At 72.6% G+C, this 55,943-nt stretch carries 51 protein-coding genes and 1 pseudogene (2 of these 52 running past the window's edge); 27 read left to right on the top strand and 25 right to left on the bottom strand.

Features of this window, described 5'->3' with window-relative positions; all coding sequences use genetic code 11:
• Window positions 1-118: the end of an esterase family protein gene (locus ABZS77_RS08975; RefSeq protein WP_354819505.1), read on the top strand. The gene continues 878 nt to the left of window position 1, outside the view; 118 of the gene's 996 nt are visible here — the last part of the coding sequence; its start codon lies beyond the left edge, outside the window; it ends in the stop codon at window positions 116-118.
• A gap of 65 nt (window positions 119-183) precedes the next feature.
• Here ABZS77_RS08975 and ABZS77_RS08970 read toward each other — a convergent pair whose 3' ends face one another.
• Genes ABZS77_RS08970 through ABZS77_RS08960 form a run of 3 tightly spaced genes read right to left on the bottom strand, consistent with a single transcriptional unit; the run spans window position 184 to window position 3,567 of the window.
• On the bottom strand, window positions 184-948 hold the full coding sequence (locus tag ABZS77_RS08970) for a succinate dehydrogenase/fumarate reductase iron-sulfur subunit (RefSeq protein ID WP_354819502.1): 765 nt from the start codon (window positions 946-948) through the stop codon (window positions 184-186).
• Entirely contained in the window at window positions 945-2,882 is a 1,938-nt protein-coding gene (locus ABZS77_RS08965; protein ID WP_354819499.1) for a fumarate reductase/succinate dehydrogenase flavoprotein subunit, read from the bottom strand. The genes ABZS77_RS08970 and ABZS77_RS08965 overlap by 4 nt, the downstream gene beginning before the upstream one ends.
• Before the next feature lies 1 nt (window position 2,883).
• Window positions 2,884-3,567, bottom strand: coding sequence for a succinate dehydrogenase cytochrome b subunit (locus ABZS77_RS08960; protein WP_354819497.1), 684 nt, complete (start codon window positions 3,565-3,567; stop codon window positions 2,884-2,886).
• 83 nt (window positions 3,568-3,650) lie between these two features.
• Here ABZS77_RS08960 and ABZS77_RS08955 point away from each other — a divergent pair, with 83 nt between their 5' ends.
• The gene (locus tag ABZS77_RS08955; RefSeq protein ID WP_354819494.1) at window positions 3,651-4,580 is read left to right on the top strand and encodes a LysR family transcriptional regulator; all 930 of its coding nucleotides are present in this window, start codon (window positions 3,651-3,653) and stop codon (window positions 4,578-4,580) included.
• Between the two features lie 162 nt (window positions 4,581-4,742).
• Entirely contained in the window at window positions 4,743-5,783 is a 1,041-nt protein-coding gene (gene rfbB, locus ABZS77_RS08950) for a dTDP-glucose 4,6-dehydratase (RefSeq protein ID WP_354819491.1), read from the top strand.
• A 31-nt stretch (window positions 5,784-5,814) separates the two neighbouring features.
• Here the strand turns inward: rfbB and hrpA are convergent, their stop codons facing one another.
• Both hrpA and ABZS77_RS08940 read right to left on the bottom strand, forming a co-directional pair.
• Window positions 5,815-9,879, bottom strand: coding sequence for an ATP-dependent RNA helicase HrpA (gene hrpA / locus ABZS77_RS08945; RefSeq protein WP_354819488.1), 4,065 nt, complete (start codon window positions 9,877-9,879; stop codon window positions 5,815-5,817).
• Between the two features lie 44 nt (window positions 9,880-9,923).
• Window positions 9,924-11,222: an MFS transporter gene (locus ABZS77_RS08940; protein WP_354819485.1), complete on the bottom strand. Its 1,299-nt coding sequence runs from the start codon at window positions 11,220-11,222 to the stop codon at window positions 9,924-9,926.
• A gap of 60 nt (window positions 11,223-11,282) precedes the next feature.
• Between ABZS77_RS08940 and ABZS77_RS08935 the strand changes: the two genes are divergently transcribed.
• The gene (locus ABZS77_RS08935) at window positions 11,283-11,879 is read left to right on the top strand and encodes a CGNR zinc finger domain-containing protein (RefSeq protein WP_354819482.1); all 597 of its coding nucleotides are present in this window, start codon (window positions 11,283-11,285) and stop codon (window positions 11,877-11,879) included.
• 2 nt (window positions 11,880-11,881) lie between these two features.
• Entirely contained in the window at window positions 11,882-12,292 is a 411-nt protein-coding gene (locus ABZS77_RS08930; protein WP_354819479.1) for a cytidine deaminase, read from the top strand.
• Window positions 12,293-12,324: 32 nt separating this feature from the next.
• On the opposite strand, the gene ABZS77_RS08925 is transcribed toward ABZS77_RS08930, so the two are convergent.
• A complete protein-coding gene (locus tag ABZS77_RS08925) occupies window positions 12,325-12,684 on the bottom strand; it encodes a YciI family protein (protein ID WP_354819476.1) in 360 nt (119 codons plus the stop codon).
• 120 nt (window positions 12,685-12,804) lie between these two features.
• Between ABZS77_RS08925 and ABZS77_RS08920 the strand changes: the two genes are divergently transcribed.
• The 5 genes from ABZS77_RS08920 to ABZS77_RS08900 are packed head-to-tail and all read left to right on the top strand — an operon-like array spanning window position 12,805 to window position 18,872.
• On the top strand, window positions 12,805-14,754 hold the full coding sequence (locus tag ABZS77_RS08920) for a multicopper oxidase domain-containing protein (protein ID WP_354819473.1): 1,950 nt from the start codon (window positions 12,805-12,807) through the stop codon (window positions 14,752-14,754).
• A 60-nt stretch (window positions 14,755-14,814) separates the two neighbouring features.
• Entirely contained in the window at window positions 14,815-15,855 is a 1,041-nt protein-coding gene (locus ABZS77_RS08915; protein WP_354819471.1) for an iron ABC transporter permease, read from the top strand.
• Entirely contained in the window at window positions 15,852-16,931 is a 1,080-nt protein-coding gene (locus tag ABZS77_RS08910; RefSeq protein ID WP_354819468.1) for an iron ABC transporter permease, read from the top strand. Before ABZS77_RS08915 ends, ABZS77_RS08910 begins: the two co-directional genes overlap by 4 nt.
• 19 nt (window positions 16,932-16,950) lie before the next feature.
• Window positions 16,951-17,925, top strand: coding sequence for an ABC transporter ATP-binding protein (locus ABZS77_RS08905; protein ID WP_354819465.1), 975 nt, complete (start codon window positions 16,951-16,953; stop codon window positions 17,923-17,925).
• Window positions 17,925-18,872 (top strand): iron-siderophore ABC transporter substrate-binding protein, encoded by a 948-nt coding sequence (locus tag ABZS77_RS08900; protein WP_354819462.1) that lies wholly within the window; start codon window positions 17,925-17,927, stop codon window positions 18,870-18,872. Before ABZS77_RS08905 ends, ABZS77_RS08900 begins: the two co-directional genes overlap by 1 nt.
• A gap of 317 nt (window positions 18,873-19,189) precedes the next feature.
• Here the strand turns inward: ABZS77_RS08900 and ABZS77_RS08895 are convergent, their stop codons facing one another.
• The 4 genes from ABZS77_RS08895 to trmB all read right to left on the bottom strand — a co-directional run bounded on the left by ABZS77_RS08895 (window position 19,190) and on the right by trmB (window position 24,412).
• Window positions 19,190-19,717: a hypothetical protein gene (locus ABZS77_RS08895; RefSeq protein ID WP_354819459.1), complete on the bottom strand. Its 528-nt coding sequence runs from the start codon at window positions 19,715-19,717 to the stop codon at window positions 19,190-19,192.
• 698 nt (window positions 19,718-20,415) lie between these two features.
• Entirely contained in the window at window positions 20,416-21,060 is a 645-nt protein-coding gene (locus ABZS77_RS08890) for a hypothetical protein (RefSeq protein WP_354819456.1), read from the bottom strand.
• Between the two features lie 141 nt (window positions 21,061-21,201).
• Window positions 21,202-23,715 (bottom strand): DUF3516 domain-containing protein, encoded by a 2,514-nt coding sequence (locus tag ABZS77_RS08885; RefSeq protein WP_354819453.1) that lies wholly within the window; start codon window positions 23,713-23,715, stop codon window positions 21,202-21,204.
• A gap of 76 nt (window positions 23,716-23,791) precedes the next feature.
• Window positions 23,792-24,412 (bottom strand): tRNA (guanosine(46)-N7)-methyltransferase TrmB, encoded by a 621-nt coding sequence (trmB, locus tag ABZS77_RS08880; RefSeq protein WP_354819610.1) that lies wholly within the window; start codon window positions 24,410-24,412, stop codon window positions 23,792-23,794.
• Window positions 24,413-24,620: 208 nt separating this feature from the next.
• On the opposite strand from trmB, the gene ABZS77_RS08875 reads away from it, so the two are divergent.
• Together ABZS77_RS08875 and ABZS77_RS08870 are read left to right on the top strand one after the other, a co-directional pair.
• On the top strand, window positions 24,621-25,250 hold the full coding sequence (locus tag ABZS77_RS08875; protein ID WP_354819607.1) for a hypothetical protein: 630 nt from the start codon (window positions 24,621-24,623) through the stop codon (window positions 25,248-25,250).
• A gap of 298 nt (window positions 25,251-25,548) precedes the next feature.
• On the top strand, window positions 25,549-26,214 hold the full coding sequence (locus ABZS77_RS08870; protein WP_354819604.1) for a class F sortase: 666 nt from the start codon (window positions 25,549-25,551) through the stop codon (window positions 26,212-26,214).
• Between the two features lie 6 nt (window positions 26,215-26,220).
• Here the strand turns inward: ABZS77_RS08870 and ABZS77_RS08865 are convergent, their stop codons facing one another.
• From ABZS77_RS08865 to ABZS77_RS08850, 4 genes are all read right to left on the bottom strand, one after another.
• A complete protein-coding gene (locus ABZS77_RS08865) occupies window positions 26,221-27,096 on the bottom strand; it encodes an alpha/beta hydrolase (RefSeq protein WP_354819450.1) in 876 nt (291 codons plus the stop codon).
• A gap of 114 nt (window positions 27,097-27,210) precedes the next feature.
• Complete coding sequence (locus tag ABZS77_RS08860; protein ID WP_354819447.1) at window positions 27,211-27,528, bottom strand: antibiotic biosynthesis monooxygenase; 318 nt, start codon at window positions 27,526-27,528, stop codon at window positions 27,211-27,213.
• Window positions 27,529-27,546: 18 nt separating this feature from the next.
• Complete coding sequence (locus ABZS77_RS08855; protein WP_354819444.1) at window positions 27,547-28,344, bottom strand: exodeoxyribonuclease III; 798 nt, start codon at window positions 28,342-28,344, stop codon at window positions 27,547-27,549.
• Between the two features lie 37 nt (window positions 28,345-28,381).
• On the bottom strand, window positions 28,382-29,302 hold the full coding sequence (locus ABZS77_RS08850) for a PAC2 family protein (RefSeq protein WP_354819441.1): 921 nt from the start codon (window positions 29,300-29,302) through the stop codon (window positions 28,382-28,384).
• A 422-nt stretch (window positions 29,303-29,724) separates the two neighbouring features.
• On the opposite strand from ABZS77_RS08850, the gene ABZS77_RS08845 reads away from it, so the two are divergent.
• From ABZS77_RS08845 to ABZS77_RS08835, 3 genes are all read left to right on the top strand, one after another.
• Window positions 29,725-30,576 carry a peptidase M23 gene (locus ABZS77_RS08845; RefSeq protein WP_354819438.1) on the top strand — a complete coding sequence of 284 codons (852 nt, stop codon included), beginning with the start codon at window positions 29,725-29,727 and terminating at the stop codon, window positions 30,574-30,576.
• Between the two features lie 107 nt (window positions 30,577-30,683).
• On the top strand, window positions 30,684-30,830 hold the full coding sequence (locus ABZS77_RS08840) for a hypothetical protein (RefSeq protein WP_167517487.1): 147 nt from the start codon (window positions 30,684-30,686) through the stop codon (window positions 30,828-30,830).
• A 49-nt stretch (window positions 30,831-30,879) separates the two neighbouring features.
• The gene (locus ABZS77_RS08835) at window positions 30,880-31,635 is read left to right on the top strand and encodes an EcsC family protein (RefSeq protein WP_354819434.1); all 756 of its coding nucleotides are present in this window, start codon (window positions 30,880-30,882) and stop codon (window positions 31,633-31,635) included.
• Between the two features lie 3 nt (window positions 31,636-31,638).
• On the opposite strand, the gene ABZS77_RS08830 is transcribed toward ABZS77_RS08835, so the two are convergent.
• Window positions 31,639-32,487 carry a GDSL-type esterase/lipase family protein gene (locus ABZS77_RS08830; protein ID WP_354819431.1) on the bottom strand — a complete coding sequence of 283 codons (849 nt, stop codon included), beginning with the start codon at window positions 32,485-32,487 and terminating at the stop codon, window positions 31,639-31,641.
• Between the two features lie 190 nt (window positions 32,488-32,677).
• Here ABZS77_RS08830 and ABZS77_RS08825 point away from each other — a divergent pair, with 190 nt between their 5' ends.
• The 5 genes from ABZS77_RS08825 to ABZS77_RS08805 are packed head-to-tail and all read left to right on the top strand — an operon-like array spanning window position 32,678 to window position 37,238.
• Window positions 32,678-32,941: a DUF6343 family protein gene (locus ABZS77_RS08825; RefSeq protein WP_354819428.1), complete on the top strand. Its 264-nt coding sequence runs from the start codon at window positions 32,678-32,680 to the stop codon at window positions 32,939-32,941.
• Between the two features lie 12 nt (window positions 32,942-32,953).
• Entirely contained in the window at window positions 32,954-34,366 is a 1,413-nt protein-coding gene (locus ABZS77_RS08820; RefSeq protein WP_354819425.1) for an NADP-dependent succinic semialdehyde dehydrogenase, read from the top strand.
• A 42-nt stretch (window positions 34,367-34,408) separates the two neighbouring features.
• Complete coding sequence (locus ABZS77_RS08815) at window positions 34,409-35,374, top strand: TIGR03885 family FMN-dependent LLM class oxidoreductase (RefSeq protein WP_354819422.1); 966 nt, start codon at window positions 34,409-34,411, stop codon at window positions 35,372-35,374.
• 38 nt (window positions 35,375-35,412) lie between these two features.
• Window positions 35,413-36,984, top strand: coding sequence for a Na+/H+ antiporter (locus tag ABZS77_RS08810; RefSeq protein ID WP_354819419.1), 1,572 nt, complete (start codon window positions 35,413-35,415; stop codon window positions 36,982-36,984).
• Window positions 36,981-37,238 (top strand): UBP-type zinc finger domain-containing protein, encoded by a 258-nt coding sequence (locus tag ABZS77_RS08805; protein ID WP_354819416.1) that lies wholly within the window; start codon window positions 36,981-36,983, stop codon window positions 37,236-37,238. The genes ABZS77_RS08810 and ABZS77_RS08805 overlap by 4 nt, the downstream gene beginning before the upstream one ends.
• On the opposite strand, the gene ABZS77_RS08800 is transcribed toward ABZS77_RS08805, so the two are convergent.
• The 3 genes from ABZS77_RS08800 to ABZS77_RS08790 form a co-directional block, all read right to left on the bottom strand.
• Window positions 37,214-38,488, bottom strand: coding sequence for an MFS transporter (locus ABZS77_RS08800; protein ID WP_354819413.1), 1,275 nt, complete (start codon window positions 38,486-38,488; stop codon window positions 37,214-37,216). The genes ABZS77_RS08805 and ABZS77_RS08800 overlap by 25 nt on opposite strands.
• Window positions 38,489-38,611: 123 nt before the next feature.
• Window positions 38,612-39,526 carry a hypothetical protein gene (locus tag ABZS77_RS08795; RefSeq protein WP_354819410.1) on the bottom strand — a complete coding sequence of 305 codons (915 nt, stop codon included), beginning with the start codon at window positions 39,524-39,526 and terminating at the stop codon, window positions 38,612-38,614.
• A gap of 170 nt (window positions 39,527-39,696) precedes the next feature.
• Window positions 39,697-42,306 (bottom strand): glycoside hydrolase family 9 protein, encoded by a 2,610-nt coding sequence (locus tag ABZS77_RS08790; protein ID WP_354819407.1) that lies wholly within the window; start codon window positions 42,304-42,306, stop codon window positions 39,697-39,699.
• Window positions 42,307-42,555: 249 nt separating this feature from the next.
• Here ABZS77_RS08790 and ABZS77_RS08785 point away from each other — a divergent pair, with 249 nt between their 5' ends.
• Complete coding sequence (locus tag ABZS77_RS08785) at window positions 42,556-43,281, top strand: protein phosphatase 2C domain-containing protein (RefSeq protein WP_354819404.1); 726 nt, start codon at window positions 42,556-42,558, stop codon at window positions 43,279-43,281.
• Between the two features lie 9 nt (window positions 43,282-43,290).
• Here the strand turns inward: ABZS77_RS08785 and hrpB are convergent, their stop codons facing one another.
• From hrpB to ABZS77_RS08770, 3 genes and pseudogenes are all read right to left on the bottom strand, one after another.
• Window positions 43,291-45,837 (bottom strand): ATP-dependent helicase HrpB, encoded by a 2,547-nt coding sequence (gene hrpB, locus ABZS77_RS08780; protein ID WP_354819401.1) that lies wholly within the window; start codon window positions 45,835-45,837, stop codon window positions 43,291-43,293.
• Between the two features lie 28 nt (window positions 45,838-45,865).
• Window positions 45,866-46,066: a DUF397 domain-containing protein gene (locus ABZS77_RS08775; protein ID WP_354819398.1), complete on the bottom strand. Its 201-nt coding sequence runs from the start codon at window positions 46,064-46,066 to the stop codon at window positions 45,866-45,868.
• 41 nt (window positions 46,067-46,107) lie between these two features.
• A pseudogene (locus ABZS77_RS08770) lies at window positions 46,108-46,879 on the bottom strand (helix-turn-helix transcriptional regulator).
• Window positions 46,880-47,119: 240 nt separating this feature from the next.
• On the opposite strand from ABZS77_RS08770, the gene ABZS77_RS08765 reads away from it, so the two are divergent.
• From ABZS77_RS08765 to ABZS77_RS08755, 3 genes are read left to right on the top strand one after another with little or no spacing between them, the layout of a single operon-like run.
• Window positions 47,120-47,746: a GPP34 family phosphoprotein gene (locus ABZS77_RS08765; protein WP_354819395.1), complete on the top strand. Its 627-nt coding sequence runs from the start codon at window positions 47,120-47,122 to the stop codon at window positions 47,744-47,746.
• A gap of 48 nt (window positions 47,747-47,794) precedes the next feature.
• Complete coding sequence (locus ABZS77_RS08760; RefSeq protein WP_354819392.1) at window positions 47,795-49,309, top strand: APC family permease; 1,515 nt, start codon at window positions 47,795-47,797, stop codon at window positions 49,307-49,309.
• Window positions 49,306-49,896 carry a GNAT family N-acetyltransferase gene (locus ABZS77_RS08755; RefSeq protein WP_354819389.1) on the top strand — a complete coding sequence of 197 codons (591 nt, stop codon included), beginning with the start codon at window positions 49,306-49,308 and terminating at the stop codon, window positions 49,894-49,896. The genes ABZS77_RS08760 and ABZS77_RS08755 overlap by 4 nt, the downstream gene beginning before the upstream one ends.
• Window positions 49,897-49,972: 76 nt before the next feature.
• Here the strand turns inward: ABZS77_RS08755 and ABZS77_RS08750 are convergent, their stop codons facing one another.
• Entirely contained in the window at window positions 49,973-50,797 is an 825-nt protein-coding gene (locus ABZS77_RS08750; RefSeq protein WP_354819386.1) for a SigB/SigF/SigG family RNA polymerase sigma factor, read from the bottom strand.
• Window positions 50,798-51,163: 366 nt separating this feature from the next.
• Between ABZS77_RS08750 and ABZS77_RS08745 the strand changes: the two genes are divergently transcribed.
• Complete coding sequence (locus ABZS77_RS08745; protein ID WP_354819383.1) at window positions 51,164-51,919, top strand: hypothetical protein; 756 nt, start codon at window positions 51,164-51,166, stop codon at window positions 51,917-51,919.
• Here ABZS77_RS08745 and ABZS77_RS08740 read toward each other — a convergent pair.
• The gene (locus ABZS77_RS08740; RefSeq protein ID WP_354819381.1) at window positions 51,868-53,457 is read right to left on the bottom strand and encodes a phospholipase D-like domain-containing protein; all 1,590 of its coding nucleotides are present in this window, start codon (window positions 53,455-53,457) and stop codon (window positions 51,868-51,870) included. The two genes, ABZS77_RS08745 and ABZS77_RS08740, sit on opposite strands and share 52 nt — an antisense overlap.
• Window positions 53,458-53,590: 133 nt before the next feature.
• On the opposite strand from ABZS77_RS08740, the gene ABZS77_RS08735 reads away from it, so the two are divergent.
• On the top strand, window positions 53,591-53,719 hold the full coding sequence (locus ABZS77_RS08735; RefSeq protein WP_255787601.1) for a hypothetical protein: 129 nt from the start codon (window positions 53,591-53,593) through the stop codon (window positions 53,717-53,719).
• 63 nt (window positions 53,720-53,782) lie between these two features.
• Here ABZS77_RS08735 and ABZS77_RS08730 read toward each other — a convergent pair whose 3' ends face one another.
• Window positions 53,783-54,769: a pirin family protein gene (locus ABZS77_RS08730; protein ID WP_354819378.1), complete on the bottom strand. Its 987-nt coding sequence runs from the start codon at window positions 54,767-54,769 to the stop codon at window positions 53,783-53,785.
• 10 nt (window positions 54,770-54,779) lie between these two features.
• The gene (locus ABZS77_RS08725; RefSeq protein WP_354819375.1) at window positions 54,780-55,262 is read right to left on the bottom strand and encodes a MarR family transcriptional regulator; all 483 of its coding nucleotides are present in this window, start codon (window positions 55,260-55,262) and stop codon (window positions 54,780-54,782) included.
• A gap of 157 nt (window positions 55,263-55,419) precedes the next feature.
• On the opposite strand from ABZS77_RS08725, the gene ABZS77_RS08720 reads away from it, so the two are divergent.
• Window positions 55,420-55,943: the 5' portion of a GNAT family N-acetyltransferase gene (locus tag ABZS77_RS08720; RefSeq protein WP_354819372.1), read on the top strand. The gene runs 10 nt beyond the window's last position; the window shows 524 of its 534 coding nt (coding positions 1-524); it begins with the start codon at window positions 55,420-55,422; its stop codon lies off the right edge, out of view.

The following is a 55,943-nucleotide window of genomic DNA, read 5'->3' as shown; positions in this document are numbered from 1 at the left end:
GGCCCGGGCCGGCATCCCGCACGAGTGGCGGGAGGTGCCGGGCGGCCACTACTTCCGTCACGAACTGTTCGTCCAGGATCTCGGCGGAATGCTGGGGCGGCTGCGGCGCGCCGGCTGACCCCCCCGCAGCGCACAGGCCGCCGTACCCGAGAAGGTACGGCGGCCTGTCGGGCGCGGTGGAGCTCAGGAGCCGGGGGTGTTGCCGGCGCCCTTCGCGGTGGCCGCGAGGTAGTCGCGGTTGAGCCGACCGATGGTGTTCAGTGGGATGCCCTTCGGGCAGACCACCGTGCACTCGCCGGCGTTGGTGCAGCCACCGAAGCCGGCCTCGTCGTGCGCGTCGACCATGCCGATGACCCGCGTGTAGCGCTCCGGCTGGCCCTGCGGCAGCAGCGAGAGCTGGGTGAGCTTGGCGGCGGTGAAGAGCATGCCGGAGCCGTTCGGGCAGGCCGCGACGCAGGCGCCGCAGCCGATGCAGGCCGCCGACTCGAAGGCGGCGTCGGCGTTGGCCTTGGCGACCGGCGTGGAGTGCGCCTCGGGCGCGCTGCCGGTCGGGGCGGTGACGTAGCCACCAGCGGCAATGATCTTGTCGAAGGCGCCCCGGTTGACCACCAGGTCCTTGACGACCGGGAAGGCGCTGGCCCGCCACGGCTCGATGTCGATCGTGTCGCCATCCTTGAACTGCCGCATGTGCAGCTGGCAGGCGGTGGTGCCGCGCTGCGGCCCGTGCGCGTCCCCGTTGATCATCAGGCCGCACATGCCGCAGATGCCCTCGCGGCAGTCGTGGTCGAACGCGACCGGGTCCTCGCCGTCGAGGATCAGCCGCTCGTTGAGAACGTCGAGCATCTCCAGGAACGACATGTCCGGGGACACGTCGTCGACCGGGTAGGTCACCATCCGACCCTTGTCCTCAGGGCCCTTCTGGCGCCAGATGCGCAGGGTCAGGTTCACTTGTAACTCCGCTGCGTGGGGTGGACGTATTCGAACTTCAGGTCTTCCTTGTGCAGCACCGAGGGCTCGCCGGTGGCGGTGAACTCCCAGGCCGCCACGTACGCGAACCGGTCGTCGTCACGCTGCGCCTCACCGTCGGGCGTCTGGTGCTCGGCCCGGAAGTGGCCGCCGCAGGACTCCTCGCGGTGCAGGGCGTCGATGCACATCAGCTCGGCCAGCTCGAAGAAGTCGGCCACCCGGCCGGCCTTCTCCAGCGACTGGTTGAGCTCCTCGCCCGTGCCGGACACCTTGACCCGCTGCCAGAACTGCTCGCGCAGGGCACGGATCTCGTCGATCGCCTTGCGCAGCCCGGCCTCGCTGCGCTCCATGCCGCAGTGCTCCCACATGATCTGGCCCAGCTCCCGGTGGAACGAGTCCACGGTCCGGTCGCCGTTGACCGCCAGCAGCCGCTGGATCCGGTCCTCGACGTCGGTACGCGCCTCGACCGCCGCCGGGTGACTGGCGTCGACCTTGTCCAGGGGGCCGGCGGCCAGGTAGTTGGCGATGGTGGTGGGCAGCACGAAGTAGCCGTCGGCCAGGCCCTGCATCAGCGCCGAGGCACCGAGCCGGTTCGCGCCGTGGTCGGAGAAGTTCGCCTCGCCGATCACGAACAGGCCGGGGATGCTCGACTGGAGGTCGTAGTCGACCCAGAGGCCGCCCATCGTGTAGTGCACGGCGGGGTAGATCCGCATCGGGACCTCGTACGGGTCCTCGCCGGTGATCCGCTCGTACATCTCGAAGAGGTTGCCGTACTTGGCCTCGATGGCCTTGCGGCCCAGGCGGTCGATCGCGTCGGCGAAGTCGAGGTAGACGCCGAGCCTGGTCGGACCGACACCCCGACCCTCGTCGCAGACGTTCTTCGCGGCGCGGGAGGCGATGTCGCGGGGGACCAGGTTGCCGAAGGAGGGGTAGATCCGCTCCAGGTAGTAGTCCCGCTCGTTCTCCGGGATGTCCTTCGGGCTGCGGTCGTCACCCTTGGTCTTCGGTACCCAGACCCGGCCGTCGTTGCGCAGCGACTCGCTCATCAGGGTCAGCTTCGACTGGTGGTCGCCGGAGACCGGGATGCAGGTCGGGTGGATCTGCGTGTAGCAGGGGTTGGCGAAGTACGCGCCCTTGCGGTGCGCCCGCCAGGTGGCGGTGACGTTGCAGCCCTTGGCGTTCGTCGAGAGGTAGAAGACGTTGCCGTAACCGCCGGAGGCGAGCACGACGGCGTCGGCCATCTCGGTGCTGATCTCGCCGGTGACCAGGTCCCGCACGACGATGCCGCGGGCCTTGCCGTCGACGATGACCAGTTCCAGCATCTCGTGCCGGGTGTTCATCTCGACGTTGCCGAGGCCGATCTGCCGCTCCAGGGCCTGGTACGCGCCGAGCAGGAGCTGCTGGCCCGTCTGGCCCCGGGCGTAGAAGGTGCGCTGCACCTGGGCGCCGCCGAAGGAGCGGGTGTCCAGCAGGCCGCCGTACTCGCGGGCGAACGGGACACCCTGGGCGACGCACTGGTCGATGATGTTGACGGACACCTCGGCCAGGCGGTGCACGTTCGACTCCCGGGACCGGAAGTCGCCGCCCTTGACGGTGTCGTAGAACAGCCGGTGCACCGAGTCGCCGTCGTTGCGGTAGTTCTTCGCGGCGTTGATGCCGCCCTGCGCGGCGATGGAGTGCGCCCGGCGCGGGCTGTCCTGGTAGCAGTAGGACTTGACGTGGTAGCCCTGCTCGGCCAGGGTCGCCGCGGCGGAGCCGCCGGCCAGGCCGGTGCCGACGACGATGACTGTCATCTTGCGGCGGTTGGCGGGGTTGACGAGCTTGGCCTCGAAGCGTCGGGTCTCCCAGCGCTTCTCGATCGGGCCGGTGGGAGCCTTCGTGTCGGCGATCGGGTCGCCCTCGGTGAAGAGTTCCATGTCAGGACACCAATCCGGTGAGAACGGCGAACGGGACCACCAGGTATCCGGCGCACAGCCCCACGGCGAGGACGAGCGCGGCGATGCGCGCCCGGCGCTCCCCGCGTGGCGTCTGCTGGCCGAGGCTGCGGAACGCGCTGAACGCGCCGTGGCGCAGGTGGAAGCCCACCGCGACGATGGCGAGCGTGTAGAAGAGCGTGACGTACCAGCGTTCGGGCGCGAAGTCCGCGACGACGTTGCCGTACGGGTTGCTGGGGTCGCCGACCGGGTTGAGCGTGCCGGTGGTCAGGTCCAGGAGGTGGTAGATCACGAACAGCAGGATGATCACGCCACCCCAGCGCATGGTGCGGGCGGCGTAGCTGCCCCGGACCTTCTTGCGGTGGGCGTACTTGACCGGGCGGGCGGCGCGGGCCCGCAGGGCGAGCACCGTCGCGGCCCAGATGTGGGCGACGACGGCGACCACGAGCACGGTGCGCAGGATCCACAGGAACCAGACGCCGGGCAGCAGGGGCTTGCCGATGTCGCGCAGCCAGTGCGCGTAGTGGTCGAACGAGGTCTCCCCCGTGAACACCTTCAGGTTCCCGAGCATGTGGGCGATCAGGAACAGCACCAGCACAATGCCCGTCACCGCCATGACGGCCTTGAGACCGACGTTCGAGCGGATGGGCGACCGAGTTTTCGTCATTACCACGTGACCGACGCTAGGAGGACTTTGATCAGTCGTCCAATGCATCGAACTCGCAGTGTTGATAGTCATAAGCTATGTAGATGCAGCTCCATCAGCTTCGGTACTTCGTCGCGGTGGCCGAAGTACGACATTTCACCCAAGCCGCCGACCTGGTTGGCATCACTCAGCCTTCTCTCAGTAAGCAAATTCACGCTCTGGAGACCGACCTCGGTGCCCCGCTCTTCGAACGGGTACGGGGCAACATCACCCTCACCGCGGCGGGCGAGGTGCTGCTGCCGCTGGCCACCCGGATCCTCGCCGACGTGGAGACCGCCACCCGGGAGGTGCAGGAGCTGGTCGGTCTGCGGCGGGGACGCGTACGCCTCGGCGCCACCCCGAGCCTGGCCACCTCGCTCGCCCCGCCGGTGCTGCGCCGCTTCCGGGACGCCCACCCGACGGTCGACCTACGGGTCGAGGAGGGCGGCTCCCAGGACCTGGTGCGCAACCTGCTGCGCGGCGACCTCGACCTGGCCCTGATCATCATGCCCGCCCAGGGCGCCGACCCCGGGCTGCGCGTCGACCCGATCCTGCGCGAGAGCCTCGTGGTGGCCTCGGTGGGGGAGGTGCCGACCGCCTCGGCGACCGGGGAGCTGCACATCACCGACCTGCGCGACCAGCCGATGGTGATGTTCCGGGAGGGGTACGACCTGCGCGACGCCACCATCCAGGCGTGCCGCGAGGCGGGCTTCGAGCCGACCTTCGCGGTGGACGGCGGCGAGATGGACGCGGTGCTCAGCTTCGTCGAGGCCGGGCTCGGAATCGCGTTGGTGCCCGGCATCGTGCTGGCCCGACGTCCGGGGGTCCGGATCACCCCGCTCGCCCCGCCGGGGGTGCGCCGGACCATCGCGGTGGCCCGGCGCCGGGACATCGTGCCGACCCATGCCGGCCGGGAGCTCCGGCGGATCCTGCTCGACTACGTCCAGTCGGCCATCGAGCGCGACGACCTTCCCCCGGGCGTGGATCCGCGCTGATCGCCCCGATAACCGACCCGGTGGGTTAATTCGTCCTTAAGGCTGCGGTATCACTGTCGGTGTTGATGGTGGTCACCTAAGGTGGGTTCTTGCACGGGGCAAAAGCCCCATTCGACTCAGCAGAGCTCACCGGTGGGCGTTCCCCCGGCACGGAGGCCACACATGAGGATCCTGGTTACCGGCGGCGCTGGCTTCATCGGTTCGCACTTCGCGCGCAGCCTGCTCGCCGGACGCTACGTCGGGTTCGAGCACTGCGACGTCACGGTGATCGACAAGCTGACCTACGCCAGTGATCGGGCCAACCTGCCAGCCACGCACCCCCGCCTGACGTTCATCCGCGGGGACATCTGCGACCGTCAGCTGCTCGCCGACGTGGTGCCCGGGCACGACGCGGTGGTGCACTTCGCGGCCGAGTCGCACGTCGACCGGTCCATCGACGACCCGGCGCCGTTCTTCGAGACCAACGTGATGGGCTCGCACCACCTGCTGGCCGCCTGCGCGGGCGGCGGTGTCGGCCGGGTCGTGCACGTCTCCACCGACGAGGTGTACGGCTCGATCAGCGAGGGCTCCTGGACCGAGAGCTGCGTCCTGGAACCCAACTCCCCGTACGCGGCCTCGAAGGCGGCAAGCGACCACGTGGTGCGCTCCTACTGGCGCACGTACGACGTGGACGTCTCCATCACCCGCTGCGCCAACAACTACGGGCCCTATCAGAACGTGGAGAAGGTCATTCCCCGGTTCGTCACCAGCCTGCTCTCCGGGCAGGACATCACCCTGCACGGCGACGGCGGCGCGGTGCGCGAGTGGCTGCACGTGGACGACCACTGCCGGGCCATCGCGCTGGTCCTGGCCAAGGGCCGCGCCGGCGAGGTCTACAACATCGGCGGCGACGTCGAGCTGACCAACCGGGCCCTCACCGAGCGGATCCTGCGGTTGGCCGGCGCGGGCTGGGAGCGGGTCCGGCACGTGCCGGACCGCAAGGTCCAGGACCAGCGCTACTCGCTGGACTACCGCAAGATCTCCGAGGAGCTCGGCTTCGAGCCGCAGATCCGGTTCGAGGACGGACTGACCGAGGTCTTCCACTGGTACCGGGAGAACCGCGCCTGGTGGGCGCCGACCATCGCCGAGCCCCGGGGCGAGGCGCTGACCAGCGCGGTGCGGGGCGTCCCGGCCAGCCGCGCGCTGTCCGTCCAGGCGCACTGACCGGCCCGCGACCCGACCCGGTCGGGCCGGATCACCGGCCCTCGGCCTCGTCCATCGCCCGGTAGATGCGCTGCTCCGAGACCGGGTACGGGGTGCCCAGCGCCTGCGCGAACACGTTCACCCGCAACTCCTCGATCATCCAGCGGATCTGCCGCACGGCGGCCTCCTGCCGACGCGCCGGCGGCAGCGCGGCGAGCAGATCCGCGTACTCCTTCTGGACGACGGCGACGCGGTCCTGCTGTTGGCGGTCACGTTGCGGGTTGCCGCCGAGGCGGTCCAGCCGACGTTCGATGGCGGTGAGGTAGCGCAGCAGGTCGGGCAGGCGCGCGTACCCGGTCTCGGTGATGAACCCGGCGTGCACCAGCCCGGCGAGCTGGTTGCGGATGTCGGCCAGGGCGGCCACCACGGCGAGGTTGCGGGTGGCGCCGAGGCGCTGCTCGACGGCGTACGCGGCGGCGAGGACCTTGCGGACCCGGTCCATCACCTCGACCACCGTGTCGACGAGGTCGGCGCGGACCTTCTCGCGCAGCGCCGCGAACCCGTCGGCGTCCCACGCCGGCCCACCGGCGGCGTCGATCAACCGGTCGATGGCCGCGCCCGCCGCGTCCTCGATCAGCTCCTGCACGCCGCCGTGCGGGTTGCGGCTCAGCGCCAGCTTCGCCTCGTTGCTCAGCCGACCCTGGAGGAACCGCGCCGGGGACGGCACGGTGAGCCGCAGCAGTCGGCGGGTGCCCGCCCAGTGGGAGGCCTCCGCCTCGGCGGGGGAGTCGAACACCTTCACCCCGACCGTCGAGCCCTCGTCGACCAGTGCCGGGTAGGCGGTCACCGCGTACCCGGCGCGGACCTGCTCGATGGTGCGAGGCAGGGTGCCGATGCTCCACTCGCGCAGCCCGGTACGGGCCACCTCCGGTGCGGCGGCCGCCACCACCTGGCGTACCTCCTGGCGGAGCTGGCGTTGCAGGGTCGGCAGGTCCTTGCCCTCGGCGACCGGCTTCTCGTCGTCGCCCAGCACCCGGAAGGTGACCCGCAGGTGCGCGGGGAGCTTGGCCGGCTCCCAGGCGTTCCGGGGCACGGTGACCCCGGTCATCCGGCGCAGCTCGCGGGTGAGCGCGTCAAGCAGCGGCTCCCGGCCCGGGGTGATCGCCGCCAGGGCGGCCCGGGCGAAGTCCGGTACCGGCACGAAGTTGCGGCGGATCGCCTTGGGCAGGGAGCGGATCAGCGCGATCACGGTCTCCTCGCGCAGCCCCGGCACCTGCCAGTCGAAGCTCTCGGCCGGCACCTGGTTGAGCAGCGGCAGCGGGATGTCGACTGTGACGCCGTCGGTGGGTGTGCCCGGCTCGAACCGGTACGTCAGCGGCAGGCTCACCCCGTCGGCCTGCCACTCGTCCGGGTAGTCGTCCTCGTCCACGCCGGCCCGGCCGTCGTTGACCAGCAGGTCGCGGGTGAACGTGAGCAGGTCGGGCTGGTCCCGGCGGGTCTTCTTCCACCATGAGTCGAAGTGCCGGCCGGAGACCACGTCGGCGGGGATCCGCTGGTCGTAGAAGCCGAAGATGGTCTCGTCGTCGACCAGGATGTCCCGGCGTCGGGCGCGACTCTCCAGCTCCTCGATGTCGGCGAGCAGCCGCTTGTTGTCGGCCCAGAACTGGTGGTGGGTCTGCCAGTCGCCCTCGACGAGGGCGTGCCTGATGAACAGCTCCCGGCTCAGCGTCGGGTCGATCCGTCCGAAGTTGACCTTCCGGGCGCTGACCAGCGGAACGCCGTACAGGGTGACCTTCTCGTAGGCCATCACCGCGGCCTGCTTCTTCTCCCAGTGCGGCTCGCTGTAGCTGCGCTTGACCAGGTGCTGGGCGAGCGGTTCGACCCACTCCGGCTCGACCCGGCCGGCGATGCGGCCCCACAGCCGGGAGGTCTCCACCAGTTCGGCGGCCATCACCCAGCGCGGCGGCTTCTTGAACAGCGCCGAGCCGGGGAACAGCGCGAACTTCGCCCCCCGGGCACCCAGGTACTCGTGTTTCTGGGCGTCCTTGAGCCCGATGTGCGACAGCAGGCCGGGCAGCAGCGACTGGTGCACCTTCGGGGTGTCGATCTCCTCGGGCAGGTCCGCGCCGCCGCGGCGACCCCGGCCGGCGTCCGCGTCGCCCGAGGTGTCGTGCTCGGGCCGCCCACCACGCCGGTCATTCTCGGCCGGGGTACGCAGCACCTGGCGCAGTTGGCTGACGATGTCCTGCCACTCGCGGATCCGCAGGTAGTTCAGGTACTCCGCCTTGCACATCCGGCGGAAGGCGCTGGAGGACAGCTCCCGCTGCTGCTCGCGCAGGTACCGCCACAGGTTGAGGTACGCGACGAAGTCGGATTCCTTGTCGGCGAACCGGGCGTGCGCCTGGTCGGCCTGGGCCTGCTTCTCCGCCGGCCGCTCGCGCGGGTCCTGGATGGAGAGCGCGGCGGCGATCACCAGCACCTCGGTGGCGCAGCCGTTGCGTTCGCCCTCGACCACCATCCGGGCCAGGCGCGGGTCGACCGGGAGCTGGGCCAGCCGCCGGCCCAGCGCGGTGAGCCGCTTCGCCGGGTCCGCCTCGGTCGGGTCCAGTGCGCCCAGCTCGTGCAGCAGGTTGACGCCGTCGGTGATGTTGCGCTTGTCCGGTGGGTCGATGAACGGGAACGCGGCGAGGTCGCCGAGCCCGATCGCCGTCATCTGGAGGATGACCGACGCCAGGTTGGTGCGCAGGATCTCCGGGTCGGTGAACTCGGGGCGGGACAGGAAGTCCTGCTCGTCGTAGAGGCGGATGCAGATGCCGTCCGAGGTGCGGCCGCAGCGGCCCTTGCGCTGGTTGGCCGACGCCTGCGAAACCGGCTCGATGGGCAGCCGCTGCACCTTGAGCCGGCTGGAGTAGCGGGAGATGCGGGCCGTGCCCGGGTCCACCACGTACTTGATACCGGGTACGGTCAGCGAGGTCTCCGCGACGTTCGTGGCGAGCACCACCCGGCGCGACGAGTGCGCGGCGAAGACGCGGTGCTGCTCGGCGCTGGAGAGCCGGGCGTACAGGGGCAGGATCTCGGTGCCCAGCAGGGAGCGCTTGGACTGCACCAGCTTGCCCAGGGCGTCGGCGGTGTCCCGGATCTCCCGTTCCCCGCTGAGGAAGACCAGGATGTCCCCGGGCCCCTCGGCGGCCAGCTCCTCGACGGCGTCCCCGATCGCCTGGATCTGGTCGCGGACGTTCTCCTCGTCCCCGTCGCCGTCCTCCTCGCCCTCGGCGACCTCGACCAGTGGCCGGTAGCGCACCTCAACCGGGTACGTCCGCCCGGACACCTCCACCACCGGTGCGGGTACGCCCTGCGGCTCGTCGGCCGTGGGCGGCCCGGCGAAGTGCCTGGCGAACCGGTCGGTCTCGATGGTCGCCGACGTGATGATCACCTTGAGGTCGGGTCGGCGGGGCAGCAGCTCCCGCAGGTACCCGAGGATGAAGTCGATGTTCAGGCTGCGCTCGTGCGCCTCGTCGATGATCAACGTGTCGTACTGGCGCAGCATCCGGTCGGTCTGCAACTCGGCCAGCAGGATGCCGTCGGTCATCAGCTTGACCAGGCTGCGCTCGCTGACCTGGTCGGTGAAGCGCACCTTGTAGCCGACCACGTCACCCAGCTCGGTGCCCAACTCGTCGGCGATCCGGTCGGCCACCGTCCGGGCCGCCAGCCGGCGGGGCTGGGTGTGCCCGATCAGGCCGTGCACCCCGCGCCCCAAATTCAGGCAGATCTTCGGGATCTGGGTGGTCTTGCCGGAGCCGGTCTCACCCGCCACGATCACCACCTGGTGATCACGGATGGCGTTGGCGATGTCGTCCTTGCGCTCGCTGACCGGCAACCCCGCCGGATACGTGATCACGGGTACGGCCGCGCGCCGGTCGGCGATCCGCTGCTCGGCACGGGTCACGTCGGCGCTGATCTCGGCGAGCGCCGTCTCCCTGCGCTGCGGGTCACGCAGCTTGCGAGCACCGTCCAGCCGCCGCTGGAGCCGGCGCTGGTCGCGGAACATCAGGGGAGAGAGGCGGCGGTGCAGTTCGCGTACCGGATCGGTCGCGGCGGAGGCGGCTTGATTCTGCATGTCGTGCCCAAGGATAGGCAGCCCGGCGGCGGACCGCCCCCGGGTTACCGCCGCACGGCGGTCGGGGGGCCGTCCGCCGGTGCGGTCACCGTCGGCGCGGCGTCCGCCGGGCGCGCCTGCTGCGGGGTGCGCAGGCCGCGGATCCGCCGGGTCAGCATGGGTACGGCCGAGACGGCGAACCCGACGGTGCCGACCGCGACCCCGACCCGGCTGCCCGCCGCGTGTCCCAGTACGCCACCGAGGGCGCTGCCCAGCGGAAGCGCCCCGTAGATCAACACGCGGTAGCCGCCGCCGCTGCGGGCCAGGTTGCCCCGGGGGATGACGACCTGGCGCAGGGTCACCGAGAGGACGTTCGCCACACCGAGACCGATGCCCGCGGTGAACTGCACCCCGGCCAGTCCGGCGGCGAGCGCGCCACCGGAGCCGGGCAGCGCCGTGATGAGCAACGGTGTGCCGGTGGACAGCAGCAGCGCGGCGGCGAAGGCCCGACCGTAGCCGAGCCGCTCGGCCAGCCGGGTCGACGCGAGCGTGCCGACCAGCGCGCCGGCCCCGGCGGCGCTCAGCGCCAACCCGAACAGGCCGGGGCCCAGGCCCCGATCGGTGACCATGAGGACGACCAGGTTGACGGTGACGATCTGTGACGCCGCGTTGTAGATGGTGGCGTGCGTGGTCAGCGCCCGCAGCCACGGGTTGACCGCGATGACCCGGAGCCCGTCGAGGATGCCCGCGGCGTCCTCGCGCGGCGGAGCCGGCTCGACGCGTCGCGCGGCGGCCACACCCAGCGCGCTGGCCAGGTAGCTCACCGCGTCCAGGGCGACGGCAAGCGGTGGCCCGGCGAGCTGGGTGAGACCGCCGGCGAGCCCCGGCCCGGCCACCTGGGCAGCCGTGGTCGAGCCCTGCGTGGCCCGGTTCGCGCCGGCCAGGTCGGTGTCGTCCACCAGCGATGGCACGTACGCGAAGCTGCCGATCTCGAACACCACGCTTGCCACGCCGACGACCAGGGCGACCACCACCAGCAGTGGCACCGAGAGGAAGCCCAGGAGGTACGCCACCGGCACCACGGCCAACGTGCCGGCCCGCACGACGTCCGCGCCGATCATCACCGGTCGCCGCCGACGCCGCTCCAACCAGTGACCGATCAGCAGGGGGAGCAGCAGATTCGGCAGGTACGACGCGGTGGCGACGACTGCCACGCCGGCCGCGCCCGCGTCCAGCGTCAGCGATGCCAGCAGGGGCAACGCCACCGCGGTCACCTGGGAGCCGACCACCGACGCCGTGTGGCCGGCCCAGAACCAGCGGAAGTCGCGGTTACGGCGGAGCACCCCGCGGAGCAGCGTAACCATATAGATGCCTCCTTCTGGTAACAGTTACCGGTGATGCTGCCACACGGGTAATGTCGGCGCATGCGACAGCCCGGCGACCGTGAACCCGCCCCGGGTCCGCTCGCCCTCGTGCAGGACCTCGTCAACACCCTCGACATCGAGGCGGGACGCGACACGCTGGTCACCGTCGCCGACCTCGTCGCCTTCTGCGCCGCGCACGGCGTACCGGCCTCGGCCGCCAGCGCGCAGGACCTGGCGGTGGTGCGCCGCCTGCGCGAGTCGGTGCGGGACGCCTGTCAGGCTCACGCCGGGGTGGATGTGCCGCCGGACACCCTCACCGCACTTGCCGAACTGTTCCGGGACGCGCCGCTGACCGTCGAGATCGACAGCGCCGGGCGGTGCCGCCCGGCACCCCGTCCCGGACTGACCCGGGCCGCCGCGCTCACCGCCCGGGTGGGTTGTACCGTCCTCCTCGCCGAGGCCGACGGCACCTGGCCACGACTGAAGGCGTGCGCCGCGCACGGGTGCCGCTGGGTCTACTACGACCACAGTCCGGCCGGGCGCAGCCGCTGGTGCACGATGAGCATCTGCGGAAGCCGGGCCAAGATGCGGGCGTACCGCGACCGCAGCCGACCCGACCAGGATCGGACGACGACGAGCAACCGGGGCCGACAGTGACGATGCGTGACACCGACCGGGCGCTGGTGCAGGCGGCCACGGCGGTCGCCAAGCTGCGCTGCCGCAGCCCTCGGCACACCCGTGCCGCCGCCGCACGTACTACCGACGGTCGGGTCTTCAGCGGGGTGAACGTCCACCACGACGGTGGCGGGGCGTGCGCCGAGATGGTGGCCGTGGGCGCCGCCGCGACCCAGGGCGTCACCGACCTGGAGACGATGGTCGTGGTGGGGGATCGTGGCCGCGAGATCGTGGTGCCGTGCGATCCGTGCCAGCGGGTGCTGCGCGACAGCTTCCCCGGCCTACGGGTGATCGTCGGACCGGTGGACGCGCCCCAGGTGACGCCGATCGGCGACCTGACGCCGGAGGCGGCCGTCGGCGGCCCGCTGCCGACACCCCGGCCCGCCGAGGGCTGACGTCAGCGGAGCCGAGGGCTGAGGCAAGCGGATCAGTCGCCCGCCGCCGCCTCCAGCATCGACCGGGGCACCGGCACGCCCTCGAACCGCACGTTGCCCTCCGGGACCAGCCAGCTCGTCACCTGCGCGGTCAACCGTCCGGCCCGTACGGCCGGGTCGTTGGCGAGCAGCGTGCGGGCCTCGTCCGGGGCGATGGAGAGCACGACGAAGCCCCGCAACCGGTCGTCGTCGGCGTGCAGGAACGGCCCGGCGGCGAGCACGAGACCCTGCTCCACGAGCCCGGCCTGGTGCGCCAGGTGGGCGTCCCGCAGCCGGTCGATCGCGTCCTGGGGCAGCTCCGGTGGGTCCGGCGGTCGGACCAGGAGGACGACCGTGTGCTGGTCGAATCGCATGTCCACACCCTATGACGTGAACATCCCTCTTCTGGGTGTCATGCACCATCTGTCCGTCGTGCGGTCGTCCGCGAAACTCATTCTCTTATGGGAAGTCGAGGGCGATCGGGAGGTGCGGAAATGGTCAGCAGGCGACGGTTGCTCGCGACCGGTGCGGTCGGCGGTGCGGCGGCGCTGGTCCCGGCGGGCTGGACGGCGTTCGCCGCCGCGGCGCCGCTGGACGCCGGCGACATCCCGAAGTACGTCGCGCCGCTGCGGATCCCACCGGCCATGCCACCAGCGGCGACGAGCCTGGAGCGGGACACGTACGTCATCGCGGTGCGCCAGTTCCGCCAGCAGATCCTGCCGCCGTCCTGGCCGCGTACGACGGTCTGGGGTTACGGCTCCACCGCGCACCCCGGCAGCTTCGGCTACCCGGCGCCCACCATCATGGCCCGGGTGGACCGCCCGGTCCGCGTGACCTGGGTCAACCAGCTCGTCGACGACCGGGGTGACCACCTGCCGCACCTGCTGCCGGTGGACCCGACCCTGCACTGGGCCAACCCGCCGGGCGGAACGGCGGGCCGGGACCGGCACGGCCGCCGGGACGGCGACCCTCGGGGGTACCGGGGGCCGGTGCCGCAGGTGGTGCACCTGCACGGCGCGCACAGCTCGCAGGAGAGCGACGGGCACGCCGAGGCGTGGTACCTGCCGGTGACCCGCGACCTGCCACCCGACTTCGCGGTGGCCGGCAGCGCGTACAGCGAGTTCCGGTCCCGCTTCGCCGAGGCTTCCGGCCTGCGCTGGGCGCCGGGCTCGGCCACCTTCGAGTACGCCAACGACCAGCGGCCCTGCACCCTCTGGTACCACGACCACACCCTCGGGCTCACCCGGGAGAACGTCTACGCCGGGCCGGCCGGGTTCTACCTGCTCAGCGGCGGGGACGACCTGCCGGACGGAGTCCTGCCCGGCCCGGCGCCAGCCCTCGACGACCGGCCGGACGCCCGGCACCACGACATCCCACTGCTGATCCAGGATCGCAGCTTCGGCGCCGACGGCAGCCTCCGCTACCCGGGCGGGCACTCGTCGCACGGCGATGAGCCGCGCTGGACGTCGGAGTTCTCCGGCTCCACCATCGTGGTCAACGGCCGTACCTGGCCCTCACTCACCGTGCAACCCCGGCGCTACCGGTTCCGGCTGCTCAACGGCTGCAACAGTCGCTTCCTGATGCTCAGCGTCGCCGCCAACGCCACCAGGCGGCCGGCCCGGGCGGTGCTGCCGATCTGGCAGATCGGCAGCGACGGCGGCTACCTGCCCGAGCCCGTGCCGCACGACCGCGTGACCCTCGGCCCCGCCCAGCGGGTCGACGCCGTCGTCGACTTCACCGGCCTCCCGGCGGGCACCGAGCTCTACCTGGTCAACGAGGGGCCGGACTGGGCGTACCGGGGCGGTCGGCCCGGGGCGGACTTCCCGCCGGCCGACCCACGGACCACCGGCCAGGTGCTGCGCTTCGTGGTCACCGAGGCGGCCGGCGTGGACACCAGCGTGCCGCCGGAGCAGCTGCGGCTGCCGGCACACCAGCCGCTCGGTCCGGCCGAGCGGGTACGACGGCTGTCGCTCAACGAGCGCATGTCGGGCGGCTCGGGCGCGATGACCATGCTGCTCGGCGTCCTCGACGAGCGTGGCCGAGGCCTGCCGCTGCGCTGGAGTGATCCGGCGACCGAGCAGCCCACCCTCGGCGCCACCGAGGTGTGGGAGATGCGCAACTTCACCAGGCACGTGCACCCCGTTCACCTGCACCAGGTCCAGTTCGAGGTCCTCGGACGCGGGCGTTCGGGCAGGTCGCTGCCGGATCCGGGGGAGCGGGGACGGATGGACACGGTGCTCGCCTACCCGTGGGAGGTGACCCGGATCAAGGCGCGTTTCGACCTGCCGGGCCGCTACGCCTGGCACTGCCATCTGCTGGAGCACGAGGACAACGAGATGATGCGGCCACTCGACGTGCTGCCGCGTGGGGGTGCGGCCGCCGGGGACGGTGGTTCGCGGACCCTGCCGGAGCCGCCTCCGACGGCATCGACCGACGCCGGTTAGGCCACTTTCCGCAGCTCGGCTAAGGTTAGGCGAACCTAAGGTCGAACGTGCAGGAGATCCGTGACCGCCCTCGCCAGCCGGCCGACCCGGAGTCGGGCCAGCACCCGTACCGGCCGCCGGGTGGTCGTCACCGTCGGTGCCGCGCTGATCCTGCTGCTCGCCGTGCTGGCCAGCTTCGCGCTGGGCAGCCGCCACCTCGGCGTCGAGGCGGTCTGGCAGGCCCTCGTCGCACCCGACGGCAGCGACGCGAGCACGATCGTCCGCGAACTGCGCATGCCGCGTACCGCCCTCGGCCTCGCCGTCGGGCTCGCCCTCGCCGTGGCCGGTGTGCTGTTCCAGGCGCTCACCCGAAACCCCCTCGCCGAGCCCCGCATCCTCGGCATCAGCGCCGGGGCGTCGTTCGGCGTGGTGCTCGCCATCTCCGTCTTCGGCATCGGCACGCTCGCCGGCTACGTCTGGTTCGGCATCGGCGGGGCGCTGATCGCCGGGCTGCTGGTCTTCGCCATCGCCACCCGGGCCCGCGAGGGCGCCAGCCCGGTCACCCTCGCGCTCGTCGGCGCGGCCCTCGACGCCAGCCTGGCCTCCGGGGTGTACGCGCTGCTGAGCATCGACGCCCGCACCTTCGAGGAGTACCGGTTCTGGGTGGTCGGCGGGCTGGCCGGCCGGGACCTGTCGGTCACCGCGCAGGTGCTGCCGTTCGTCCTCGCCGGGCTGCTGCTGGCCGCCCTGGTGGCACGGGGTCTGGACGCGCTGGCCCTCGGCGACGACGTGGCCCGTGGCCTCGGTCACCGCATCGGCCTGATCCGCCTCGGAGGTGGACTCGCCGCGGTGCTGCTGACCGGGGCGGCGGTGGCGGCAGCCGGGCCCGTCGCGTTCGTCGGACTGGCCGTGCCGCACCTGGCGCGCGCCCTGGTCGGCGCGGACCACCGCTGGACCCTCGCCGTCTCCGCACTGCTCGGTCCGGCGCTGCTGCTCGGCGCCGACGTCATCGGCCGGCTGGTCGCCCCACCCGGCGAGATACCGGCCGGCATCGTCACCGCCCTGATCGGCGCGCCGCTGCTCGCCGTGCTGGTCCGCCGCGCCCGGGTGGTGACCGCGTGACCACGATCCACCGTCCGACCGGCCCTTCGACAGGCGCACCCGGCGCCCACCCGCCGGGACGGTCGCTGCTGCGCATCGGCCCGGTCAGCCTGCTGATCCGCCGCCGCGCCGTGCTGGTGGCCGCCGCGCTGACCGTCCTGCTCCTGCTGGCGGTGCTGCTCAGCCTCTCCCTGGGCACCCCGTACGTCGCCCCCGCCGACGTGCTGCGCGCCCTCTCCGGCGCCGGCACCCCGTACGACCTCGTTGTCTTTGATCTCCGGCTGCCGCGGATCCTGCTGGCCGCGGTGGCCGGCGCGGCCTTCGGCGTGGCCGGCACCCTGATCCAGAGCGTGGCCCGCAACCCCCTCGCCAGCCCCGACGTCATCGGCATCACCCAGGGCGCCGGCCTCGCCGCGACAGTGGCACTTACCAGTGGCATGGCAGCCGTCCTGGTCGCGCCCACCGCACTGGTGGGCGGGCTGCTCGCGGCGGCGCTGCTGTTCGCCCTCGGCGCCCGGCACGGGCTGGCCGCGCAGCGGTTCGTGCTCGCCGGCGTGGCCGTCGCGTTCGGCTTCCGGGCGCTCACCGAGGTGGTCATGCTCACCGCCGACCCCATCGACGGGCTGCGCGCGCAGATCTGGCTGATCGGCACCCTCGCCGGCAAGGGCTGGACCGAGGCCGCCTGGATCGCCGGCACCCTGCTGGTGCTGCTGCCTGTCCTGGCCTGGGCCGGCTGGGCACTGAACAGCACCGCCCTGGACGACGACACGACCCGAGGCGTCGGCCTGCGCCCGGTGGCCCGGCGCATCGGCCTCGCCGGCACCGGCGTGCTCGTCGCCGCGATGGTCACCGCGCAGGTCGGGGCCGTCGACTTCGTCGCGCTGGTCGCCCCCCAGGTCGCCCGTCGACTGGTACGCGCCGAACGGCCACCGCTGGTCTGCGCCGCGCTGCTCGGCGCGCTGCTGCTGGTGCTCGCCGACCTCGCCGGCCGGCGGCTGTTCGCGCCCACCCAACTGCCCGCCGGTGTGCTGACCGCCGCGATCGGCGGCCCGTACCTGATCTTCCTGCTGCTGCGCGGACGGCGGCGGTCATCGTGACGCCTCAAGGAGTCGTGTGATGCTCTCCACCCGCGACCTGGTCGCCGGCTACGACGAGCGGACCGTGCTCGACGGCCTCGACCTCGACCTGCCCGCCGACGCGTTCACCGTGATCGTCGGCCCGAACGCGTGCGGCAAGTCCACCCTGCTGCGCACCATGGCCCGGCTGCTCACCCCCCGCCGGGGGACCGTGCTGCTGGACGGCACCGCGATCCGTGACCTGCCGACCCGCGAGGTGGCCCGCCGGCTCGGCGTCCTGCCGCAGAGCCCGCTGGTCCCCGAGGGCGTCACCGTGGCCGACCTGGTCGGACGCGGCCGGCAGCCCTACCAGCGCTGGTGGCGGCAGTGGTCCGCGGAGGACGGCGTCGCCGTGGAGCAGGCCATGACCCTGGCCGACGTGGCCGACCTGGCCGACCGCCCGGTGGACAGCCTCTCCGGCGGTCAGCGGCAGCGGGTGTGGATCGCCATGACGCTCGCCCAGGACACCGACGCCCTGCTGCTGGACGAACCCACCACCTTCCTCGACCTCGCCCACCAGGTGGAGGTACTGGACCTGCTGCACCGGCTCCGCGTCGAGCGGGGCCGCACCGTCGTCGCCGTACTGCACGACCTCAACCAGGCAGCCCGCTACGCCGACCACCTGGTCGCGATGCGCGCCGGGGCGGTCGTCGCCGCCGGGCCACCCCGCGACATCCTCACCGCCGACCTCGTCCAGGACGTCTTCGGACTCGCCTGCGTCGTCGTGCCCTGTCCGGTGACCGGCGCGCCCCTGGTGGTGCCCGCCCACACCGGAGGCCACTCCAGCGCCGCCCCTGCCGCGTCCGCTGGCGGGTCGGGGACTCCTGCCGCGTCCGCTGGCGCGTCGGGGACCTCTGCCGCGTCCGCTGGCGCGGCTGGCACCGATCTGTCGGATGCGTCCGTGCCGGGCGCCCGACCCGCAAGCGGCGACGCGGCCGACCCGCTCGCCGACTCGTACCCCTCGAAAGGACTCTGATGCGTCGTCTCGTCGCCGCTCTCGCCGCGGCCGCCGCCCTCGGCGTCGGACTCACCGCCTGCGGTGAGAGCGACCCGGTCGCCGGCTCCACCACCGGGGAGACCCGGGAGATCACCCACGCCATGGGCACCACCAAGGTCCCGGCCGAACCCAAGCGCGTCGTCGTGCTCGACACCGACAAGATCGACACTGCGCTCTCGCTCGGCGTCACACCCGTCGGCGCGGCGACCGCCGGCGAGGCGAAGAGCTGGCCGACCTACTTCGGCGCGGACAAGCTCGCCGGAATCAAGGAGGTCGGGGTCCTCACCGAACCGGACCTGGAGGCCATCAACGCCCTCAAGCCGGACCTCATCCTCGGCAGCAAGTTCCGCCAGGAGAAGTTCTACGACGAACTCGCCGCCATCGCGCCGACCGTGTTCACCGACAAGGTGGGCATCACCTGGAAGGAGAACTTCCTCCTCGACGGCAAGGCGCTCGGCCACGAGCAGCAGGCCAAGGACCTCCTGGCCACCTACGAGAAGCGGGCCAAGGACTTCGGCGCCACCCTCGGCGACCCCGCCGCCCGCAAGGTGTCGATCGTGCGGTTCATCCCCGGCAACATCCGGGTGTACGGCCCGGACTCCTTCTCCGGCATCGTGATCGGCGACACCGGCCTCGGCCGCCCCGAACGGCAGATGCTGGCCAACAAGGAGGACAAGCGCTTCGACCTGGTCAGCCCTGAGCGGATCAACGAGGTCGACGGCGACGTCATCTTCGTGACCGCGTACGGCGACAAGGCAGCCGCCGAGCAGACCAAGGTCGCTGGCGGGACGCTCTGGAAGGGCCTCGGAGCGGTGAAGGCCGGCAAGGCGTACCCGGTCTCCGACGAGATCTGGATGACCGGCATCGGCGTCGGCGCCGCCAACAAGATCCTCGACGACCTGGCCAAGTACATCCCCGCCGCCTGATCCCACCCGCCCGGGGCGCGCCTTGCGCGTCCGGGGCGCGCCTTGCGCGTCCGGGGCGCGCCTTGCCGCGCGGGGCGCGCCTTGCCGCGCGGGGCGTCCAAGGTGTGCGGGCTCGCGCGGGATGCGCAAGGTGCCCGGAACGCCCAAGATGCGCTGGCCGCTGGCCGCTGGCCGCTGGCCGCTGGGCGCGGGACGCCGGAAGCGCAAGGTGCGCCGGACGCGAGTCCGCGCGCCTTGCGCACCCCATGATCGTGCTCGATCCATGAAGTGGTGGCCTCCTTCGTTCGGGAGGCCACTACTTCCGTGTTCGAGCGCGATCATCGTGGTCCGAGTTGGCGGGAGCGCGCTCGCAGGGCCGCCCGGACCTCGGCGAGCAAACCGTCGAAGTCGTCCCGGAGACGCTTCGCGGTCACGTGCAGCACGATCCAGTCACCTCCGAGCAGGCGGTTGAGTCGCCGGCGGTCCCGATGGATCTGCTCGGGGCCGTCATGCCAGAGCCCGTCGTACTCCACCGCGACCTTGAACTGCGGCCAGGCCAGATCCAGCCGGGCCACGAATTTGCCCTGCTCGGCCACGACCCACTGCGTCTGCGGTCGGGGCAGCCCGGCGAGCACCAACCCGACCCGCGTGCGGGACTCCTGGGGTGACTCGGCGCCCGCGTCGGCCAGGTCGACGGCCCGCAGCAGCGACCGCCAGCCGCGTCGACCGGCCCGACTCAGCGCGTACTCGCGGAGAGCTGGGACGGTGGTCAGCCGCCTGGCCAGCATGGCGTCGATGACGACCACCGCCTCGACGAGGTCGAGCCAACAAGCCAGGTCCCAGCAGGTTCGCGCCGGGCTCGTCACTCTGATGCCGGCCCGGTCCACCGTGTCGCCGGGGTCTACCCCGCCGGTGTGGACCCGGACGCCAGCGATCGGCCCGACCCGGGTGGCCGTGGGAATCAGGACGTCGACCGGCTCGCTCGTGCCGGGGCTCGCACAGCCGTACAGACCTGCGGCGGCGAGTCCCGCGACAGCGGTGCCGGGCGGGACCAGCCAGCGTCCGACGGCCGCGCATCTGAGGGTGTGGGTGACTGCGACCTGGGCGTCGGCGTAGACGTCGCGAAAGAGTGGTCGCCACGCCGCACTGCGGAGGCCGACGGGGAGCTCTCGGCATGGGCTTCAGGCTGACCGATCGCCCTCGCGCCGCGCTGCCCCTGTGGATAACCACCGTCACCGCCGCGCACGCCACCCCGCGCCGCCGCCCATGATCGCGCTCGAACATGGATGTAGTGGCCTCCCAAACAGCGGAGACCACTACATCCTGGATCAAGCACGATCTTGCCGGAGCCGGAGCCGGAGCCGGAGCCGGAGCCGGAGCCGGAGCCGGAGCCGGAGCCGGAGCCGGAGCCGGAGGTCGCGGGGCGAGGGGTGGGTCGGGGTCAAGGTCGAGCCGGGGTGCGTCGAGGTCGAGCCGGGGTCGGGGTCGAGCTGGGTCGGGGTCGGGGTCAGGACGGCGTCGGGTGGGGCGGGGGCCGGTGGGTGGTGGCGGGTGGACGTCGGGGTCAGGCGGCGGTGGACCAGATGGCGCGGAAGGCGGCGGCTTCGCCGGCGAGCCAGCGTTCGATCTGGTCGGGTTTGGCGTCGGGGGGCATCCGGTGGGCCTGGCCGCGCCGGACGTCGACCAGGACCGGCTCGGCGTGTGGCAGCACCGCGTCCATGTGGCGGGCCATCAGGTGCAGGGTGGCGAGCACCGACTCCTCGCTCGGCGGGATCTCGTCGAAGTGCAGGCGGACGGCTTCGGCGCGACCGTCGGCGTGGCGTACCCCGAAATGGGGGTTGATCTTGACGGGTAGGTCGCCCAGCATGGCCAGGGCGTCGCGCGTCTGGGCCAGGTCGAGGGCGGACGGATCGCCGAGGGAGTGCAGCCAGGCCGTGGCGCCGGGCACCAGTGCCTGGTAGAGCGGGCGCCAGCGGGGCTTGACCACGTCGACCACGCCGGCGAGGTGGGTGCCGCCGGTGTGGAAGGCGATGTCCGCCTTGAGCGCCTTGACGAACTGGCCGTGCGGGTTGAAGCCGGAGCGGCTGGCGCGTTGCTTGCGCAGGCCGCCCACGAAGGTCGCCTTGGTGGGGCCGGTCCGGTCGACGTAGCGGGTGAAACCGAGCAGTGTGGCGTAGGGGGTGAGGGGCGTGGAGGCGGGCGCGGTCACGGGCGTCCTCCCAGGTCAGGAACTCGATTAGTACATACATTCTAATCGACGGGTCTGACATCGCCCAGCGAAAGAAGGGGTGCGGAAGACGCGACAAAGGGGGCCGTCCGACGCGCGGACGGCCCCCTGTCGAGACGCTGGTCAGAGCTGGCCGACGTCCGTGATCCGGACGACAGCAGCGCCCATCTCGTCCGACGCGGCCAGGTCGATCTCGGCGCTGATGCCCCAGTCGTGGTCGCCGTTGGGGTCGTCGAAGGTCTGCCGGACGGTCCACCGCTCCCGACCCTGCTCGATCATGAGCAGTGCCGGCCCCCGGGCGTCCGGGCCGACACCGATCGAGTCGTACTCCTCGAAGTACGGCGCGAGCGCGTCGGCCCACGCGTCGTAGTCCCAGCCGTCGGCGGCGTCCAGCTCGGCGAGCAGGTCCCAACGGCGCAGCGCGGCCAGCTCGACGCGGCGGAACAGCGCGTTGCGCACCAGCACCCGGAACGCCCTCGCGTTGCGGGTCACCGCCGGTGCCCGGTCGGTGAGGGCGGCGTGCGCCTGGGCCACCTCGGCCACGTCCGACGGGTTGCGCAGCCGCTCCCACTCGTCGATGAGGCTGGAGTCGACCTGGCGGACCAGCTCGCCCAGCCACTCGATGAGGTCGATCAGCTCCTCGGTCTTGGCGTCCTCGGGCACGGTCTGGCGCAGCGTCTTGTACGCGTCGGCCAGGTAGCGCAGGACCAGGCCCTCGGAGCGGGTCAGCCCGTAGAACTGCACGTACTCGGTGAAGGTCATGGCCCGCTCGTACATGTCGCGGACGACGGCCTTGGGGGAGAGCTGGTGGTCGGCGACCCAGGGGTGCCCCTGCCGGTACATCTCGTACGCGGCTTCGAGCAGTTCGGCGAGGGGCTTGGGGTGGGTCACCTCGTCGAGCAGTTCGAGGCGGGCCTCGTACTCGATGCCCTCGGCCTTCATGGCGGCGACCGCCTCGCCGCGGGCCTTGAACTGCTGCGCGGACAGGATCTGCCGGGGGTCGTCGAGGATCGACTCGATCACGCTGAGCACGTCGAGCGCGTACGACGGGGACTCCGCGTCGAGCAGCTCGATGGTGGCCAGGGCCAGCGGCGAGAGCGGCTGGTTGAGGGCGAAGTCGAGCTGGAGGTCGACGGTGAGCCGGATCCGTCGGCCGGTCTCGTCCGGCTCGGGCAGTTCCTCGACCACCCCGCCGGCCCGCAGCGCCCGGTAGATGGCGATGGCCCGGCGGATGTGCCGGCGCTGGGCGGCGGGCTCCTCGTGGTTGTCGGTGAGCAGGTGCCGCATGGCGGTGAACGCGTCCCCGGGCCGGCCGATGACGTTGAGCAGCATCGAGTGGCTGACCTGGAAGCTGGAGGTCAGCGGCTCCGGCTCGGCGTCGACCAGCCGGTCGAAGGTGGGCTGACCCCAGCCGATCGAGCCCTCCGGCGGCTTCTTGCGGACCACCTTGCGGCGCTTCTTCGGGTCGTCGCCGGCCTTGGCGAGGGCCTTCTCGTTGTCGATGACGTGCTCGGGCGCCTGCACCACGACCCGGCCGATGGTGTCGTAGCCGGCCCGGCCGGCCCGCCCGGCGATCTGGTGGAACTCCCGGTTCTTGAGCAGCCGGGTACGCACGCCGTCGTACTTGGACAGGCCGGTGAACAGCACGGTGCGGATCGGCACGTTGATGCCCACGCCGAGGGTGTCGGTGCCGCAGATGACCTTGAGTAGGCCGGCCTGGGCGAGGGTCTCGACGAGGCGGCGGTACTTGGGCAGCATGCCGGCGTGGTGCACCCCGATGCCGTGCCGGACCAGCCGGGACAGCGTCTTGCCGAAGCCGGAGGTGAACCGGAAACCGCCGATCGCCTGGGCGATCATGTCCTTCTCGGCGCGGGAGCAGACGTTGACGCTCATCAGCGCCTGGGCACGTTCCAGGGCGGCGGCCTGGGTGAAGTGCACCACGTACACCGGGGCCTGCTTGGTCTCCAGCAGCTCCTCGAGCGTCTCGTGCAGGGGCGTCATCGCGTACGAGAAGATCAGCGGGACCGGTCGCTCGGCCGAGCGCACGACGGCGGTCGGCCGTCCGGTGCGCCGGGTCAGGTCGTCGACGAACCGGGTGGTGTCCCCCAGGGTGGCGGACATCAGGATGAACTGGGCCTGCGGCAGCTCGATGATCGGCACCTGCCACGCCCAGCCCCGGTCGGGCTCGGCGTAGAAGTGGAACTCGTCCATGACGACCTGGCCGACGTCGGCGCGGTCGCCTTCGCGCAGGGCCAGGTTGGCGAGGATCTCCGCCGTGCAGCAGATGATCGGGGCGTCGGCGTTGACGCTGGCGTCACCGGTCAGCATGCCGACGTTCTCGGCGCCGAAGACCTCGCAGAGGGCGAAGAACTTCTCCGACACCAGCGCCTTGATCGGTGCGGTGTAGAAGGTCGTCCGGCTGTCCGCGAGGGCGGCGAAGTGCGCGGCGATCGCCACCAGGCTCTTACCCGAGCCGGTGGGCGTGTTCATGATCAGGTTGGCGCCGGAGACGATCTCGATGACCGCCTCCTCCTGATGGGGGTAGAGGTCGAGGCCGCGCTCCTTCGCCCAGCCGGCGAACGCGTCGAAGAGGGTGTCGGGGTCGGCGCTTGTCGGCAGCGCGGCGGTGAGCGTCATATCCCGTCCATGGTGCCTGGATCATGCCCCCGGACGCCAACCGGTGTCGGTCAGACCCCCATCGGGGCCGTGTCGTTCACCGCCGCCGGTAGATCAGGTCGGCGACCGGCCGCCCCGCGACGATCGCCCGGCGCTCGAACTTCGTCACCGGGCGGTGCGCCGGACGCGGCGCGAAGCCGCCGTACGCGTCCACCAGCTCCGGGTCCGCGTCGAGGGTCTCCCGCATCGCCTCGGCGTACTCGGCCCAGTCGGTGGCGCAGTGCAGCGTGCCACCGGGGGCCAGCCGGGAGCGCAGCAGCGCCACGTGTGCCGGCTGGATGATCCGCCGCTTGTGGTGGCGGGACTTGGGCCACGGGTCGGGAAAGAAGATGTGCACGGCGTCCAGGACACCCTCGGGCAGGCCGCTGACCAGCTCCAACGCGTCACCCTGGGCCACCCGGACGTTGTCCGTCCCGGCCCGGTCCACCAGGTCGAGGAGGTTCGCGATTCCCGGCGTGTGCACCTCCACCGCCAGATAATCTCGATCCGGGTCGGCGGCGGCCATCACGGCGGTGCTGTCGCCCATCCCGGAGCCGATCTCCAGCACCACTGGCGCTCGGCGACCGAACAACTCGGCCAGGTCGACGGGCTCGCCCGACACGTCCAGGCCGTAGCGGGACCACAGCCGGTCCAGCGCGTCGGTCTGCCGGCCGCTCATCCGGCCCCGGCGGGGGTGGAACGTGCGGATCGTCCGGCTCGCGGGCGGGACGGCGGGGTCATGGTCGGTGGCGGTCACAGCGAACCGAGCGTACGCGACGCCGCCGGCGGATCGGATGTGATGTGCGACCGGAAATGAGAGGATCCAACTGGTACGGCAGGCCGGGCGGTCCGCTGCCCGGCACGCCCACACGGCGTCGAGAGGGGGCATCGTGACTGTGACCCGCGGCGGTGTGACCCTGTCGGTGCTGATCGTGCTCGCCGGCCCGCTGCTGGCCGCCGCGCCCGCGTCCGCCGTGGCCGCACCGGCGGCGGTTGTGCCGCTGGCCGCTGCGGCGGTGGCTCCGGCGCCCGCGGTCGCCGCGCCTCAGCCCGGAGCGCCGAGCGGCCAGCCGCAACCCAACCCGCCGGTGGACATCTTCGTCGAGGTGAGCCCCAGCACGGTGCAGCCCGGCTACCTGGTCGGCATCCGGGCCAGCTGCCGGGACAACTCGGTCGGCGCCACAGTCGTGTCCGACGCGTTCGGCGCGATCGGCGTGCAGCCGCAGCACGGCCTGCTCACCGCCGCGCCGATGGTGCGTGATCGCACCCGCCCCGGCAACTACCGGGTCAAGTTGGAGTGCCGCGACGGCGAGACCGCCTCGACCATGCTCCAGGTGGTCAAGAAGGTGCCGGCGTACCCGAGTCGGGGCCCCGCCACCGGCTTCGGTGGCGGCGCCGACGGCATGACCGGGAAGCTGCTGCTGCCCGGCGGAGCGGCGTTGACCGTCGCCGGGCTGATCCTCGCCGTGGTGGCGCTGCGCCGGCCCCGGACCGTCCGAGCCGCCGCGCGCCGCTGAGCCCGCCATGGAGATCTTCCGCCCCACGTCGCCGCCGGCCGGTTCCCGTCCGCCGTCCGCCGGCCGGCCCGCGTCGCCCGACGGTGCCCGCCCGCCGGCTGCGGGCCGCTCCGCGTCGCCCCCTGACGGTGTACGACCGCCGGTGGACGACGGCTGGCCGGACCCCGACGGCCCGCCCGGTCCCGACGACCCGCCGCACCCCGGCCGCCCGTCCCCGCAGGTCGCCGATCAGCGACCGGACGGCCGGGCGACACGCCCTTCCGGGGTCGCACGTCCGGTGAAGGCCGCGCACCCGTCGGTGGCCGGCCGCCCGCCGACCGCCGTCGCGCCCCGGCGTAGCCGCCCGTCCGGACGCAGCCCCTGGTCGGTGCCCCTGGCCGTGGTGCTGGTGCTGGTCGGCGTCTTCGCCACCGGGGCGGGGTTGGGTCGCTCGGTCGGGCCGTTCGACCTGGCTCCGGCCGGCGGTGACCGGCCGGCCCGCAGCGAGACGGCCGGATTGTCGGCCAGCCGGCCGGTCCGGCTCACGGTCCCGGCGATCAAGGTGGCCGCGCCGGTCGCGCCGGTCGGGCAGGCCCGGGACGGTTCGATCGCCGTACCCCCGTTGGAGCGGCACAACGAGACCGGCTGGTACGACCGTGGGCCCACGCCGGGCGAGTCCGGTCCGGCGGTGATCGTCGGACACGTGGACACCAAGAGCGGCCCGTCGGTCTTCTACGACCTGGGCAAACTGAAGCCCGGCGACCTGATCGAGGTGGCCCGGGCGGACCGCTCGACCGTGGTCTTCACGGTCGACACCGTCGAGCACTTCCCTAAGGACCGGCTGCCCGCCGAGCGGATCTACGGCCACGACGGGCCACCCGGTCTGCGGCTGATCACCTGTGGTGGCCAGTTCATCGGCGGCCGCACCGGCTACGCCGACAACGTGATCGCCTTCGCCAGCCTCCGGTCCTCCCACAAGCCCTGACCGGCGTCAGCGCAGGAAGTCCAGCAGGCGGCGGATGGTCTCGTCGGGGGCCTCCTCGGGGATGAAGTGCCCGACCGGGACCGGCTCGCCGCGTACGTCGTCGGCCCACTCCCGCCAGATCGCGAGCGGGTCGTCGTAGAGCTTCGCGACCTGACCGCGTTGGCTCCAGAGCAGCAGCACCGGGCAGGTGATCCGGCGGATTCCCCGGTCGGCCTCGTCCTGCCGGTAGTCCACCGTCGCGGCCGCGCGGAACTCCTCGCAGATCGCGCGGACCCGGGTCGGGTCGCTGAACTGCCGGACGTACGCCGCCCGCACCTCGGGCGGGAATACGTCCGTCACCTCGGGCCAGGTGTCCAGCATGAAGTCGACGAGCACCTCGGGCGCCGCGTCGATGAAGCGTTCGGGCACCGGTGACGGCGCCGCCAGGAAGGACCAGACCCAGTAGGAGAGGCTGAAGTCCCGGTCCGCCCGGTCGTAGACGTCGCCGATCGGGACGACGTCCATGACGGCCAGCCGGGTGACGGCCGCCGGCTCGTCCAGCGCCAGACGGTACGCGCAGCGGGCCCCGCGATCGTGGCCGACGAGGTGGAACCGGTCATGACCCAGACTCCGCATCACCTCGACCTGGTCCCGGGCGACGGCTCGCATGCCGTACGGCTCGTGGTCGGTGGTGCTCGGCGGTGTGCCGCTGTCGCCCCAGCCGCGCAGGTCGGTGGCGACGACGGTGAAGTGCGCGGCGAGCCGAGGCGCCAACCGGTGCCACATGAGGTGCGTTTCGGGAATGCCGTGCAGGAGCAGGACGGGAGGTCCGCTGCCGCCCCGGCGTCCGTGGATCACGGTGCCGGAGGTGGCGATGTCGAACTCGTCGAACCCGTCGAACATCGCCGGAATTCCCCCGCACCTCGTCAGGACCGCCTGCGCCAGCGCGTTCGACGCTATCAGCGGAATTGACCGGTTCGGACCGTTTCCTCGCAGGGCTTCGGCCGCCGACGCCGCCTAGGGCTGGGGGACGTGCAGGGCCACCTCGAACTCCAGGAGGCTGGCACCGCTGGCGACCGGCGGGCGGGGCGTGTCGCCGGGCGCGCCGGCGTGGGCGGCGCGGGACGGGCCGGCGGCCCAAGCCTGGTACGCCTCCTCGCTCTCCCACCTGGTGTAGACGAAGTAGCGGGTCTCGCCGGCCACCGGCCGGAGCAGCTCGAAGCCGAGGAAGCCGGGGGAGTTCTCCACGGTGCCGGCCCGCGCGGCGAACCGCTTCTCCAACTCGGCGCCGGCGCCGGGCGGAACGTCAATTGCGTTGATCTTCACGACTGCCATCTGTCCACCCTAACGAGCTCAGAACGTCTCGACCGCGGGCACCAGGTCCGCGTCGACCACGATCGGGGCGTGGTCGGAGGGGCCCTTGCCCTTGCGGGCCTCGCGGTCCACGTACGCCGAGCGGACCGCCCGGGCGAACGGCGCGGAGGCGTACACGAGGTCGATCCGCATGCCCTTGTTCTGGTGGAACATGCCGGCCCGGTAGTCCCAGTAGGTGAACGGGTGCGGCCCCTTCATCGGGGTGGGCACCACGTCGTCGAGGCCCAGGTCGCGCAGTGCCGCGAGGGCCGCCCGCTCGGCGGGGGTGACGTGGGTGGAGTGGGTGAAGACGGCCGGGTCCCACACGTCGGCGTCGGTCGGCGCGACGTTGAAGTCGCCGCAGACGGTCACCGGCAACGCGGTGGCCAGTTCCGCCTCCAACGCGTCCCGCAGCGCGGCGAACCAGGCCAGCTTGTACGCGTAGTGCGGGTCGTCGGGTGTCCGCCCGTTGGGCACGTACACCGACCAGACCCGCACCCCGTCGCAGGTGGCGGAGATGGCCCGGGCCTCCGGCTCGGGAAAGCCGGGCTCGCCGGCGAACCCGACCCGGACGTCGTCCAACCCGACCCGGGACAGGATGGCCACCCCGTTCCAGCGGCCGTCGCTGTGGCTGGCCACGGTGTAGCCCAGCTCGCCCACCTCGGCCACCGGGAAGGCGCCGTCCGGGCACTTGGTCTCCTGGAGGCAGACCACGTCCGGCCCGGTGTCGGCCAGCCACTCGAGCAGCCGCGGCAGTCGGGCCTTCACCGAGTTCACGTTCCAGGTCGCCAGGCGCATGGCTCCAGCCTGCCGTATCCGCCGCCGCGCCGCCTGGTCAGCTGCCCGGGGTGTCGCCGGGACGGGTCTGTTCGGCCAGGAACCGTTCCAGCTCCGCGCCGAGTTCGTCGGCGGTGGGCAGCGGTCCGGCGTCCGAGGCGAGCAGGTTCTTCTCGCCCCGACCCCGGGCGAACGTGTCGTACTGCTCCTCCAGGGCCTGGACCAGGGCGGCGGCGTCCTCGGTCTGGGCCACCTGCCGGTCGATCTCCACCCGGACCACCTCGGCGGCCGAGCGCAGCCCGTCACCGGGCAGCAGCAGCCCGGTGCTGCGCGACACGGAGGTGAGCAGGACCTCGGCGGCGGCCGGGTACTCGGTCTGCGCCACGTAGTGCGGCACGTGGGCGGCGAAGCCGAGCGCGTCGCGGCCCTGCTCGCCGAGGCGGAACTCCAGCAGGTGACCGACGCTGCCGGGCACCTGGACCCGTTGCAGCCAGGGCTCGTACCCGGCGATCAGCTCGGGGCGGGTGGCGTGGGCCGTCACCCCGGTCGGTCGGGTGTGCGGCACCGCCATCGGGATCGAGTTGAGCCCCACGGTGAGCCGGACGTCGAGTCGGGCGGCGAGCCCGGCCACGGCCGCCACGAACCGTTCCCACTGCAGGTCCGGCTCGGGGCCGGTGAGCAGCAGGAAGGGGGTCTCGTCGTCGTCGTGCAGCAGGTGCAGCTCCAGCTGGGGCGCGTCGACGCTCTCCCAGTGGTCCTCCACGAAGGTCATCACCGGGCGTCGCGAGCGGTAGTCGAAGAGCTGGTCCACGTCGAAGGTGGCGATCGGCCGACCCTCCAGCGAGGTGAGCAGCTGCTCGCGGGCCAGCCGGCTGGCGTTGCCGGCGTCCACGAAGCCGGTGAGGGCCTGGATCAGGACCGGTTGCCCGAGGTCGGGCAGATCGTCGGTGAGCTGGTAGAGCTCGTGTGGGTCGAGCACCGGTGCGGACCTCCCTGGAATGTGCCTACTCGGATGCCGACGCGACGGACGGCACCCGGTTCGGGCAACGTACCCGCCATCCTTGTGCATTCCTGCTTCGGGCGATCCGTCGCCCGGCGGACGAGCATGACCGGACCAATCACCCGATTACGCCACCTGGTGGCCCGTGTCGTCTGAATGGTGGAGTGGCGCTTCCGCCCAAAGGCCTAGTTTGTCGATCATGTCGAGCCCCGGGGTCCGATGTCCGGGCCTGTCGCCGGCCGTGCCGGCCTGCGTGCCGCGCCTGCTTCATCCGGTACGCGAGGTCCGTTCCCCGGGCGGTCCGACGCGCCCCGGTCGTCCACCGGAGCACCCCGGATCTGTGGCGAGCGCCACGTGATCACCGTGCGTGATCGGCGTGTCCGCCTGCCTAGCCTCGGCTGATGCGTGACGACGGCACCCTCGACGACCCGTACGCCCCGAGCAGCCCCACTGCCGATACGGAGGACAGCACCTCAACCGAACGGACAACCACCGCGACTCGGCTCCGGGCGTACGCCCGGGACCTGACCGGTCGACGCCGGGCGCACGTCGCCCTGGCCACCGGCGTGGTGTGCTGCCTCGGGCTGGCCGCGGTCGCGCAGGTCCGTGACGACGGTGCCGGCCCGGCACGGACCGACTCCCTCGCCGGCAGCGCGGAACTGGTGCAGCGTGCCGAGCAGCAGACCGCCTCGCGCGGACTCGACCGCTCCGCCACCCCGTCGACCCCCGCGGCCAGCCCGTCGTCGTCCGCCGACCCGGACACCGCGAAGCGGGCCCGCAAGGCGGCCCCGGCGCCCCCGACCGACCCGGCGCCCGTCGCCGGCCTGGACGAGGACCAGATGGAGAACGCCGAGGCGATCGTCCGCGCCGGGCGTGACATGGGCGTCCCCCGTCGTGGCCTGGTCATCGCGGTGGCCACCGCCATGCAGGAGAGCAACCTGTACAACGTGGCGAGCGGCGTGCTGCCCGAGTCGCAGAACTACCCGCACCAGGGCGTCGGCTGGGACCACGACTCGGTCGGGCTGTTCCAGCAGCGCTCCAGCAGCGGCTGGGGGCCGGTGGGCCGGCTGATGGACCCGGAGTTCGCCACCCGACAGTTCCTCTCCGCCCTCGAGCAGGTGCCCGGCTGGCAGCGGATGCGGCTCACCGACGCCGCCCAGGCGGTGCAGGTCTCCGCGTACCCGGAGCACTACCAGAAGCACGAGTGGCGGGCCGTGCGGGTCGTCGACGCCATCGTGCCGAGCGGGAGGTAACCTTCCGGCCACTATGGACGGTGGGTGGTTGAGCCTGTCGAGTCCCGGGTACATCCGTTGCGGGTTCGGGGTACACATGTCTGAGGGATCATCGACAGGAGGACGTTATGTCACTGATGCAGCGGATCAGCGCGTTTTTGAGATCACCCAAGGGGCAGCAGCTGGTCGACCGTGGTCGGCGCGAGATGGCCAAGCCCGCCAACCAGCAGAAGCTCAAGGGGTTGGCGTCGCGGTTCTCCAACCGCCGTCGCTGACCGTCCCGTCGGCCGTCCTGCCCGCCGTACCCACCCCTGGGGAGCCCCGGTGACCGACACTCCGCCCGTCGGCGGCCAGCCCGCCGCGCCCACCCCCCAGCCGTCCGTCGACCCGCCCGGCGGGCCGACGGAGGCTGTGGAGGGCCCACCGGCCCGCCTCTGGGACCGGATGCGCGACGATCCGCAGTACGCCCCGGAGCACCTCGCGCTGGAGGCGGTGCGTCGACTCGGCCCGGAGGCCGCGCAGTGGGCGGGTCGGGCCCGGGCCGAGCAGCCCGGCGTCTCGGCCGACGCGCTGGCCGACCAGGCGACCCGCAAGTTCGTCAATCTGGCCCGCCTCTCCGGTGCGGTATCCGGTGCGGCCGGGTTGCCCGGCGCCGTCCTCGACGTGGGGGTGCTGGCCTGGACCCAGGCGCGGATGGTGCTGCACATCGCCGCCGCGTACGACGTCGACCCGCTGCACACCGACCGGGCCACCGACCTGCTGGTGCTCCAGCGGGTGCACAAGGTCGCCGAGAGCGCCCGCCTGGCGCTCGGGGTCGCCGCCGGCCGCGAACGCGCCGACGCGCTCTTCGGCCTCGGCGGCCACCGTCCGCTCGGCCGGGTCATGCTCCAACTCGGCGTCCGGCTGGCCCGGATGGCGGGTGTACGGGCGGCCAAGCGGATGTTCGCCAAGGTCATACCCGGCGCGGCGATCGTGCTGGGCACCTGGGCCAATTCGTCGGCCACCAAGGAACTCGCCGAGCGCTCCCGGGAGCTCTATCGTCCGCGCGGCACCGCCCTGCCGGGCCCTCGGCGCGGCTGAGCGTCAGTCGGCGAGGCCGGAGGAGCGCCAGGTCACCTCGGCGAGCCGGCCCTGGCCACTGACGTTGGGGTGGAACCAGTCCAGCGGGTTCAGCATGTCCAGGGTGAAGCGGACCCCGTGCACGGCGCCGCCGTCGTGCCGGCAGCGCGAGCCGTACGCCCGGCACGCCTTCACCAGCTCGTCGTTGTAGGCGTCGATCCGGTCCCGCACGGCGCTCCGACGGGTCCGGTCGGCGGGCGCGGTCGACGTCGCGTTCGCCAGCAGTGCCGGGCAGACACCACGTCGCCAGGCGCGCACGGCCCGCGAGTCACCGTGCCCGACCTCCCAGAGCCGGTACAGGTCGGGAATGCTCACCACCAGCACCCGGGCCTTGGGCCGCCCGGTCCGCAGCGCCCGCAGGCCGCGGTCCACGTCGGCCCGGAACTCGGCCACCGGCGTCATCGCGTCCACCCCGCCCCGGCACACGTCGTTGGCGCCGATCAGCACGGTGACGTAGTCGGCGCGGTCACGTACCGCGGCCTTCGCCTGACCCTCCAGGGCGTCCGCGCGGGCGCCGGGACGGGCGTGGTTGTACGCCCGGCCGCGGATCTCCGGGTCCTGGTCGAGCAGTCGCCGGTAGTGGCTGCGCACCCGCAGGCCGTCCCCGGTCGACCAGGAGTTGCGCTCGCAGGAGGTGAGCACCAGGCAGGAGGCGAAGCCGGTGCTGATCGAGTCGCCGAGCGCCGCGATGCCGCCCGGCCCGCCGGACGGTGCGCTCCCGGTCGGGCGCGGTGTCGCCGAACCGTCCCCCTCGCAGGCCAACGCGACGAGCGCCGCGAGGCAGGCCAGGGCGGCGATCCAGCGTCGAGGCATGACGTCCCCCGTTCCGGCAGCGCAGAGCGACAGCCTGGTAACTCTATGCGTAGGACGTGGTCGGTCGGGAAGTCGCTGTCCGGAATGCGGCAGAGCGCCCGCGCCGACGTCGCGCGGCTGCTATAAGACCGCGTGGACGGCGCGAACCCCGTACCGGTTAACGCCGCCGATCGGGGGTAGTTCGGGAGGTATGACGAGATCGCAGCCCCGGCGCGCCCGCGGCACGGTCGGCCACGCGAACAGCGCGCTGAACCTCCGCCTCGCCCTGGCCACCTTCGGCCTGGTGATCATGGTGGTCTTCGCGGTGCTGGCGTTCTGGGCCGGCATCGCCTGGCTCGGCGTGGTCTGCGCGATCCTCGCCGTCGTCGCCGTGGTCGACCTGGTCGTGATCCAGCGCCGCCGCGCCGCCCGCCGCCGCGAGGAGCCGGGCGTACGACACTCGCTGTTCGAGTGACAGGAGGACGAGATGCCCATCGCCACCACCAACCCCGCCACCGGTCAGGTGCTCAAGACCTACGAGGCGATGTCCACCGAACAGCTCGACGCCGCCATCGAGCGGACCCATCTCGCGTTCCAGCAGCTCCGGGCGACCACCGTCGAGCAGCGCGCCGGGTGGATGAGGGCGGCGGCCGACCTGCTGGACGCCGAACGCGACGAGATCGCCCGGATCATGACCACCGAGATGGGCAAGACGTACGTGGCGGCGCGGGCCGAGGTGACCAAGTGCGCCTCGGCCGCCCGCTTCTACGCCGACAGGGCGCCGGCGTTCCTCGCCGACGAGCCGGCCGACGCCGACGCCGTCAAGGCGACCCGGGCGTTCATCCGCTACCAGCCGATCGGTGCGGTGCTCGCGGTGATGCCGTGGAACTTCCCGCTCTGGCAGGTGATGCGCTTCGCCGCGCCGGCGCTGATGGCCGGCAACACCGGCCTGCTCAAGCACGCCTCGAACGTGCCGCAGACCGCGCTTCTGCTGGAGGACGTGTTCCGGCGTGCCGGCTTCCCCGAGGGGGCGTTCACCACCGTGCTGGTTGGCTCGGACGCCGTCGACCGCATCCTCAGCGACCCCCGGGTCCGCGCCGCGACGCTCACCGGCAGCGAACCCGCCGGCCGTTCCATCGCCCAGATCGCCGGACGGGAGCTGAAGAAGACGGTCCTCGAACTCGGCGGTAGCGACCCGTTCGTGGTGATGCCCTCGGCCGACGTGGACCGGGCCGCCGAGGTGGCCACCACCGCCCGCTGCCAGAACAACGGCCAGTCCTGCATCGCCGCGAAGCGCTTCATCGTGCACACCGACGTGTTCGACGCGTTCGCCGAGAAGTTCGCCGCGAACATGGCCGCGCTGCGCGTCGGCGACCCGATGGACCCGGACACCGACGTCGGGCCGCTGGCCAGCGAGCGGGGTCGCGACGAGGTGCACGCCCAGGTCCAGGACGCCGTGGACAACGGCGCGACAGTGCTCTGCGGTGGCGAGCTGCCAGGCGGCGACGGCTGGTTCTACCCGCCGACAGTCGTCACCGACCTCACCCCGCAGATGCGGATGTGGTCCGAGGAGGTCTTCGGCCCGGTCGCCGGCCTGTTCCGGGTGTCCTCGTACGAGGAGGCGATCGAGGTCGCCAACGGCACCAGCTTCGGGCTCGGCTCGAACGCCTGGACACGGGACCCGGCCGAGCAGGAACGCTTCGCCACCGACCTGGACGCCGGCAACGTCTTCATCAACGGGATGACCACCTCGTACCCGGAGCTGCCGTTCGGCGGTGTGAAGAACTCCGGCTACGGGCGGGAGCTGTCCGCGCTGGGCATGCGGGAGTTCTGCAACACCAAGACGGTCTGGGTGGGCGAGGGCGCGGCCTCGGCCGGCGCGGGGGCGCACGCCGAATGACGCATGCGTCAGGCGCCCGCATCATGGGTAGGAAGTGCGCCCATGACGCAGTTCGGGTTCCACGCCTCGCATGAACAGATCGGTCCGCGCGCCCTGCTGGAGGCGGTGATGCACGCCGAGCGGGCCGGCTTCGACGCCGCCATGTGCTCGGACCACTTCTCCCCGTGGAGCGCCCGGCAGGGCGAGTCCGGCTTCGCCTGGTCCTGGCTGGGCGCCGCGCTCCAGGCCACCGGCATGCCGTTCGGCGTGGTCAACGCACCCGGGCAGCGGTACCACCCGGCGATCATCGCGCAGGCGATCGGCACCCTCGGCGCGATGTACCCGGGCCGGTTCTGGGCCGCGCTCGGCACCGGTGAGGCCAGCAACGAGCACATCACCGGCGACGCGTGGCCCCGCAAGGACGTCCGCGCGGCCCGCCTGCGCGAGTGCGTCGACGTGATCCGGGCGCTCCTCGCCGGTGAGGAGGTCAGCCACGACGGTCTGGTCCGGGTGGACCGGGCCCGGCTGTGGACCCGCCCCGAGGAGCCGCCCGCGCTCGTCGGCGCCGCCGTCAGCGTGGCCACCGCCCGCTGGTGCGCCGAGTGGGCGGACGGCCTGATCACCGTCAACGCGCCGAAGGCGCACCTGCGGGAGATGATCGACGCGTACCGGGACGCCGGTGGCCGTGGACCCCTGCACCTGCAGGTGCACGTCTCCTGGGCGCCGGAGCAGGAACAGGCCGAGGCCCTCGCGTACGACCAGTGGCGCAGCAACGTCTTCGCCCCGCCGGTCTGCTGGGACCTGGAGACCGTCGAGCACTTCGACGTGGTGTCCGCCGACGTGCCGGCCCGGCGGGTCGCCGACGTGGTGAACATCTCGGCCGACCTGGGCCGCCACGTCGGATGGCTCGAGGAGTACGTGGAACTCGGCTTCGACCAGATCGCCCTGCACCACGTGGGGCAGGAGCAGCGCGGCTTCATCGACGCGTTCGGTGCGGAGGTGCTGCCGAAGTTGCGCCGCGCCGGCTGATCGAGGGCCCAACCGGCGGACCCCTAGGCTCGTACCCCATGGAAAGCCTGTTTCCGGTCGTCGTCTTCCTGGCGATCGCCACCCTGGGTGCCGCGCTGGCCCGCCGGCTCGGCCTGCTCGCGCCGATCGTGCTGGTCGTCCTCGGCCTGGCGCTGTCGTACGTGCCGGGCTTCCCCCAGGTCGAGCTGGACCCCGAGCTGGTGCTCGTCGGCATCCTGCCGCCGCTGCTCTACGTCGCCGCGCTGGAGACGTCGGTGCCGGCGTTCAAGACCAACATCAGGCCGATCCTGCTGCTCGCCGTCGGCCTGGTGCTGTTCACCGCGTTCGTGGTCGGGTTCGTGGTGCACCTGCTGTTGCCGCAGCTGCCGTTCGCGATCTGCCTGGCCCTCGGCGCGGTGGTCGCCCCACCCGACGCGGTGGCCGCCACGGCGGTCGCCCGGCGGGTGGGACTGCCCCGCCGGGTGGTCACCATCCTGGAGGGCGAGAGCCTGGTCAACGACGCGACCGCGCTGGTGCTGCTGCGGGTCGCGACGATGGCGACCGTCGGCTCGGCGGTCGGCACCACCGAGGTCGCCGTCGAGGTGCTGCGGGCCACCGGCGGCGGCATCCTGATCGGGGCGCTCGGCGCGCTGGTCTTCGGTTTCCTGCACCGGCGGATCACCGACCCGCTGCTGGACAACGCGCTGTCCCTGATCATCCCGTTCGCCGTGGTGTTCACCGCCGAGCACCTGCACGCCTCCGGCGTGGTCGCGGTGGTCGTCACCGGCCTGGTGCTCGGGCACAAGCTGCCCCAGCTGCTGTCGGCGGCGTCCCGCTTGCAGATCGGCGCGTTCTGGCGGCTGGTCCGGTTCCTGCTGGAGGGCCTGGTCTTCCTGCTGGTCGGGCTCCAACTGCGGGAGGTGCTGCACGACCTGGACGAACCGGTCGGCTCGGTCCTCCTGACCACTCTCGCGGTGCTCGCCGCCGTCTTCCTGACCCGGTTCGTCTGGCTCTTCCCGGCCACCTACCTGGCCCGGTTGGTGCCCCGGGTCCGCCGCCGGGACGCCCGGCCGTCGCCCAAGGTCCCGATCATCATCGGCTGGGCCGGCATGCGCGGTGTGGTGACCCTGGCCGCCGCCCTCGCCCTGCCGCTGACCCTGGCCGACGGCGAGCCGTACCCCCGGGCGCTGTTCATCTGGCTGGCCTTCGCGGTGATCGTCTTCACGCTCGTCGGTCAGGGCGCCACGCTGCCGCTCGTCGCCCGCCGGTTGAAGCTGCCGCAGGACGACCCCGTGCAGGACGCGCTGTCCGCCGCCGGCGTGCAGCAGCAGGCCAGCCGGGCCGCTCGCGAACGCCTCGACGAACTGGCCGACAGCGCCCCCGAGTCGGTGGTGGCCCGACTGCGCCGGGCGTCGGAGGACCGCACCAACATGGCCTGGGAGCGGCTCGGAGGGGCCGAGCGGGAAACCCCGTCGCAGGCGTACGGTCGGCTGCGACAAGAGATGATCGACGCCGAGCGGGAGGTGTTCCGGGCTGCCCGGGACTCCGGTCGGATCCCTGAGGAGGTGCTGGTGCAGGCCTATCGTGACCTGGACCTGGAAGAGTCGTTGCTGCGGGAGGTCGAGAAGTGAGCTGTCAGCATCTGACCGAGGCCGGTGCCGCCGAGCCGCGTACCCCCGACGAGTGCGCGGACTGCGTCGCCATCGGCGACACGTACTGGGTGCACCTGCGCACCTGTCTGAGTTGCGGGCAGGTCGGCTGCTGCGACTCGTCGCCCAACCAGCACGCCAGCAAGCACTACGCGTCCACCGGCCACCCGGTGATCCGCTCGGCGCAGCCGGGCGAGGCCTGGCGCTGGTGCTACGTCGACGAGGAGATCGGCTGACCGCTCGCCGGGGCTGGTGCGGCGCGTGTCGCCAGGGCCCGTCGGGTGAGCGGCGGCACGGCCAGACCGGTCACGGCGAGCAGCCCCGCCAGGGCCAGCCAACCGAGCGGGCCGCCGTCGAGGATCAGCCAGGTCAGTGACGCCGGACCCACCGCGCGGGCCAGTCCGGTCAGCAGTCCGTCGACCCCCTGGTAGGCGCCGAGGGCGTCCGGGGCGGCCAGGTCGTAGGACAGTGCCGCCCCGGCCGCGCCGTGCCACAGGTCTCCGACGGTGTAGATCACGGTGGCGCCGAGCAGCAGGATGACCGCCGGCGCGGTGGGCACGGCGTCGGTCGCGGCCCAGAGCAGCATCCCGGCCGCGAGCACCAACCCGGCCCGGCGCATCGTGCTCGCCGCCGGCAGCGCGCGCCGCGCGCCACGGCTCAGCCGTACCGCGAGGAGCACGGTGAGCAGCGTGTTGACCAGGAGCACGGCGGAGACCGTCACCAGCGGCGCGGCGGTGCGGGTCACCACCCACAGCGGCAGCACCAACGTCAGTGCCACCCAGTGCAGGGAGAGCACCGCCGAGGCCCCGGCGACCGCTAGGAACGGCCAGTCGCGCAGCGCGCGACCCGCTCGCGGCCGCACGCCCCGCCGGACCGGCGGGTACTCCGGCAGACGCATGATCAGCGCCGCCGAGACCAGATAGGTGGCGACGTTGCCCAACACCAGCAGCCGGTACGCCCACCCGGTGTCCGCCACCAGCGCGAACCCGCCCAGCGCCGCGCCGAGCGCCACGCCCAGGTTTGCCACCGCGCGCAGGGTGGCGAAGGCGTGCACCCGTCCCTGCGGACCGCCGACGGCCGCCACCAGCGCGGCGCGGACCGCCAGGTTGCCGGAGACCAGCAGCGCGTCCAGGGTGGCCACCAGCAGGAAGACCGGAAAGGAGCCGACCAGCAGGTACGCGGCCGCGACGGCGGCCTGCGCCAGTTGCAGGACCGCGCGGAGACTCCGTGGATCGCAGCGGTCGGCCAGCCCGCCGAGCGGCACGCTGGCGGTCAGCCCGACCAGACCGGCGGCGGTGAGCCCCAACCCCACCTCGGCCGGCGTCAACCCCACGGCACGGGTGAGATAGAGCGCCGCGCCCGTCACCCACAGCCCGCTGCCGACCGTGTTGGCGAGGGTGGCAAGCGACAGGGTGCGCAGCCGGCCGGGAGGCGGCAGCGGCGACAGAGACCGCCAACGGCCGCGAAGCCCCGCCGTGATGCCCACACGTCGACCCTAGGGGCGGTGCCCGCGCACCGGTGCCCCGCGCCGTGCGGCCCCGGTCACAGCCCGCCGCCGGTACCGCTCGTTGCCCGGCTCCGGGCGGGCGTTCAGGTCGCCGGGTCCGGTTCAGCGGGGCATGTGGTCGACGAGGCGTTCGGTGGCGAGGCAGGAGATGAGACAGCGTTCCTTCGCGTCGCCGCTGAGCCGGGCGGTCCAGTCCGTGAGGCCGCCGTCGCCGATCTCCAGGCTGCCGTCCAGGATGCTGATCCGCAGGGCACAGCCCGTGTAGTAACCGCGACCGCGCTCCCGCTCCGGCTCGTCGACGAGCGGCACGACGGTCCCGCCGAGCGCCGGTCGGACGGTGTCGGCCAGTCGCTCCCGGACGATCCCGTCGTCGAGGGCCGTGACGTGCAGCCGTGGCGCGGCCGTGGGGGCCAGCTCGGCCAGGACGGTCCGCCAGTAGGTCAGGTGCCGCACCAGCAGTCGAGCCTCGGTGCTGCCCGAGCCGGCGTCCCGCGCGCTGGACACCAGGCAGAAGAGCCGGAAGTGCGCCGGGGCGCCGGTGCCGAAGTCCTGTGCCCGCAGCGCCCGGTGGGCGGCGGCGAGGTGCACCTCGCCGCCCCGGCGGCGGCGTACGGCCGCCTCGACGGCGAGGGCGTTCGTGGGATCGCTCAGTACCTCGCTGGCACGCATGGTGGTGACGATCCGGTTCTGGCTGACCGGCGCGACCGCCGAGCAGGTGCCCACCGGTACGACAGGCGACAGCTCCACGCCGGAGACGTCGGCCGGCAGCAGCTGCCACATGCGGGCCTCCACCCGCGCGAGGTCACGTGGGTCGGCGTGGGCCGGGCGCACGAAGCGATCCTCACGCCAGCGGCGCACCACGTCGGGTGGGCGTACGGCGGCCGCGCGGTCCTGGGCCACGCCCAGCAGCAGGGTACGCAGGTCCGCACCGGACAGGCCGGCCAGTGCGGCCCGCGTCCCGGCCGGCAGCCGCGCCCACACCCGTCGCTGCGCCTCGGTCGGTCCATCGCCATCCACGGCTCACACACTGGTTGATCCGGTGCGGTGCGCCAAGCGGGTTTGTGGCTGCCCGGTGATCCGTTCACGTCATCAGCTCCACAGCGACCGGCCACCACGGTAGCCACCCGCCGGCCGGGGCGAGCGCATCCTGGTGGCCGCCCGTGGGGGGCGGCCACCAGGATGGAGGGTCAGCTCAGCGAGCAGGCCGCTCCGTTGACCGTGACCAGCCCCGGATCGGGGTTGGCGCCGCCGGCCGTCGTCGCGTTGAAGCCGAACGTCACAGTGCCGCCGGGAGCGATCCTGGCGTTGTGCGACTCGTTGCGCGCGGTCACCGTCGCGCCGGACTGGGTGACCTTCGCCAGCCAGGCCTCGCGGACCCGCTGGTCGCCGGTGAACGCGAAGCGCACGCTCCAGCCGTTGACCGCCGTGGCGCCGGTGTTGCGGATGGTCAGCTGCCCGGTGAACCCGGTGCCGCCCTGCCAGGTGCCGTAGTTGCTGTAGTGCACCGAGCAGGTGGTGGCCGGCACCGCGCCGGCGTCACCCTGGTCGGCCAGGAACGAGGCGATCCACGCCAGCGCCGAGTTCCAGTTGATCGCCACCTCGTTCGTCGAGTACGAGTTGATGTCGTCGACGTAGCAGAACTGGGGCGCGCAGCCGGTCAGCAGCTGCGCCACGAACGGGTCCTGCAGGGCCGCGTTCGCGCCACCGGCCATCGAACCGTCCGGCGGGCGGGGCATGCCCGGGTCGAGCTGGTGGCCGAAGATGCGGCTGTGCTGGTTCTGCGCCGCGTGCTCGCCCCAGCCGGTGACGTAGGAGATGTTCAGGGCGTTGCGGCCGAAGATGTAGTCCATCGCCTGCACCGCGCCGTCGCGGTAGGCGGGGTTGCGGGTCAGGTCGAACGCCGTCGCCAGCACCACGGCGTTGTTGATGATGTTGCTGTTGCCGCCCCAGAAGTAGCTGTTGGTGTCACCGGGCATCGGCAGCCCGTACGCCTGGCGGCGCAGCTCGGCGAGGTACGCGTCGGCGGCGGTGGTGACCGAGGAGCGGATCCGGGTCAGCTCGGCGGCGGGCAGCCCGTTCGGCACGGTGGCCAGGTCGAGACGGCCCAGCGCGGCGACGCTCTGCCAGCCGAAGCCACGGGCGTCGAACACGTCGCCGGTGTGGTGCGGCGAGGCGGTCAGGTCGGACAGGTAGGTCTGCGCCCCGGTGGTGAGGTACAGCTCGACCGCCGCCCAGTAGAACTCGTCGGTGACGTTCGTGTCGTCGTACGCGCCGCCGCCGGTGCCGTCGGTGGGGCTGGCGTACACCGCGGGGTGGGCCTTGGCCGCCGCGTAGGCCGTCTTCGCGGCGGTGGCGCAGCGGCCGGCGAACGCCGCGTCGTACGGCGCGAAGAGTCGCGCGCACTGGGCGGCGGTGGCGGCCAGGTTGAGGGTGGCGGCGGTGGACGGCGGGTGCAGCTCACGCGGCTGCGGGTCGTCCTGCGGGGCGAGCGGAAGCCCGGTCCAGTTCTGGTCGTGGATCTTGTGGTGGACCATGCCGGCGAGCGGCTTGCCGGCCGGTACCTGCATGCGCAGCAGGAACTCCAGCTCCCAGCGGGCCTCGTCGAGGATGTCCGGCACGGCGTTGCCGCGCTCGGGAACCCGCAGCGTGCTGTCGGCCAGCCGGGCGCCGCCGTCGGCGGTGGCGGCCGTCTTGGTCCGCTCGAAGGTGTTCAACAGCTGGTAGGTGGCGATGCCGCCGTTGACGACGTACTTGCCGTGGTCGCCGGCGTCGTACCAGCCGCCGCGCACGTCCAGCGAGTAGTCGCAGACACCCGGCTGGCAGGGCACGTTGGTGTCGCCCTTGTTGGGCGCCACACCGAGGTGACCGGCCGGGCGCGCGTACTCGTCGCCGATCAGGTCACCGTCGATGGCGATGCCGCTGCGCTGGGCGTAGAAGAACTGCAACGAGTCCGAGCGGAGCTGGTCGTAGAGCGTGCCGGAGATGTCGAACGGGCGGCTCGTCTCCCCGTCCACGGTGAGCGTCAGCCCGGTCCCGGGGGTGCGGTAGGTGGAGAAGTCGACGGTCTGCACGTTCTGCCCGGAGGCGGCGTCGACGCCGCGTGCGGTGGTGGTGCCGCTCGCCACGACGGCGCCGGCGCCGGATCGCAGCTGCCAGGGCAGCGGCTCGGTGGCGTCGGTGACCACTGTGGCGTTCTTCGGCCCGCCGGGCAGGTAGCCGACCTGGTTGACGCGGACCCGCGGCCCGGTGTCCGGCACGTATGGCTCGGGCGGCTCGCCGCCGCGCAGCGAGACGTCGTCCAGGCAGATGGTCTGCGTCTCGGGGGAGCCGCCGACCTGGAAGATCAGTTGGGCGTTCGGGTTGTCGTCCGGGACGGTGAAGGTCTGTTCGACGCGCTGGGCGGTGCCGGTGGCGGTGGCGTCCACGGCGGCGTACGTGGTGTACGGGGCGCTGCCGAGCTGGAGCACGGCCTTGACCGCCGCGCCGGGGGTGGCGGAGACGGCGAAGCCGAGGGTGTACTCGGCGCCGGCGATCAGCGGTACGCCGTCCTGGCCGATGCCGGCGTCCCACGGGTTGGCCAGCCCGCCCGCGACCGTGGTGCAGAGCCGCCCGTCGGTGACGGCGAGCGCGCCGGTGCCGAAGGAGAACCAGGGGCTGACGCCGGCGCTGAAGTCGCCGTTGTCGATCTGTTCGGGGGCGTCCGGTGGTGGGTCGGCGTGGGCCGCGCCGGCGCCCGCGCCGGTGAGGGCGAGGGCGGTCGCCGCGGCCAGCAGGAGGCGGCGTCGGGGAGTCGTCACGGGGAGTCCTTCCGGGACCGGGGGTGGGACGGTGGTGGAGGCGAATTCTGGGAGCGCTCCCAGTTATCAGCTCGATGTTTCCAGTGGCGATCCACCGTGTCAATTGATCTGACTGGATGGGTTTTGCCGCGCAACAGGGGCGCCAGCGCAGTGAGGAGCCGACGCCGAGACGTGAGATTGACCGCGCCACGCGCCGCCGTCCTGATCTCCTAGAGACAACTGCGCCCTTCGCCTGGCAGGCTGCCTCCCATGACCCTGAAGCTGCGTTCCGTGGGAACGAGCGACCGTGGGCTGATCCGCAGCGGAAACCAGGACGCCCTGCACGCCGGCACCTGGCTCGTCGCCGTCGCCGACGGCATGGGCGGAATGGCCGCCGGCGACCTCGCCAGCGCGCTCACCATCGACGCGGTCGCCCCGCTCGACGTGGAGACGCCCGAGGACGCCCTGGTGGCCGCGCTCCAGGGCGGCATCGCCGTGGCCACCGCGCGGATCCGGCAGGCGGTCGCCGAGGACCCCGAACGTCAGGGCATGGGCACCACGCTGACCGCCCTGCTCTTCGCCCGTACCGGCAGCTGCCTGGCCCTGGCCCACATCGGCGACTCGCGGGCGTACCTGTTCCGCGAGGGCGTGCTCAAGCAGGTCACCCGGGACGACACCTTCGTCCAGATGCTGGTGGACCAGGGCGTGATCACCGCGGAGCAGGCCAGCAGTCATCCGCGTCGGGCCGTCGTCACCCAGGCGTTGCAGGGCGAGGAGGTCTCCCCGTCGTACGCCACGATGGTGCCCCGCGCCGGTGACCGGTGGCTGCTGTGCAGCGACGGCCTCTCCAACGTGGTCCGCCCGGACACGCTCGCCGAGGTGCTCGCCGGCCATCCGGACCGGACCGCCTGCGTGGCCAAGCTCATCGACCTGGCGCTGCACGCCGGCGCACCGGACAACGTCACGGTCGTGGTGGCCGACGTGGTGCAGGAGTGACAGGCCCGCTCAGCGCCGGCGCGGTGTGACCCGGCGGGTCGGCGTCGCCGTCCCCGGGTCCTGCGGCCACGGGTGCCGGGGGTAGCGTCCGCGCAGCTCCGAGCGCACCTGCGGGTAGCCGGTGCGCCAGAACGAGGCCAGGTCGGCGGTGACCGCGACCGGCCGTCCGGCGGGGGAGAGCAGGTGCAGCAGCACCGGCACCCGACCGTCGGCGATGCGCGGGGCCGCCGGCCAGCCGAACGTCTCCTGGAGTTTCACCGCGAGCACCGGCGCCGCCGGGTCGGTGTAGTCGACCCGGACCCGTGAGCCGCTGGGCACCTCGATCCGTTCGGGTGCCAGCTCGTCCAGCCGGGCCGCCTGCCGCCACGGCAGCAGCCGGCGCAGCGCCGAGGCCACGTCCACCCGGGCCAGGTCCGCGCGCCGTCGGGCGGTGGCCAGTTCCGGGCCGAGCCAGGTGGGCGCGGCGTCGAGCAGCGCCTCGTCGCCGACGTCCGGCCACTCGGCGCCGAGGTGGTGCCGGCTGAACGCCAGCCGCTCGCGCAGGGCCCGGGCCGCCGGCGTCCAGGACAGCAGGGCCACCCCCTCCTGGCGCAGCCCGGTCAGCAGCGCCTCGGTCACCTCGGCGCGTTCCGGGCGGTCGATCCGGCGTTGGAGCAGTTCGATCGCGCCCAGCCGGGTCACCTCCCGGGCCACCACGTCCCCGTCGGACCAGCCCACCTCCCGCCGGGTGGACAGCAGCGGACCGGCCGCCTCCCGGGCGGTCGCCTCGTCCACCGGCGTGGCCCGGCGGATCCGCGCCGACGGCGCCCCGGGGCTGCGGTCCGCGACGGCGACCGCCAGCCAGTCGGAGCCGACCAGCGCCGACCCGGCGGCCAGCTGCGCGGCGGTTCCGCCGGCCATGAGGTACGCCGAGCCGCCCGGTCGCCGCACCCGCGCCAGCCGTTCCGGGTACGCCAGACCGACCAGCAGCCCCGCGGCGAGATCATCGGTCAGCCCGGCCCGTCCGGCGGTCTCCGGGCCACGCGCACCGGCCCGGCCCTCCGCCGGGGAGTCGACGGGCAGTGCGGCGCGCAGCCGTCGTACCTCGGTGCGCCAGCGGGCGGTCGCTCCCGGGTCGGTGCCGGCGCGCAGCCGCCGCCAGCCGGCGACCAGGTCGTCGCCGGGCCCGGCCGCGCTCTCCTCGGAGAGCAGGGCCACCACCTCGGCGGCGCGGTCCGCGCCGGCCCGGCCCGCGCCGTCGAGCAGCGCCCGTGCCAGCCGGGGGTGCGCGCCGGCGGCGGCGATCGTCCGTCCGCGCGCGGTGATCCGGCCGTCGGCGTGCACCGCGCCCAGGGTGACCAGGGTTTCCCGGGCCACCGTCAGCGCCGCGGCCGGCGGCGCGTCGGGCAGCGCCAGCCCGACGCCGTCCGGCTGACCCCAGGCGGCCAGCTCCAGCGCGAAGCCGGTCAGGTCGGCGGTGGCGATCTCCGGCTCGGCGCGGGCGGGCAGCCGTTCGTGGGTCGCCGCCGACCAGCACCGGTAGACGCATCCGGGGGCCTCCCGGCCGGCCCGGCCGGCCCGCTGGGTGGCGGCGGCCCGGGAGACCGGCACGGTCACCAGCGCGCCCAACCCCCGGGCCAGGTCGACGCGGGGCACCCGGGACAGCCCGGCGTCCACCACGACGCGTACGCCGGGCACGGTCAGGCTGGTCTCGGCCAGGGCGGTGGCCAGCACGACGCGTCGCCGGTCGGCGGGGCGCAGGGCGGTGTCCTGTTCACTGCCGCGCTGACGCCCGTGCAGGGGCAGGATCGCGACGGTGTCCCGCAGGTCGGCGAGCCGGCCGCCGACGGCCGCGATCTCGCCCGCGCCGGGCAGGAAGACCAGCACGTCGCCGTCGTGCTCGCGCAGCGCCCGCCGGACGGTGGCCGCCACGTGGTCGAGCAGCGCCCGGTCGACCGGCCCCGCTCCGGCCGGCGCGACCGGCCGGGGCGGTGGCGCCCAGATCCGCCGTACCGGGTGCAGCGCCGACTCGGCCCGTACGACCGGGGCGGGGGCGGTGCCGCCGAGCAGTGCGGCGAAGCGGTCGGTGTCCGGGGTGGCGGACATCGCCAGCAACCACAGGTCCGGCCGGAGGGTGGCCCGCGCCTCGACAGTGAACGCCAGCGCCAGGTCCGCGTCGAGGTGCCGCTCGTGGCACTCGTCGAGCAGCACGGCACCCGTGCCGGGCAGCTCCGGATCCTGGTGCAGGCGGCGGACGAGCAGGCCGGTGGTGACCACCTCGACGCGGGTGGACGGGCCGACCCGGCGCTCGCCGCGCACCGCGTAGCCGACCCGTTCGCCGACCTTCTCGCCGAGCAGGTCGGCCATCCGCCGGGCGGCGGCGCGGGCCGCCACCCGACGCGGTTGCGCGATCACCACCCGACCGGTCACCCGGTCGGCCACGGCCAGCGGCGCCAGGGTGGTCTTGCCGGTGCCGGGCGGGGCCACCAGCACACCGGCGCCGGCCGCGTCTAGTGCCGCGACCAGCGCCGGCAGCACCGGACGGACCGGCAGGTCGAGGGTTACGTCGGAGAGCACGGCCCAGTCTCGCACCGGCCGCCGGGTCTCACCGGTGGCGGACGCCGCCGACGCCCCGCACGAAGCTCCGCCAGGCCGGCGCCGCGAAGGCGAGGACCGGACCGGAGCGGTCCTTGCTGTCCCGGACGGCGACCTGACCGTCGACTGTCGCGACCTCCACGCAGTTGCCGTTGCCACTGCTGCGCGTGCTGGTGCGCCAGTCCGCCCCGGTCCGGTCGAACGCCGTCATCCGCGGTGCCTCTCGTCTGCGTCGGCGTGCCGCAGACGCGGTCACGCAAAGTTACGAGAAGCCTGCTCCCAGACGGGTCAACGACGCCGTCGGATCGAGCGCCATCCGGCACAGCTCCTCGTGCAGAAGGCTATACCCGAGCACTTGATCGGCATCCTCCAGAGCCAGTCCCATCGTGAGGTTATCCAGGTAAACCACGGACGCGTCGGCGGCGTCGGCGAAGTTGAGGATCACGTACGGGGTGCTCATCGCCGGGTGCCCGCCGGCAGCGAACGGAAGTACCTGGATTGTCACGTTGGGTAGTTGAGCGATTCGACTCATGTGGGCCACCTGTTCGGCCATCACGGCGGTCCCGCCGACCGGACGCAGCAGGACCGCCTCGTTGAGCACGACCGACAGGTGGACGGGGTCGTCGCGGCGCAGCACCTCCTGCCGGTGCAGCCGGGCGGCCACCTTGCGCTCCAGGCCGTCCTCGCCGGCGGTGCGCCGGTAGATCTCCCGCGCGTACGCCTCGGTCTGCAGGAGTCCGGGCACCGACTCGGCCTCGTACGTGCGCAGCGCCGCCGCCTCGGCCTCCAGTCCCACGTAGAACTCGAACCACTCGGGCAGCACGTCGCTGTAGTTCTGCCACCAGCCGCGCTGCTGGGCGCTGCGGGCGATCTCGATCAGCGCCTCGGCGTCCGCGCCGGTCACCTGGTAGAGGGCCAGGGCCGCGCGGACGTCACGGGGCTTGATGCCGATCTGGGCGGTCTCGATCCGGGAGAGGTTGCTCTTGGACATGTCGAGCTGTCGGGCCGCCACATCGAGGGTCATCCCTGCGCGTTCGCGAAGCTGGCGAAGCTCGCGGGCGATGCGTCGACGGCGCACGGTCGGGCTGGCGGCGGGTCGGATGGCGGGGGTGGCGGTCACCGTCCGAGTCTGACATGACGAGATTCGCAGGTCGCGCCTGCACGGAGTGCAACTTTCAAATCTGGGAGTTGCATTGCAGTAGCGCTCGGTGCATCCTTTCCCGGTTGCGATCACTGTGGACATACACCCTTCCGGGAGGACCGTTTGCTCATCGCCGACGAGTTCTTCCTGATCGCCCACAACGACAGTCGTGGCAAGGCCAAACTGCACCCGGCGGCCACCGGTCTCGGGTTGGCCGCGGGCCTTCTCGGTGAACTGATCCTCTATGGACACATCATGGTCGCCGGTGGGCAGATCAGCGTCGTGGACCGGCGTCCCCCGGCGGACGCGCTGGCGCACACCGTCCTGGACCAGTTGCTGGGCGAGTCCCAGCACCAGGCCGTGAGCACCTGGCTCAGCTTCCTGTCGCAGAGCGCGACGACCTCGGTGGGGGAGCGGCTGGCCCGCGCCGGGGTGCTCCGCCGCCAGGAGAGCCGCCGGCTGCTGCGTACGTCCGTCAGCTACCTGCCGATCGACCTCAACGCGGTGGCCTGGCCGGCCACCCGGCTGCGGGCCCTGCTGGACCGACCGGACCCACCGAGCGTGCCGGACGCGCTGCTGCTCGGACTGGTCGTGGCGGCCGGGCTGAGCCGCGAGGTGCTGTGGAGCGCCAGCCCTCGCGCCCACCACCGGCTGAACGTCCTCGTCCCCGCGCTGCCGGCACCCCTGAAGGAACTCGTCGGGCACACCGAGGCCGCCGTCGGCGCCGCCGTGCTGCGCGGCTTTCCCTGACCCACCCGGTAACCCCCTGTCCCTCCCCTCGACAACCGGAGTAGTCGTATGCCCCCGACATCGACAGTCGACCGACCCAGCAACGTCTCCGAAGCCCTCGCGCGGGGCCGCCTCGGCGTCCCCGCGGTCATCTTCTTCGTGCTCTCGGCCGCCGCGCCGCTGACCGTGGTCGCGGGTGTGGTCACCACCGGCTACGGCGTCATCGGGGTGACCGGCATCCCGCTGGCCTTCCTGGTGATCGCCGCGGTGCTCGGCCTGTTCTCGGTCGGCTACGTGGCGATGTCGCGCCGGGTGGAGAACGCCGGCGCCTTCTACGCCTACATCTCCCGTGGCCTCGGCCGGCCGGCCGGTGTGGGCGCCGCCTGGGTGGCGCTCCTCGCGTACAACGCGCTGCAGGTCGGGCTGTACGGCACCATCGGCGTCGCCGCCGAGCCGGTGCTCGACCGGATCTTCGGCGGCCACCCGCACTGGTCGATCGTGGCCCTGGTGGCGTGGGCGCTCGTCGGTCTGCTCGGCCTGCTCCGCGTCGACATCAACGGCCTCGTGCTGGCCGCGCTGCTGGTCGCCGAGATCGTGGTGATCCTCGTCTTCGACCTCGGTCAGCTCGGCAACCCGGCCGACGGTCAGGTCAGCTTCGCCGCCCTGTCGCCGGACAACCTCTTCGTGCCGGGGGTGGGCGCGGTGCTGGTGCTGGCGATCCTCGGGTTCGTGGGCTTCGAGTCCGCGGTGGTCTTCAGCGAGGAGAGCAAGGACCCGAAGCGGACCGTGCCGATCGCCACCTACCTGTCGGTGGCGATCATCGCCGGGCTGTACGCGCTGTCGTCCTGGACGATGACGGTCGCCGTCGGACCGGACCGGATCGTCGCCGAGGCCGGCGAGCAGAGCGTCGGGCTGATCTTCAACCTGGCTGCCGCGCAGCTCGGTGACACCGCGGTCACCATCGGCCAGGCGCTCTTCCTGACGTCGGTGCTGGCCGCGATGATCTCGTTCCACAACACCACGGCGCGCTACGCGTTCGCCCTGGGCCGCGAGCGGGTGCTGCCGGCGGTGTTCGGGCAGACCTCGCCGCGTTCCGGCGCGCCGCGGGCCGCCTCGCTGGCGCAGAGCGTCCTCGGCCTGCTGGTCATCCTGCTGTACGCGGCGAACGGCTGGGACCCGGTGGTGCAGCTGTTCTTCTGGGTCGGCACCACCGGCGGCTTCGGCGTGCTCCTGCTGATCGCCACCACCTCGGTGGCGGTGATCGCCTACTTCGCCCGTTCCGGCGGCGCCGGTGAGAACGTCTGGCGGCGGGCCGTCGCCCCCGGTCTGGCCACCATCGCCCTCCTGGTGATCATCTGGCTGGCGGTGTCGAACTTCGCGGACCTGCTCGGCGTCGCGCCGGACTCCACCCTGCGCTGGGCGTTGCCGGCCGCGTACCCGGTGGCCGCCGCGCTTGGCGTGATCTGGGCGCTGGTGCTGCGTGGCAGCCGCCCGGACACGTACGCCCGGATCGGGCTCGGCGCGGCGAGCGCCGCCGCCGCCGTGAAGGCGGACGCGCCGGCAAGAGTGGAGGTGACCAGGTGAGCGCGCGCATCGACCGGCTCGGACCGGAGGACACGGCGCTGGTGGCCGGGCGGATCGCCGAGGCGTTCACCGCCCTGGAGGTGACGTCCTGGCTGGTACCCGACGCCAGCAAGCGCGAGGCCGTCCTGGCCGGGAACTTCGAGATCCTGGTCGAGCACGCGATGCGGCACGGCACTGTGTACGCCACCGCCGACCGGGCCTCGGTCGCGGTGTGGTTCCCGTCGGTCGGCGAGCAGCCACCGCCGCCGGCGGACTACGACGCCCGGCTCGCCGCCGCGTGCGGGGAGTGGACCGACCGGTTCCGCCATCTCGACGAGCTGTTCGCGGCGAACCACCCGCACACCGACCACCACCACCTGGCGTTCCTGGCGACGCAGCCGGATCGTCAGGGGCACGGGCTGGGCACCGCGCTGCTGGAGCACCACCACGCGTGGCTGGACGCGAACGCGATGCCGGCGTACCTGGAGGCGAGCAGCCCGCGCAGCCGGGACCTGTACGCGAAGCACGGTTACCGGGCCGGGGAGCCGTTCCGGGTGCCCGACGGAACGCCGTTCTGGCCGATGTGGCGCGAGCCGGTCGTCAGCTGACACGTACTGTCACGTCGGCGTGACACGCGGAGCGGGGCCGGGTCCATGTGGACCCGGCCCCGCTCCGTCCGGAGTTCTAGTACGTGCCGTCCAGCTGGCCGCGCAGCTTGGTCAGCGCCCGGGCGAGCAGCCGGGAGACGTGCATCTGCGAGACACCGATCTGGTCGGCGATCTGCGACTGGGTCAGGTTGCCGTAGAACCGCAGGGTGAGGATCTTCTGCTCACGCTCGTCGAGGGTGGCCAGCGCGGGGCCGAGGGCCACCCGCAGCTCGGCCAGCTCGAACTCGTTGTCCTCGCCGCCGAGCATGTCGCCCAGCTCGGTCGCCCGGTCGCCGTCCCCGGTCGGGGTGGACAGCGACACCGCGTTGTACGCGCGGGCGCCCTCCAGGCCCTCCAGGACCTCTTCCTCGGTGAGCTTGAGGTGGGCGGCGATGTCGGCGACCGTCGGCGAGCGGCCGAGGGTCTGCAGGAGCGAGCTGTTGGCGTCCGAGATGGCCAGCCGCAGCTCCTGGAGGCGGCGGGGCACCCGGATGTCCCAGGTGCGGTCGCGGAAGTGCCGCTTGAGCTCACCGATGATGGTGGGGATGGCGTACCCGGCGAAGTCGACGCCGCGCGTCGGGTCGAACTTGTCGATGGCCTTGATGAGGCCGACGGCGGCGGTCTGGGCCAGGTCGTCGGTCGGCTCGCCCCGGCCGCTGTAGCGGTGGGCCAGGTGGTTGGCCAGGGGCAGCCAGGCCTCGATCGCCCGGTCGCGCAGCGCGGCGCGCGACGGGTGGTTGGCCGGCAGTGCCGCCATGGCGTTGAGCAGGTCGGCGGCGCTGTCGGTGAGCGCGCGCGGGTCCAGCTTGGTGGTGCTCCGGGCAGCGGTGCTCGGCTGCTCGGTGATCGTTGGCGCGGTCATGGGTGGTCCTCCCTGCACCTCGTCCGCGGACAAAAGACGTGACGCTTTTTGGTTTAGCTTCGTATGAGCCGTTCGGGACTCACCTTAGCCTGATCGTCTCGCCGAAATCTAGCCGAAAGGCTGATGTACTTATGTGATTTTCGCTCATGAATAACTCAAATCGGGCGGAAGTTCTGCGGAGTGTGAGGTCTCTTACCCGTTCACGGCCACCCGGTCGCCCACCGACGCCGAGCCGATCGGCCGACCCCGCCCACCGAGCGGTCAACATGAAATCCGACATCAGGGCAGGAGTGTCGTCTATCCGTCGTTGTCCCGCCGGTGGGACCGGCCGTAGCGTCGCGTGTACACACCCGGTTCGGAGGCACCATGCTCGATCCAGCCGCTCCCCAGCTCGTCGTGAACAGCCGCACCCTCTACTTCAGCTGGCTGCCGGCGGATCCGGACGCGGTCGCCGCCGTGGTGCCGGTGGGGCTGTGCCCACGCCCCGACCGCCAGGTGTTCCTCAACCAGTACGTCGTCGACGACGAGACACAGACCTCCGGCTTCGGCGCGTACTCGCTGACCTACCTCGGCGTCTCGCTGACCGGGGTGGACGCCCCCGGAGGGCTCAACCCGGGCGGCTGGTGGACGCACTACGTGGCCTCCAGCCGGCGCGTCCGCGAGTACGCCACCGCCCGTGGCGCCCCGACGTCCGCCGGCCGCACCCGCATCGAGGTCGACGGCGAGGAGCTGTGCTCCGAGACCGAGATCGACGGTGTGCCGCTGATCCGGGCCCGGTGCCGGGTGGGGGAGACCGGGCACGTGATCAGCAGCGGGCACCACCGCTACTTCACCCGGCGCGACGGTCAACTCCTGAGCGCGGTCTACCCGTTCGTGGCCGAGCCGGTCGCGCCGTTCGAGATCGAGTCGGTGGAGTTCCTCCAGCCCGGGCACCCGCTGTACGCGCTACGACCGGCCAACCCGCTGACCATCGGCTTCGGCTACTTCTCCCCGCGCTCCTCGTTCGCGTACCCCGGAGGGCTGACCGTGCACCCTGGCTCGGCCGGCATGCCGGAGCCGGCCCGCCCGGTTCACCAGGTGCCGGCCAGCCTGGCCCGCAGCGGCCTGCCGTCCGGGTCGTAGACCAACCGGTACACCGGCAGCGCCCAGGCGCGCGTGTACCACGGCAGCCGCTCGGGGCGGTGCGGGCGCAGCCGGCCGGGCGGGCGTTCACCCACCTGGCCGTCGTCGTACCACTGTTGCAGGGCGTCGGCGGCGGCCGTGATCGCCGCGACGGCGTCGGCCGGGTCGAGCAGGTCGGCGTCGTCACGGCCGTCCGGGTCGCGGTCCAGGTGCTCGCGCCAGAGCCGCAGCCGCAGGTCCCGGGCGAAGACGCGCGCCCCGTCGCCCCGCCCGGCCGGGTCGGTGGGCTCCCGCTCGTCGCGGGTGTCGTCGAGCACCGCGCAGGACAGCTCGCTGTCGTGCGTCCAGGACCGGCGGTTGAAGTTGTCGCTGCCGACGCTCGCCCAGACGTCGTCGATCACGCAGACCTTGGCGTGCACGTAGACCGGGTCACCGGCGTGGTTCTCCACGTCGAACACGTGCACCCGGTCCGGGGCGGCCCGCTGGCACAGCGACAGCGCCTGCTCGCGGCCGACCATGTTCGGCGGCAACGCCAACCTGCCGTCCACGTCCGGGTGTCGGGGCACCACGGCGACCAGGTGCAGCTCGGGGTTGTCCCGCAGCGCCCGCGCGAACAGGTCCGCCACCTCGGTCGACCAGAGGTACTGGTCCTCCAGGTAGATGAGCCGCCGTGCCCGGCGGACCGCCTTGGTGTAGCCCCGGGCGACGGTCCGCTCCCCGTCGGGCGCGAAGGAGTAGCGGGGCCGGACGGCGGGGTACGTGCGCAACACCTGGATCTGGTGCGGCCCGCAGGCGGGCGGGTCGGCGGGCTGCTCGGGCAGCGGGTCGGGCGTGAGGTCCGTGCCCCGCAGCCGGTCCCGCAGATACGCCATCGGGTTCTCCGAGTCCAGTGGCATCGGGTCGGTCCAGCGTTCCCGGAACAGGGTGTCCAGGGCGCCGACCACCGGGCCCCGCACCGCGAGCTGCACGTCGTGCCAGGGCGGGCGTTCGCCGTACCGGGGAGACATCTGCACCGGCTGCGGGTCGCCGTGGTGGGCGGCGTCGTCCCGGCGGCTGTGGCACAGGTCGATCCCACCGGCGAACGCGATGTCCCGCTCCGGCGCGTCCGGGTGGCGCAGCACGACGAGCTTCTGGTGGTGCGAGCCGCCGCGGCGGACCCGCTGGTCGAGCAGCACCTCGCCGCCGGCCGCGGAGATGGCCTCGCTGAGGTTGCGGTTCTCCGCCTCGCTGTAGGCCAGCATGTCCAGGTGTGAGCGCCAGATCAGCCCCTTGACCACCACCCCACGCTGCGCGGCCTGGGCGAAGAGCTGGGCGACTGTCGGGCCGTCCGGTCGTAGCCGCTGGTCCGGGTCACCCCGCCAGTCGGTGAAGAACAGGTGGTCGCCGGCGGTCAGCGCCTGCACCTCCTCGACCAGGCGGTCGAAGTACGCCGCGCCGTGAATCAATGGCTCGGCGAGGTTTCCGTTGGTCCAGACGGGTAACCCAGAGGCCGGGTTGGCCCGTTCCCGCGCGGTGAGGAACCAGTCCTGCAACGGCACCGTCCAGCCCCCCGGAGGTCGACAACGTCCTCACGGTAGGACCCGCGACGCGGGTTCGCACGCCAGCCGGGCACGCAGGTGACCTGGCCGACGCCATCGACGACGACGTGACAGCAGCCGAGGAGGCCGCACTATGCCCCGCGAGACGACGAATCCCGTGACCGAGTACCGCGAGCCGGCGGTGGAGAGCGAACGGGGTGCGCTGGTGGCGGTGTTGCTGATGGTGATTCTTGGTGTCGCCGGGATATTCGCGGTCTCCTGAGATCGGCGCCGGCGCCCCGGTGACGCGTGGGGCGCCGGCGCCGATCTCAGCCGGTCACGAGGGTCAGGGCCGTGCGCCCTGACCACCGGTGTGCGGCAGTCGCCCGGCGGGGATCACGCCGAGCCGACCGGCCCTGAAGTCCTCGAACGCCTGGAGCAGCTCGTCCCGGGTGTTCATCACGAACGGGCCGTACTGCGCCACGGGCTCCCGGATCGGCTGGCCGCCCATGATGTAGAGGTCCAGCGTCGGGGTGTTGCCGTCCTGCCCGGTGTCCGCGCCGAACCGCAGCGCGTCGCCGGGGCCGTGCACCGCGAGCTGGCCGGTACGCACCGGCCGACGGTCGGTGCCGACGGTGCCGCGCCCGCCGAGCACGTAGACCAGGGCGTTGAACTCCGGCTGCCAGGGCAGGTCGACCTGTGCGCCCGGCTGGACGGTGACGTGGGTGATGGTGATCGGGGTGAAGGTCGACCCCGGGCCGCGGTGCCCGGCGACCTCACCGGCGATGACCCGGACCAGCGCGCCGCCGTCCGGCGTGGTGAGCAGCGCCGACTCGCGACCCCGGATGTCCTGGTAGCGGGGCGGGTTCATCTTGGCCGAGCGGGGCAGGTTGACCCAGAGCTGGGTGCCGTGGAACAGGCCGCCGCTCGTCACCAGGTGCTCCGGCGGGGCCTCGATGTGCAGCAGGCCACTGCCGGCTGTCATCCACTGGGTGTCCCCGTCGGTGATGGTGCCGCCGCCGCCCTGCGAGTCCTGGTGGTCGAAGACGCCGTCGATGATGTACGTGACCGTCTCGAAGCCACGGTGCGGGTGCCAGGGGGTGCCCTTCGGCTCGCCCGGCGCGTAGTCCACCTCGCCCATCTGGTCGAGGTGGATGAACGGGTCCAGGTCGGCGGTCGAGACACCGGCGAAGGCCCGCCGGACGGGGAAGCCCTCGCCCTCGAACCCGCTGGGCGCCGTGGTGACCGTGCGGACCGGACGGAATCTGGTGGTCTCGTCGAGGCGGGGGAGGCGGGGCAGGACGAGGACGTCGTCCACGCTGATCGCGGGCATGGCGGGGCTCCTAACTGGTGGCGTGGGTGGTCGGCGCGGGGCAGGCCGCCCGCAGGCGGTCGCCGAGCCGGCCGAAGACCCGGGTGAGGCAGGCGACCTCGTCGTCGTCGAGGTCGTCCATCAGGTGGGTGCGCACCGACGCCAGATGGTGGGGTGCGGCCTCGGACAGGGTGAGCAGCCCGGCGGCGGTGAGGACCGCCTCGCTGCCGCGTCGGTCGTCCGGGCAGGGTTCCTTGCTCACCAGACCTCGGCGCTGCATGGAGGAGATCTGGTACGTCAGGCGGCTCGGCGAGAAGATCAGTCGGCTGGCCAGCTCGCCCATTCGCAGCCGCTGGCCGGGCGCCTCGGAGAGCACGACCAGCACGTGGTAGTCGGCGAAGGTCAGGCCGCTGTCGGCCCGCAGGTCCTCCTCCAACTGGGTGTAGAGGCGCTGGCTGGCCTCGATGTAGGCGCGCCAGGCCGCCTCTCGGGTGCTGTCCAGGCTCTCGGTCACGACATGACGGTAGCACTATTTAAAAATTTAACTAGTGCTCGCTGACGTCGTCTGCATCACGTCCGGGCCACCGACGAGGCGGCTTCTTGCAGATTTGAAGGAGTGCGCCGGTAATCGGGCGGCGGGCGGCGCCGGCGATGTGCCAGACTCCGCCCTCGTGGAACACGTGGAGCTCGCCGCCGCCGACCTGCTGCTGCGCCCCTGGCGGGACGCGGACGCCCCCGCCGTCCGGGCCGCCCTGCGCGACCCGGACGTCGCCCAGTGGAACCCGCAGTCCGGCGGCCCGGTCGACGACGGGTACGCCCTGCTCTGGGTGCGCCGCCGGGCCGACTGGTCCGCCGGTGACCACGCCTCGATGGCGGTGACCGCGGCGGACGGCGGTGAGCTGCTGGGCTCGGTGTCCCTGCACCACATCCACCACGGCGACGCCTCGATCGGCTACTGGACGATGCCGTCGGCGCGCGGACGCGGAGTGGCGGTACGCGCCGTCGTCCGGCTCACCGAGTGGGCGTTCACCGACCTGCGGCTGCACCGCGTGGAGCTGTGTCACGCGGTGGCGAACCCGGCGTCCTGCCGGGTGGCCGAGCGGGCCGGCTACGCCGCCGAGGGCACGCTGCGCGAGTCGTACCAGTACGGCGACGGCCGCCGCTACGACGAGCACCTGCACGCCCGCCTGGCCAC

Source organism: Micromonospora sp. NPDC005298 (genome assembly GCF_040607375.1).
Classification (GTDB): domain Bacteria; phylum Actinomycetota; class Actinomycetes; order Mycobacteriales; family Micromonosporaceae; genus Micromonospora.
The sequence above is the reverse complement of the archived record's forward strand: the minus strand, read 5'-3'. Positions and strand labels throughout refer to the sequence as shown.

What these genes read in the sequence shown, in the direction of transcription:
- ABZS77_RS08935 (WP_354819482.1), top strand. Translation starts at nt 11,283, where the DNA reads ATGCGACAGCCCGGCGACCGTGAACCCGCCCCGGGTCCGCTCGCCCTC.
- ABZS77_RS08810 (WP_354819419.1), top strand. Translation starts at nt 35,413, where the DNA reads ATGGAAAGCCTGTTTCCGGTCGTCGTCTTCCTGGCGATCGCCACCCTG.
- ABZS77_RS08885 (WP_354819453.1), bottom strand. Translation starts at nt 23,715, where the DNA reads ATGACGCTCACCGCCGCGCTGCCGACAAGCGCCGACCCCGACACCCTC.
- rfbB (WP_354819491.1), top strand. Translation starts at nt 4,743, where the DNA reads ATGAGGATCCTGGTTACCGGCGGCGCTGGCTTCATCGGTTCGCACTTC.
- trmB (WP_354819610.1), bottom strand. Translation starts at nt 24,412, where the DNA reads ATGAGCGGCCGGCAGACCGACGCGCTGGACCGGCTGTGGTCCCGCTAC.
- ABZS77_RS08775 (WP_354819398.1), bottom strand. Translation starts at nt 46,066, where the DNA reads ATGACGGCGTTCGACCGGACCGGGGCGGACTGGCGCACCAGCACGCGC.
- ABZS77_RS08745 (WP_354819383.1), top strand. Translation starts at nt 51,164, where the DNA reads ATGCTCGATCCAGCCGCTCCCCAGCTCGTCGTGAACAGCCGCACCCTC.
- ABZS77_RS08865 (WP_354819450.1), bottom strand. Translation starts at nt 27,096, where the DNA reads ATGTTCGACGGGTTCGACGAGTTCGACATCGCCACCTCCGGCACCGTG.
- ABZS77_RS08900 (WP_354819462.1), top strand. Translation starts at nt 17,925, where the DNA reads ATGCGTCGTCTCGTCGCCGCTCTCGCCGCGGCCGCCGCCCTCGGCGTC.
- ABZS77_RS08750 (WP_354819386.1), bottom strand. Translation starts at nt 50,797, where the DNA reads ATGACCGCGCCAACGATCACCGAGCAGCCGAGCACCGCTGCCCGGAGC.
- ABZS77_RS08860 (WP_354819447.1), bottom strand. Translation starts at nt 27,528, where the DNA reads ATGGCAGTCGTGAAGATCAACGCAATTGACGTTCCGCCCGGCGCCGGC.
- ABZS77_RS08820 (WP_354819425.1), top strand. Translation starts at nt 32,954, where the DNA reads ATGCCCATCGCCACCACCAACCCCGCCACCGGTCAGGTGCTCAAGACC.
- ABZS77_RS08960 (WP_354819497.1), bottom strand. Translation starts at nt 3,567, where the DNA reads ATGACGAAAACTCGGTCGCCCATCCGCTCGAACGTCGGTCTCAAGGCC.
- ABZS77_RS08785 (WP_354819404.1), top strand. Translation starts at nt 42,556, where the DNA reads ATGACCCTGAAGCTGCGTTCCGTGGGAACGAGCGACCGTGGGCTGATC.
- ABZS77_RS08840 (WP_167517487.1), top strand. Translation starts at nt 30,684, where the DNA reads ATGTCACTGATGCAGCGGATCAGCGCGTTTTTGAGATCACCCAAGGGG.
- ABZS77_RS08855 (WP_354819444.1), bottom strand. Translation starts at nt 28,344, where the DNA reads ATGCGCCTGGCGACCTGGAACGTGAACTCGGTGAAGGCCCGACTGCCG.
- ABZS77_RS08925 (WP_354819476.1), bottom strand. Translation starts at nt 12,684, where the DNA reads ATGCGATTCGACCAGCACACGGTCGTCCTCCTGGTCCGACCGCCGGAC.
- ABZS77_RS08815 (WP_354819422.1), top strand. Translation starts at nt 34,409, where the DNA reads ATGACGCAGTTCGGGTTCCACGCCTCGCATGAACAGATCGGTCCGCGC.
- ABZS77_RS08760 (WP_354819392.1), top strand. Translation starts at nt 47,795, where the DNA reads ATGCCCCCGACATCGACAGTCGACCGACCCAGCAACGTCTCCGAAGCC.
- ABZS77_RS08930 (WP_354819479.1), top strand. Translation starts at nt 11,882, where the DNA reads ATGCGTGACACCGACCGGGCGCTGGTGCAGGCGGCCACGGCGGTCGCC.
- ABZS77_RS08920 (WP_354819473.1), top strand. Translation starts at nt 12,805, where the DNA reads ATGGTCAGCAGGCGACGGTTGCTCGCGACCGGTGCGGTCGGCGGTGCG.
- ABZS77_RS08955 (WP_354819494.1), top strand. Translation starts at nt 3,651, where the DNA reads ATGCAGCTCCATCAGCTTCGGTACTTCGTCGCGGTGGCCGAAGTACGA.
- ABZS77_RS08735 (WP_255787601.1), top strand. Translation starts at nt 53,591, where the DNA reads ATGCCCCGCGAGACGACGAATCCCGTGACCGAGTACCGCGAGCCGGCG.
- ABZS77_RS08965 (WP_354819499.1), bottom strand. Translation starts at nt 2,882, where the DNA reads ATGGAACTCTTCACCGAGGGCGACCCGATCGCCGACACGAAGGCTCCC.
- ABZS77_RS08730 (WP_354819378.1), bottom strand. Translation starts at nt 54,769, where the DNA reads ATGCCCGCGATCAGCGTGGACGACGTCCTCGTCCTGCCCCGCCTCCCC.
- ABZS77_RS08825 (WP_354819428.1), top strand. Translation starts at nt 32,678, where the DNA reads ATGACGAGATCGCAGCCCCGGCGCGCCCGCGGCACGGTCGGCCACGCG.
- ABZS77_RS08905 (WP_354819465.1), top strand. Translation starts at nt 16,951, where the DNA reads ATGCTCTCCACCCGCGACCTGGTCGCCGGCTACGACGAGCGGACCGTG.
- ABZS77_RS08940 (WP_354819485.1), bottom strand. Translation starts at nt 11,222, where the DNA reads ATGGTTACGCTGCTCCGCGGGGTGCTCCGCCGTAACCGCGACTTCCGC.
- hrpA (WP_354819488.1), bottom strand. Translation starts at nt 9,879, where the DNA reads ATGCAGAATCAAGCCGCCTCCGCCGCGACCGATCCGGTACGCGAACTG.
- ABZS77_RS08830 (WP_354819431.1), bottom strand. Translation starts at nt 32,487, where the DNA reads ATGCCTCGACGCTGGATCGCCGCCCTGGCCTGCCTCGCGGCGCTCGTC.
- ABZS77_RS08845 (WP_354819438.1), top strand. Translation starts at nt 29,725, where the DNA reads ATGCGTGACGACGGCACCCTCGACGACCCGTACGCCCCGAGCAGCCCC.